At 63.5% G+C, this 56302-nt stretch carries 53 protein-coding genes, 3 tRNA genes and 1 pseudogene (1 of these 57 cut by a window edge); 21 read left to right on the top strand and 36 right to left on the bottom strand.

Features of this window, described 5'->3' with window-relative positions; genetic code table 11:
* The 9 genes in view from nuoF to Q7U29_RS27525 are tightly spaced (at most 37 nt apart) and all read right to left on the bottom strand, a layout consistent with a single transcriptional unit that may run on beyond the window.
* A protein-coding gene (gene nuoF / locus Q7U29_RS27565; RefSeq protein WP_304746774.1) for an NADH-quinone oxidoreductase subunit NuoF crosses the window boundary here: on the bottom strand, positions 1–172 show its beginning. The gene continues 1154 nt to the left of window position 1, outside the view; only the first 172 of its 1326 coding nucleotides appear in the window; it begins with the start codon at positions 170–172; its stop codon lies off the left edge, out of view.
* Positions 173–183: 11 nt separating this feature from the next.
* Positions 184–354 carry a hypothetical protein gene (locus Q7U29_RS27560; protein ID WP_304746772.1) on the bottom strand — a complete coding sequence of 57 codons (171 nt, stop codon included), beginning with the start codon at positions 352–354 and terminating at the stop codon, positions 184–186.
* A 37-nt stretch (positions 355–391) separates the two neighbouring features.
* Positions 392–1003, bottom strand: a complete 612-nt coding sequence (gene nuoE, locus Q7U29_RS27555) for an NADH-quinone oxidoreductase subunit NuoE (RefSeq protein ID WP_304746770.1) — start codon at positions 1001–1003, stop codon at positions 392–394.
* 14 nt (positions 1004–1017) lie between these two features.
* Positions 1018–1971 carry an FkbM family methyltransferase gene (locus Q7U29_RS27550; RefSeq protein WP_304746768.1) on the bottom strand — a complete coding sequence of 318 codons (954 nt, stop codon included), beginning with the start codon at positions 1969–1971 and terminating at the stop codon, positions 1018–1020.
* Positions 1971–3167, bottom strand: a complete 1197-nt coding sequence (locus Q7U29_RS27545; RefSeq protein WP_304746766.1) for an NADH-quinone oxidoreductase subunit D — start codon at positions 3165–3167, stop codon at positions 1971–1973. Before Q7U29_RS27545 ends, Q7U29_RS27550 begins: the two co-directional genes overlap by 1 nt.
* 2 nt (positions 3168–3169) lie before the next feature.
* Positions 3170–3778 carry an NADH-quinone oxidoreductase subunit C gene (locus tag Q7U29_RS27540; RefSeq protein WP_304746764.1) on the bottom strand — a complete coding sequence of 203 codons (609 nt, stop codon included), beginning with the start codon at positions 3776–3778 and terminating at the stop codon, positions 3170–3172.
* On the bottom strand, positions 3775–4026 hold the full coding sequence (locus Q7U29_RS27535) for a hypothetical protein (protein WP_304746762.1): 252 nt from the start codon (positions 4024–4026) through the stop codon (positions 3775–3777). The genes Q7U29_RS27540 and Q7U29_RS27535 overlap by 4 nt, the downstream gene beginning before the upstream one ends.
* Before the next feature lie 8 nt (positions 4027–4034).
* Positions 4035–4631, bottom strand: coding sequence for an NADH-quinone oxidoreductase subunit B family protein (locus Q7U29_RS27530; RefSeq protein WP_304746761.1), 597 nt, complete (start codon positions 4629–4631; stop codon positions 4035–4037).
* Positions 4622–4987, bottom strand: coding sequence for an NADH-quinone oxidoreductase subunit A (locus Q7U29_RS27525; RefSeq protein ID WP_304746759.1), 366 nt, complete (start codon positions 4985–4987; stop codon positions 4622–4624). The genes Q7U29_RS27530 and Q7U29_RS27525 overlap by 10 nt, the downstream gene beginning before the upstream one ends.
* Positions 4988–5338: 351 nt before the next feature.
* On the opposite strand from Q7U29_RS27525, the gene Q7U29_RS27520 reads away from it, so the two are divergent.
* Entirely contained in the window at positions 5339–5533 is a 195-nt protein-coding gene (locus Q7U29_RS27520; protein ID WP_304746757.1) for a hypothetical protein, read from the top strand.
* A gap of 136 nt (positions 5534–5669) precedes the next feature.
* Here the strand turns inward: Q7U29_RS27520 and Q7U29_RS27515 are convergent.
* Positions 5670–5746: transfer RNA gene (locus tag Q7U29_RS27515), tRNA-Asp, on the bottom strand.
* A gap of 226 nt (positions 5747–5972) precedes the next feature.
* Here Q7U29_RS27515 and Q7U29_RS27510 point away from each other — a divergent pair.
* Both Q7U29_RS27510 and pepT read left to right on the top strand, forming a co-directional pair.
* Positions 5973–6272, top strand: a complete 300-nt coding sequence (locus Q7U29_RS27510; RefSeq protein WP_304746755.1) for an HU family DNA-binding protein — start codon at positions 5973–5975, stop codon at positions 6270–6272.
* 111 nt (positions 6273–6383) lie between these two features.
* Positions 6384–7631 carry a peptidase T gene (gene pepT, locus Q7U29_RS27505; RefSeq protein WP_370691843.1) on the top strand — a complete coding sequence of 416 codons (1248 nt, stop codon included), beginning with the start codon at positions 6384–6386 and terminating at the stop codon, positions 7629–7631.
* 101 nt (positions 7632–7732) lie between these two features.
* On the opposite strand, the gene Q7U29_RS27500 is transcribed toward pepT, so the two are convergent.
* The 9 genes from Q7U29_RS27500 to Q7U29_RS27460 all read right to left on the bottom strand — a co-directional run bounded on the left by Q7U29_RS27500 (position 7733) and on the right by Q7U29_RS27460 (position 17517).
* Positions 7733–8593 carry a class I SAM-dependent methyltransferase gene (locus tag Q7U29_RS27500; RefSeq protein ID WP_304746752.1) on the bottom strand — a complete coding sequence of 287 codons (861 nt, stop codon included), beginning with the start codon at positions 8591–8593 and terminating at the stop codon, positions 7733–7735.
* A 6-nt stretch (positions 8594–8599) separates the two neighbouring features.
* Positions 8600–8923: a hypothetical protein gene (locus Q7U29_RS27495; protein ID WP_304746750.1), complete on the bottom strand. Its 324-nt coding sequence runs from the start codon at positions 8921–8923 to the stop codon at positions 8600–8602.
* A gap of 113 nt (positions 8924–9036) precedes the next feature.
* A tRNA-Val gene (locus tag Q7U29_RS27490) sits at positions 9037–9113 on the bottom strand.
* 234 nt (positions 9114–9347) lie between these two features.
* Positions 9348–10328 (bottom strand): hypothetical protein, encoded by a 981-nt coding sequence (locus Q7U29_RS27485; RefSeq protein WP_304746748.1) that lies wholly within the window; start codon positions 10326–10328, stop codon positions 9348–9350.
* A gap of 201 nt (positions 10329–10529) precedes the next feature.
* Positions 10530–12956: an endopeptidase La gene (gene lon, locus Q7U29_RS27480; RefSeq protein ID WP_304746746.1), complete on the bottom strand. Its 2427-nt coding sequence runs from the start codon at positions 12954–12956 to the stop codon at positions 10530–10532.
* Positions 12957–13263: 307 nt separating this feature from the next.
* Positions 13264–14538, bottom strand: a complete 1275-nt coding sequence (gene clpX, locus Q7U29_RS27475; RefSeq protein WP_027537232.1) for an ATP-dependent Clp protease ATP-binding subunit ClpX — start codon at positions 14536–14538, stop codon at positions 13264–13266.
* A gap of 440 nt (positions 14539–14978) precedes the next feature.
* The gene (locus Q7U29_RS27470; protein ID WP_304746744.1) at positions 14979–15611 is read right to left on the bottom strand and encodes an ATP-dependent Clp protease proteolytic subunit; all 633 of its coding nucleotides are present in this window, start codon (positions 15609–15611) and stop codon (positions 14979–14981) included.
* A 273-nt stretch (positions 15612–15884) separates the two neighbouring features.
* On the bottom strand, positions 15885–17261 hold the full coding sequence (gene tig / locus Q7U29_RS27465) for a trigger factor (protein WP_304746742.1): 1377 nt from the start codon (positions 17259–17261) through the stop codon (positions 15885–15887).
* Positions 17262–17432: 171 nt separating this feature from the next.
* Positions 17433–17517, bottom strand: a tRNA-Leu gene (locus Q7U29_RS27460).
* 265 nt (positions 17518–17782) lie between these two features.
* Between Q7U29_RS27460 and Q7U29_RS27455 the strand changes: the two genes are divergently transcribed.
* Positions 17783–19090: a multicopper oxidase family protein gene (locus Q7U29_RS27455; RefSeq protein ID WP_304746740.1), complete on the top strand. Its 1308-nt coding sequence runs from the start codon at positions 17783–17785 to the stop codon at positions 19088–19090.
* Positions 19091–19100: 10 nt separating this feature from the next.
* Positions 19101–20183: an enolase C-terminal domain-like protein gene (locus Q7U29_RS27450; RefSeq protein WP_304746738.1), complete on the top strand. Its 1083-nt coding sequence runs from the start codon at positions 19101–19103 to the stop codon at positions 20181–20183.
* Positions 20184–20222: 39 nt separating this feature from the next.
* Here the strand turns inward: Q7U29_RS27450 and Q7U29_RS27445 are convergent, their stop codons facing one another.
* Positions 20223–21725 carry an NAD(P)H-hydrate dehydratase gene (locus Q7U29_RS27445; protein ID WP_304746736.1) on the bottom strand — a complete coding sequence of 501 codons (1503 nt, stop codon included), beginning with the start codon at positions 21723–21725 and terminating at the stop codon, positions 20223–20225.
* 315 nt (positions 21726–22040) lie between these two features.
* Between Q7U29_RS27445 and Q7U29_RS27440 the strand changes: the two genes are divergently transcribed.
* From Q7U29_RS27440 to Q7U29_RS27430, 3 genes are all read left to right on the top strand, one after another.
* Complete coding sequence (locus tag Q7U29_RS27440; RefSeq protein ID WP_011441447.1) at positions 22041–22379, top strand: P-II family nitrogen regulator; 339 nt, start codon at positions 22041–22043, stop codon at positions 22377–22379.
* Between the two features lie 119 nt (positions 22380–22498).
* Entirely contained in the window at positions 22499–23908 is a 1410-nt protein-coding gene (glnA, locus tag Q7U29_RS27435; RefSeq protein ID WP_304746734.1) for a type I glutamate--ammonia ligase, read from the top strand.
* A gap of 358 nt (positions 23909–24266) precedes the next feature.
* Entirely contained in the window at positions 24267–25640 is a 1374-nt protein-coding gene (locus Q7U29_RS27430; RefSeq protein ID WP_370691842.1) for a hypothetical protein, read from the top strand.
* Between the two features lie 205 nt (positions 25641–25845).
* Here Q7U29_RS27430 and Q7U29_RS27425 read toward each other — a convergent pair whose 3' ends face one another.
* From Q7U29_RS27425 to Q7U29_RS27415, 3 genes are all read right to left on the bottom strand, one after another.
* The gene (locus tag Q7U29_RS27425) at positions 25846–29010 is read right to left on the bottom strand and encodes a PAS domain S-box protein (RefSeq protein ID WP_304746732.1); all 3165 of its coding nucleotides are present in this window, start codon (positions 29008–29010) and stop codon (positions 25846–25848) included.
* 216 nt (positions 29011–29226) lie between these two features.
* Positions 29227–29997 carry a gamma-glutamyl-gamma-aminobutyrate hydrolase family protein gene (locus tag Q7U29_RS27420; protein WP_304746730.1) on the bottom strand — a complete coding sequence of 257 codons (771 nt, stop codon included), beginning with the start codon at positions 29995–29997 and terminating at the stop codon, positions 29227–29229.
* A 111-nt stretch (positions 29998–30108) separates the two neighbouring features.
* Positions 30109–30813: a hypothetical protein gene (locus Q7U29_RS27415; protein WP_304746728.1), complete on the bottom strand. Its 705-nt coding sequence runs from the start codon at positions 30811–30813 to the stop codon at positions 30109–30111.
* Positions 30814–30962: 149 nt separating this feature from the next.
* Here Q7U29_RS27415 and Q7U29_RS27410 point away from each other — a divergent pair, with 149 nt between their 5' ends.
* Positions 30963–32114: an AI-2E family transporter gene (locus Q7U29_RS27410; protein WP_304746726.1), complete on the top strand. Its 1152-nt coding sequence runs from the start codon at positions 30963–30965 to the stop codon at positions 32112–32114.
* On the opposite strand, the gene Q7U29_RS27405 is transcribed toward Q7U29_RS27410, so the two are convergent.
* The 3 genes from Q7U29_RS27405 to Q7U29_RS27395 all read right to left on the bottom strand — a co-directional run bounded on the left by Q7U29_RS27405 (position 32098) and on the right by Q7U29_RS27395 (position 34012).
* Entirely contained in the window at positions 32098–32400 is a 303-nt protein-coding gene (locus tag Q7U29_RS27405) for an antibiotic biosynthesis monooxygenase (protein WP_304746724.1), read from the bottom strand. The two genes, Q7U29_RS27410 and Q7U29_RS27405, sit on opposite strands and share 17 nt — an antisense overlap.
* Positions 32401–32502: 102 nt before the next feature.
* Complete coding sequence (locus Q7U29_RS27400; RefSeq protein WP_304746722.1) at positions 32503–32739, bottom strand: hypothetical protein; 237 nt, start codon at positions 32737–32739, stop codon at positions 32503–32505.
* Positions 32740–32788: 49 nt separating this feature from the next.
* A complete protein-coding gene (locus Q7U29_RS27395; protein WP_304746720.1) occupies positions 32789–34012 on the bottom strand; it encodes a diguanylate cyclase in 1224 nt (407 codons plus the stop codon).
* Positions 34013–34362: 350 nt separating this feature from the next.
* On the opposite strand from Q7U29_RS27395, the gene Q7U29_RS27390 reads away from it, so the two are divergent.
* Positions 34363–34995, top strand: coding sequence for a LysE family translocator (locus Q7U29_RS27390; protein WP_304746718.1), 633 nt, complete (start codon positions 34363–34365; stop codon positions 34993–34995).
* A 67-nt stretch (positions 34996–35062) separates the two neighbouring features.
* On the opposite strand, the gene rpsI is transcribed toward Q7U29_RS27390, so the two are convergent.
* From rpsI to Q7U29_RS27375, 3 genes are all read right to left on the bottom strand, one after another.
* Entirely contained in the window at positions 35063–35539 is a 477-nt protein-coding gene (rpsI, locus tag Q7U29_RS27385) for a 30S ribosomal protein S9 (RefSeq protein ID WP_304746716.1), read from the bottom strand.
* A gap of 1 nt (position 35540) precedes the next feature.
* Positions 35541–36005, bottom strand: a complete 465-nt coding sequence (gene rplM, locus Q7U29_RS27380) for a 50S ribosomal protein L13 (RefSeq protein ID WP_304746714.1) — start codon at positions 36003–36005, stop codon at positions 35541–35543.
* A gap of 155 nt (positions 36006–36160) precedes the next feature.
* Positions 36161–36589, bottom strand: coding sequence for a PaaI family thioesterase (locus Q7U29_RS27375; RefSeq protein ID WP_304746712.1), 429 nt, complete (start codon positions 36587–36589; stop codon positions 36161–36163).
* Positions 36590–36668: 79 nt separating this feature from the next.
* On the opposite strand from Q7U29_RS27375, the gene Q7U29_RS27370 reads away from it, so the two are divergent.
* The 4 genes from Q7U29_RS27370 to Q7U29_RS27355 all read left to right on the top strand — a co-directional run bounded on the left by Q7U29_RS27370 (position 36669) and on the right by Q7U29_RS27355 (position 40152).
* Positions 36669–37493: an enoyl-CoA hydratase gene (locus tag Q7U29_RS27370; RefSeq protein ID WP_304746710.1), complete on the top strand. Its 825-nt coding sequence runs from the start codon at positions 36669–36671 to the stop codon at positions 37491–37493.
* 124 nt (positions 37494–37617) lie between these two features.
* The gene (locus Q7U29_RS27365; protein ID WP_304746708.1) at positions 37618–38202 is read left to right on the top strand and encodes a CoA-binding protein; all 585 of its coding nucleotides are present in this window, start codon (positions 37618–37620) and stop codon (positions 38200–38202) included.
* A 151-nt stretch (positions 38203–38353) separates the two neighbouring features.
* The gene (locus Q7U29_RS27360) at positions 38354–39634 is read left to right on the top strand and encodes an O-acetylhomoserine aminocarboxypropyltransferase (protein ID WP_304746706.1); all 1281 of its coding nucleotides are present in this window, start codon (positions 38354–38356) and stop codon (positions 39632–39634) included.
* Between the two features lie 143 nt (positions 39635–39777).
* Entirely contained in the window at positions 39778–40152 is a 375-nt protein-coding gene (locus Q7U29_RS27355; protein WP_304746704.1) for a hypothetical protein, read from the top strand.
* A 3-nt stretch (positions 40153–40155) separates the two neighbouring features.
* Here the strand turns inward: Q7U29_RS27355 and Q7U29_RS27350 are convergent, their stop codons facing one another.
* Positions 40156–41244 (bottom strand): COX15/CtaA family protein, encoded by a 1089-nt coding sequence (locus Q7U29_RS27350; protein ID WP_304746702.1) that lies wholly within the window; start codon positions 41242–41244, stop codon positions 40156–40158.
* A 93-nt stretch (positions 41245–41337) separates the two neighbouring features.
* Here Q7U29_RS27350 and Q7U29_RS27345 point away from each other — a divergent pair, with 93 nt between their 5' ends.
* The gene (locus Q7U29_RS27345) at positions 41338–41544 is read left to right on the top strand and encodes a DUF2842 domain-containing protein (protein WP_304746815.1); all 207 of its coding nucleotides are present in this window, start codon (positions 41338–41340) and stop codon (positions 41542–41544) included.
* Between the two features lie 24 nt (positions 41545–41568).
* Here Q7U29_RS27345 and Q7U29_RS27340 read toward each other — a convergent pair whose 3' ends face one another.
* Entirely contained in the window at positions 41569–42636 is a 1068-nt protein-coding gene (locus Q7U29_RS27340; RefSeq protein ID WP_304746700.1) for a polysaccharide deacetylase family protein, read from the bottom strand.
* Positions 42637–42766: 130 nt separating this feature from the next.
* Here Q7U29_RS27340 and Q7U29_RS27335 point away from each other — a divergent pair, with 130 nt between their 5' ends.
* Positions 42767–43957, top strand: a complete 1191-nt coding sequence (locus Q7U29_RS27335; RefSeq protein ID WP_304746698.1) for a GNAT family N-acetyltransferase — start codon at positions 42767–42769, stop codon at positions 43955–43957.
* 272 nt (positions 43958–44229) lie between these two features.
* Here Q7U29_RS27335 and Q7U29_RS27330 read toward each other — a convergent pair whose 3' ends face one another.
* Positions 44230–46533: an exopolysaccharide transport family protein gene (locus tag Q7U29_RS27330; RefSeq protein WP_304746696.1), complete on the bottom strand. Its 2304-nt coding sequence runs from the start codon at positions 46531–46533 to the stop codon at positions 44230–44232.
* Between the two features lie 193 nt (positions 46534–46726).
* Between Q7U29_RS27330 and Q7U29_RS27325 the strand changes: the two genes are divergently transcribed.
* The 4 genes from Q7U29_RS27325 to Q7U29_RS27310 all read left to right on the top strand — a co-directional run bounded on the left by Q7U29_RS27325 (position 46727) and on the right by Q7U29_RS27310 (position 51642).
* Positions 46727–47374: a polysaccharide biosynthesis/export family protein gene (locus tag Q7U29_RS27325; RefSeq protein ID WP_304746694.1), complete on the top strand. Its 648-nt coding sequence runs from the start codon at positions 46727–46729 to the stop codon at positions 47372–47374.
* A 2-nt stretch (positions 47375–47376) separates the two neighbouring features.
* Positions 47377–48510 carry a glycosyltransferase family 4 protein gene (locus Q7U29_RS27320; RefSeq protein ID WP_304746692.1) on the top strand — a complete coding sequence of 378 codons (1134 nt, stop codon included), beginning with the start codon at positions 47377–47379 and terminating at the stop codon, positions 48508–48510.
* Between the two features lie 137 nt (positions 48511–48647).
* Positions 48648–50210 (top strand): undecaprenyl-phosphate glucose phosphotransferase, encoded by a 1563-nt coding sequence (locus tag Q7U29_RS27315; RefSeq protein ID WP_304746690.1) that lies wholly within the window; start codon positions 48648–48650, stop codon positions 50208–50210.
* Between the two features lie 181 nt (positions 50211–50391).
* Entirely contained in the window at positions 50392–51642 is a 1251-nt protein-coding gene (locus Q7U29_RS27310; protein WP_304746688.1) for an O-antigen ligase, read from the top strand.
* A 155-nt stretch (positions 51643–51797) separates the two neighbouring features.
* Here Q7U29_RS27310 and Q7U29_RS27305 read toward each other — a convergent pair whose 3' ends face one another.
* The 3 genes from Q7U29_RS27305 to Q7U29_RS27295 all read right to left on the bottom strand — a co-directional run bounded on the left by Q7U29_RS27305 (position 51798) and on the right by Q7U29_RS27295 (position 54786).
* Entirely contained in the window at positions 51798–52985 is a 1188-nt protein-coding gene (locus Q7U29_RS27305) for a trans-acting enoyl reductase family protein (protein WP_304746686.1), read from the bottom strand.
* Between the two features lie 125 nt (positions 52986–53110).
* Positions 53111–53896: a DUF169 domain-containing protein gene (locus Q7U29_RS27300; RefSeq protein ID WP_304746684.1), complete on the bottom strand. Its 786-nt coding sequence runs from the start codon at positions 53894–53896 to the stop codon at positions 53111–53113.
* Between the two features lie 62 nt (positions 53897–53958).
* Positions 53959–54786: a YdcF family protein gene (locus Q7U29_RS27295; RefSeq protein ID WP_304746682.1), complete on the bottom strand. Its 828-nt coding sequence runs from the start codon at positions 54784–54786 to the stop codon at positions 53959–53961.
* 135 nt (positions 54787–54921) lie between these two features.
* On the opposite strand from Q7U29_RS27295, the gene Q7U29_RS27290 reads away from it, so the two are divergent.
* Positions 54922–55863 (top strand): acetamidase/formamidase family protein, encoded by a 942-nt coding sequence (locus Q7U29_RS27290; RefSeq protein ID WP_304746680.1) that lies wholly within the window; start codon positions 54922–54924, stop codon positions 55861–55863.
* A gap of 163 nt (positions 55864–56026) precedes the next feature.
* Here the strand turns inward: Q7U29_RS27290 and Q7U29_RS27285 are convergent.
* A pseudogene (locus tag Q7U29_RS27285) lies at positions 56027–56302 on the bottom strand (short-chain dehydrogenase); the annotation flags it as partial.

Raw genomic sequence — 56302 nt, 5'->3', positions numbered from 1 at the left:
CCCCGCCGCGTCCGCGCAAGCCGGACGCCTTCATCTCGTTGATGATCCAGTCGCGGCCCTTGTCGATGATCGCCTTGGTGCCGTCCCAGGCGCCGCGGCGGCGCGCACCCTCGAGGCCCCAGTCGTGGAGGCCGTAGAGGTTCTTGAAGATGCGGTCCTTGTCGTCGAGCATGACGTGAATTCCTAAGAGGAGCGTTTGGACTGCATGTAGGCGAGGCCCGCGGCGCATCCGCCGAAGGTAAGCGCCCAGAGCAGGCTTGAATCGAGCGACGCATTCAACGCATAGCGCTGCAGCAGGAAAATGAACACAGCGGCAGCAACCGTGTGCATCGCGATGTAGCGCCAGCTATTCATCGCACCGGTTCTCCCCGCCCGGCCGCGCGAACCCTGTTCATGTCGTTTCCTTCAGCGTGGTCAATCCGCCCACGGGGGCGGAAAACTGACGGTCGATCTGCGGGCCCGGCTTCGGCGGATTGCCGGAAGCAAAGCCGTCCAGAACCTTGCCGAAGCTCTCCTTGGTCAGGTCCTCGTAGGTGTCCTTCCAGATCAGCACCATCGGCGCATTCACGCAGGCGCCGAGGCACTCGACCTCTTCCCAGCTGAAATTGCCGTCCTTGGACAGATGGAAGGGATCGTGATGGATGCGGCTCTGGCACACCTCGATGATATCGGCAGCGCCGCGCAGCCGGCATGGCGTGGTGCCGCAGACCTGCACGTGCGCCTTCTTGCCGACCGGCTGCAGCTGAAACATCGTGTAGAAGGTCGCGATCTCGAGCGCCCGGATGTAGGGCATGCCGAGCAAATCCGCGACCGCGCGGATCGCCGCCTCCGAAACCCATCCCTCATGCTGTTCCTGGACGCGCCACAAGATCGGTATGACGGCGGAAGCCTGACGGCCTTCCGGATATTTGGCGATTTGTTGCTTGGCCCAAGCGAGGTTTTCCGCTGTGAACGTGAAGTTCGCGGGCTGCAGTTCCTTCGGAGCAAGGCGGCGGACGGACATTGTCTCTCAGTCTCTCATTGCGCGCGGCGCGCGGCGTTCAGGGCGCTGATCCGGTCGTGCCAGAAAGCGCTTGCGGTGCCGAACACGTTGTAGCCGACGTGGGTTGAAACCTTGATGCGGTCGAGGATCGAAAGCTCGGTCACGGTTTCCAGCAGATTGCTGCGCGGATCGTAGACCATCAGCTTAAGCGGGGTCTGTTCCAGGATGTAGCGCGACACGGTGTGGTGGGGATCATTGCCGTGCTCCTCGCACAGCAACACGCTGTCGCCCTGCAACAGCCGCTTGCCGCCCTTGATCGCCTCGATCTCGACGCCCTCGACGTCGAGCTTGATCAGGAATTTTCCGCCGGCCGAAACCCTGCCGTCGTCCAGCAGATTGTCGAGCGCGATGACAGGCACTTCCTCACCGCTGTCGTCGCCGCCGACGATGCTGAGCGCCTCGTGCTTGGTGCCGGACAGCCGGGCAGTGCCCCTCGCCGCGCCGATCGCGCACTTCATCGCCTCGAAGCGGTTGCCGTTGAGCTCGGCGTTGTTCTTCAGCTTGGCGAAATTCTGCGACGACGGCTCGATCGCGATCGCCTTGTGTGACCCATAGGGTTCGCTGGAAACCAGTACCGACCAGTAGCCGTAATTGGCGCCGCAATCGAGCAGCGTGTAGTCGACATCGGCGGAGTGCTGAAACAGCAGCTCGAGCTCGTTTTCATACGAGAACGAGCGATTGAGCAGCTTGCTCCAGTATCCGTCGCCGTAGGGAAACGCGAAGGTCGCGTCCGCATTCAGCTTGATGTCGATGTCGCGCTCGGGCAGCGTCTTGCGCAGCAGGTTGGCGCACATATTGTAGCCGCGATGCGAGAAGTGCGACGAAATCTTGGAGCCGGTCGCCAACGCCAGCGCAGCCGTTCGCTCCCACAGGTTGGCCCCATCGAGAGCCCCGGAAGCACGGTCAAACTGGATGGGCGGCATCACCATCACCGATCGACCTCTCCGAACACGATATCGAGCGAGCCGAGAATTGCCGAGACGTCAGCCAGCAGGTGGCCCCGACAGATGAAGTCCATCGCCTGCAGATGCGCGAAGCCCGGCGCGCGGATCTTGCACTTGTAGGGTTTGTTGGTGCCGTCGGCGACCAGATAGACGCCGAACTCGCCCTTCGGGGCCTCCACCGCGGCATAGACCTCGCCGGCCGGCACGTGGAAACCCTCGGTATAGAGCTTGAAGTGATGGATCAGCGCTTCCATCGAGCGCTTCATCTCGCCGCGCCGGGGCGGCGCAATCTTGTGGTCCTCGACGACGACCGGTCCCTGCCCTTCCGGCGCGCGCAGCTTCGCGATGCACTGCTTCATGATGCGCACGGACTGGCGCATCTCTTCCATCCGGATGCAGTAGCGGTCGTAGCAATCGCCGTTCTTGCCGATCGGAATGTCGAAATCCATCTCGGCGTAGCACTCGTAGGGCTGCGCCTTGCGCAGATCCCAGGCAGCACCCGAGCCGCGCACCATGACGCCGGAAAAACCCCACTCCCAGGCCTGCGCCAGCGTCACCACGCCGATGTCGACGTTGCGCTGCTTGAAGATGCGGTTGCCGGTCAGCAGGGTCTCGAGATCGGCGACCACCTGCAGGAACGGATCGCACCAGGCGTCGATATCGTCGACCAGTTTCGGCGGCAGGTCCTGATGCACGCCGCCGATGCGGAAATAGGCCGCATGCATTCGCGAGCCGGAGGCGCGCTCGTAGAACACCATCAGCTTTTCGCGCTCTTCAAAGCCCCACAGCGGCGGGGTCAGCGCGCCGACGTCCATCGCCTGCGTGGTGACGTTGAGCAGATGCGACAGGATGCGACCGATCTCGCAGTACAAAACCCGGATCAGCTGGCCACGGCGCGGCACCGATATGCCGAGCAGCTTTTCCGCCGCGAGGCAGAATGCGTGTTCCTGGTTCATCGGCGCGACATAGTCGAGCCGGTCGAAATACGGGATCGCCTGCAGGTAGGTCTTGTGCTCGATCAGTTTCTCGGTGCCGCGATGCAAGAGACCGATATGCGGATCGACCCGGGCGACGACTTCGCCGTCGAGCTCCAGCACCAGACGCAGAACGCCGTGGGCAGCCGGATGCTGCGGCCCGAAATTGATGGTGAAGTTACGAAGGTTCTGACTCTGCTCGTTCATGATCAGACTTTCGGCCCCGCCTTCTCGTCGCCCGGGAGGATCGGATAATCAGCACCTTCCCACGGCGAGAGGAAATCGAACTTGCGGAATTCCTGGTTGAGACGGACGGGTTCGTAGACCACCCGCTTCTCCTGGTCGTCGTAGCGCACCTCGACGAAGCCGGTGAGCGGGAAATCCTTGCGCAGCGGGTGACCGTCGAAGCCGTAATCGGTCAACAGCCGCCGCATGTCGGGATGGCCGGTGAAGATCACGCCATAGAGGTCGTAGCATTCGCGCTCGAACCAGTCGGCGCCGGGGAAAACCTCGATGATCGAGGGCACCTGGGTGCTCTCGTCGGCTTGCGCGCGCAGACGGATGCGCTCGTTCAGTGTGGGCGACAGCAGATGATAGACCACGTCGAAGCGCTTTTCGCGGCCCGGATAATCCACCGCCGTGACGTCGATGAAACTGACGAAACGGCAGCCGGGATCGTCGCGCAGGAATTTGACGACATCTACGATCCTGCTCGCCTCGATCGCGACGGTGAGTTGGTCAAATGCCACCGTGCATCCGGTAACAGCGTCTGGCAGCGACGCCTTGATCGTTTCGCCGAGCTCAGCAAGTTTGCTCACTTATGACCCTCTAGCTCTCGCACCTTGTTTTCAAGGGCTTCGATCCGCTCCTCGAACTCACCCGTCACGAGCTTGCTGAGGAGAGTATCGGCGGTAAGTGCTTGCCGGTAACTCTTCTGTGCGTCTTCAACTCCGCCCAAGCGCTTGTCGAGCGCCCTGACTAAGGCTCGCGTTTGCTCGTGCTGCTCCAGGTTTTCAGCGCGCATTTCGCGAAGCAGCGGCACGATCATGTCTGCGGGATCAGTCATGGCGTCTCTCAGCGTTCGATGGTTCCGGTGCGCCGGATCTTCTTCTGCAGCAGCATCACGCCGTACAGCAGAGCTTCCGCGGTCGGCGGACAGCCGGGCACGTAGATGTCGATCGGCACGATACGGTCACAGCCACGCACGACCGAATACGAGTAATGATAGTAGCCGCCGCCATTGGCGCAGGATCCCATCGAGATGACGTAGCGCGGCTCCGGCATCTGGTCGTAGACCTTGCGCAGCGCCGGCGCCATCTTGTTGGTCAGGGTGCCCGCGACGATCATCACGTCGGACTGCCGCGGGGAAGCGCGCGGGGCAAAGCCGAAACGTTCGGCGTCGTAGCGCGGCATCGACATCTGCATCATCTCGACCGCGCAGCAGGCCAGACCAAAGGTCATCCACATCAGCGAGCCGGTGCGCGCCCAGGTGATCAGGTCATCGGTTGCGGCGACGAAGAAGCCCTTGTCCGACAGCTCGTGATTGATCTCGAGGAAAAACGGGTCATTGGCCCCGACCGGGCGGCCGGTCGAGGGATCGAGAATGCCTGATGCAGCCGGCGCGATCGCCGGTGCAAATCCTGGTCTTGCGGCGGTGGGGCTCAATCCCATTCGAGCGCGCCTTTCTTCCATTCATAGGCAAAGCCGACGGTCAGGACGGCGAGGAAAACCAGCATCGACCAGAACCCGGTCGCCCCCAATTTTCCGAACGCCACCGCCCACGGGAACAGGAATGCCACTTCGAGGTCGAAGATGATGAAGAGGATCGCCACCAGATAGAACCGGACGTCGAACTTCATGCGGGCGTCGTCAAAAGCGTTGAATCCGCATTCATAGGCGGACAGCTTTTCCGGATCGGGCTGCTGGAAGGCGAGGAGAAAGGGAGCGATCAGCAGCGCCAAACCGATCAGGCCCGCGACCCCGATAAACACCACCAGGGGAAGATATTGCTGCAAGATGCCGGTCATCGGCGGAGCCCTTATTCCGCGGTTTCTGGGGCCGCAGATTCGTTAATTGGAATTGTTCTGAGGCTTAGCGCAGCGCAACAAGGGGCGCAAGACAAGCTATTTTAATGGCTCCACCCACCCTCAGATGCGGCGGGATAACTCGGCAGCGATGGCCTCTCAGCGGGGATCTCGTCAGGCGAGAGCTCAGCAGCCGACCGCCTCGGCGCCCGACCCGGTCAAGCCGGCGGGCCGCCGAAATACCCCGGAAATCCCGACGAAACCATTTTGCGGAACCCACGAAACCATCCGGAAACAGAGCGGGCGTACTCATCTGGCCAACGACGCGGCGGCAAAGTCGCCCTGGAGGCTCAGATGAACCACTCAATTCACTCGGCGGATCGCTCCACCCACCTCAAGATCGTGGTTGTGGCCCTGGTGGCCGGCATCGCGGTAGCAGCGCTCGGGATCTCGGCGCGCACCAGTTCGGATTACAGCCAGACCGCCCAGGTCGTGAAAGCCGGCAAGGCGATCACGGTGACCAGCTCCAACGCCTCGATGGTCCGCTGAGGCAGGCCTGGTAAGACAAGCCCGCCAAGGCAAGTTTGGGCTTCCACACGGAATAGCAGGAACAAGGGTCGCCTTCGGGCGGCCTTTTTGCGCTTGGAGATGTCTTGGAAATGAAGCTTCGCCAATCCAGCGATACTGGCGCGAGAGACGGGACTCGAACCCGCGGCCTCCGCCGTGACAGGGCGGCGCTCTAACCAACTGAGCTACTCCCGCGGATGCCGTGATCTCAGACTGATCCGCTTAGAAAGGACGGCATAAAGGCGCGTTCCTTCCAAGTCAAGGTCGTTGCGAATCCCCGCATAAGTCGGGCATTTTTGCGATGTCGATGCAAATAATGGCCTGTTTGCAGGCAAAACAGCGTAGTCAGTTCGCCACCGAATCGTTTAAGGCCTGATACGTCTGAGTTTCCTTAAGCTATCAACATCGAGGAGGGCCAAATATGGCGAAGAAGGCAGCGACCCCGACCACCGTCACGCTGAAGCATTTGGCTGCGGCGATCGCCGAAGAGCAGGAACTGTCCAAGAAGCAGGCGGAAGCCATCTTGGGCGACCTGGTCGGCCGCATCACCAAGCACCTCAAGAAGGGCGAACGCGTCCGTATCGTCGGGCTCGGCATCCTCCAGGTGCGCAAGCGCGCCGCCCGCATGGGCCGCAACCCCGCCACCGGCGAAGCGATCCAGATCAAGGCCAGCAAGAAGGTTGCCTTCCGCGCGGCCAAGGAACTGAAGGAAGCCGTCTGACAGGACGCGACTTTCGACGACGTCATTCCGGGCGCGGCCGACACGGCCCCGGAATGACGCTTCTGCCTCCACCCGGCTTTCCCGACCCTGCCAGCGGTTTAAATCGTGGTTTTGCCTTCAGGCTTCGCACATACCGTGACCGAGCGCTTTCTGCGCTATGTGGTGATCGACACCCAGTCGGACCCGACCTCCCCCACCTGCCCCTCGACCGAAAAACAAAAGGACTTAGGGCGGCTGCTGGCCGGCGAGTTGCAGGCCATGGGCCTCGCCGACGCCCATCTCGACGCACATGGCTACGTCTATGCGACGATCCCGGCCACTACCGACAAGCGGGTTCCGGTGATCTGCTTCTGCTCGCACATGGACACATCGCCCGATTGCACCGGCAAGGACGTCAAACCGCAGATCGTCAAAAACTATCGCGGCGGCGACATCGTGCTGCCGGCCGACCCCACCCAGGTGATTCGCGCCGCGGACCATCCCGCGCTGAAAGATCAGATCGGCAACGACATCATCACCACGGATGGCACCACCCTGCTCGGCGCCGACAACAAGGCCGGTCTCGCCGAAATCATGGATGCCGCGCAGTTCCTGCTGAACAACCCGCAGATCAGGCATGGCGCCATAAAAATCCTGTTCACACCGGACGAAGAAATCGGACGCGGCGTCGACAAGGCCGACCTGAAGAAGCTCGGCGCCGATTTCGCCTACACGATGGACGGCGAAACCGCGGGGAATATCGAGGACGAGACCTTTTCCGCCGATGGCGCCACCATTTCAATCGAAGGCGTCAGCACCCATCCCGGCTTTGCCAAGGGCAAGATGGAGCACGCCATCAAGATCGCGGCCGCGATCGTCGAGCGGCTGCCCAAAAACACCTGTTCGCCGGAGACCACCGAGGGCCGGCAGGGTTTTCTGCATCCGATCGGCATTTCGGGCGCACTGGAGCATGCCACGATCGGCTTCATCGTGCGCGACTTCACCGACGAGGGTCTGAAGGAGAAGGAAGCCCTGCTGGAAAGCATCGTCAGGGACGTGATGCAGGACTATCCGCATTCGACCTGCAAGCTGGAGATCAAGCCGCAATACCGCAACATGAAGCAGGTGATCGACCGCCACCCCGAAATCATCGACAACGCGATGGAAGCGATCCGCCGTACCGGCCTGACGCCGGTGAAGACGAGCATCCGCGGCGGCACCGACGGCTCGCGGCTGTCGTTCATGGGCCTGCCCTGCCCCAACATTTTTGCCGGCGAGCACGCGTTTCACTCGCGGCTGGAATGGGTCAGCGTGCAGGACATGGAGAAGGCCGTGCAGACCATCGTGCATCTGGCGATGATCTTCGAGGAGCGGGCTTAAGGCGGGCCCGGACCAAAAACCTCGAAAACAACCCCATGCACAGATAGGAAGCGCTGCAAATACAGGCGCTTACGGGTTACGGGGAGCCCCCCGAAACCCTATCAAGATACCTTTGCGGTCACGATCCAGACCGATCCGCCGAGCCGCACTTCCTGCCCGCTGGCGAAAGGCGCCAGCATCTCGCGGATCGAATTCTTCGCGGCTTCGCGCACCTCGGCCGAGTGGCCTTCCAGCGCGCGATGGGCCGGGCCGATTTCCAGCACGCCCTCCACCGCCGCGTCGAGACCGCGGCCGATCGCGACATCGAGCGTCAGGTTGCACGGCTCCATCGCGATGCCGGAAAAGCCGGCCTCGCCGAGAATACGGTGCACGCGCGCCTCGGAGGCGAATGCAAACGGACCGGGATCGTCCGGCCCCTGCGGCGGCAGTTTTGGCACGTGCCGGTAGACCGCCTGCAGCGGCGCCATCATCCAGGGATTTTCGCGCGGCTCGCGCCAGCACGCAAAGGCCAGCCGTCCCGACGATTTCAGCGCCCGGCGCATGTTGGCGAAGGCAAGCACGGGGTCGGCGAAGAACATCACGCCGAACCGCGACACCAGCAAATCGAAGCTGGCAGGCTCGAAGGAAAAGACCGTGGCATCCGCCAGCACGAACTCGACCGGCAGGCCCGCAGGCGCAACCTGCCGCGCCCGCGCCAGCATCGGCGCCGAAATATCGATGCCCAGCACATGCCCGGCGGGGCCGGTTCGCTGCGCCAGCGCAATGGCGATGGCGCCGCAACCGCAACCGACGTCGAACACCCGCTCGCCTGCCTTGACCGCGGCGCGGTCGATCAGGATTTCGGAGACCGGCGCCAGCAGGACGTCCTGCGAGGCCTGCCGGTCGGTCCAGCGCTGGCCCGCCGGGCCATTCCAGTACGCAATCTGATCGGCGTTGAGATCGTGGCCCGACGGCGTGTCCATCACGCGCTATCTCGCCGCGCCATCGACCTTGGCATCAGCTTTGGCCCGCTTCGCCGCCGGATCCTTCGCAACCGTCCTGGACGGAGCCGTCTTTGACGTATCGGTCTTGGGCGCGCTGTCGCTGCGGACGGAGCCCCAGGGGTCTGAAGAACCCTTCTGTTCGGGAATGCGGCCCAGCGACTTCTGATAGTTTCGTTCGGCTTCCTTTTCCGCCGCGATCTCGTGCGGTTTCTTGCCCTCGAGTTCCCCGTATTTGGGGATGGCTGCGCTCTGGGCAAAAGCGGGCCCGGCCAGTGACGCGATGACAATGGCGGCGAGGAAAATTCTCATGCGCGGACCTCCGGTATGAACGCTCCGCCTGGTTGCTTCGCAACTTCGGCGCGACAGTCTTCGCTTCGCGATCCCTGGCTTGCCCAGCCGAAGCTCGCCAATCGAGCGAAGGCTGGTAGGCGGCGACGGATTCGAACCGCCGACCCTCTCGGTGTAAACGAGATGCTCTAACCAGCTGAGCTAGCCGCCCTCGACGCCTGTTTACCGCCCCGGGACCGGTGAGCGCAAGCGATGCGGGCACCGGGAAATCGACTGAAATATGACGATGGTCAGCGCTGTCCGCCTGGCCGAACGGCCGAGAAAAATACCGCGACCATGAAGCGTTTCCCGAGTCCCGGCGCCTGGGCCGCAACCGCCCTTCAAGGCAGCCGCCCCGAATGGCTCGACTGCTTTCTCGACATCGGGCTCGAAACCCCGGCGCTGATTATTTGGCCGCGCCAGCGGCAGGTTGGGCTGGTGGCGCCGCCGTGTCCTGAGGTTTGACGGCTTCCGGCTGTTTAGTAGCCGCTGCCGCGGGCGGCTTGACCGCATCGGGAGCCTTGGCACCGGCAGGCGGGGGCGGTGCGGCGACCTTCAAGGTCACTGATTTGGAGACACCCTGTACGCCCTTGCTGTCCACGACCGAGACCTTCACATCGAGATTGCCCTCTACCTCCTTGGGGACGGGTAGTTGCGCCGATAATTCCCCCGTGGCCGAAACCTTGTCCAAAACGCTGATGTTTGCTGGCGCCACCTTGTTGGTCGGATCGGTGCCGATGATATCATAGCGATATGGCCCTGCGCCGCCGGTTACGCGCGCGGACACTGTTACGGGGCTGCCGGGCGTCGTGGACGCCGGTTGCAGAGTCACCTCGGCGACTGCAACCTTGGTGGGCGTCCCGCCTGCCGAGCCAAAATAAAATCCGACGATCGTTCCCAGCACACCCATCAAAATCGCCAGCAGGTCTTTGGCCTTGGTGATGCGCGCGTCAATCTCGGAGACGTCCATCCAAATTACGGACACCGACGTGATGATCGCGATGCCGATGGTGCCAAAGGCGAACAGGAAGGTAATGAGTCCTCGCGCCTGGTCGATCTCACCCAGTGACGCAAGGAACGTCGAACTCCAGAATACGCCGTAGAAAAGAACTCCGGCGAGAAGCAGGGCTCCGAATACGAGCGCTTTCAAGCCGGAACTCATTCCCGTGGATCTGCCTTGTAGCAGCCAGCGCTCGTGATATTGCCCGAGGCTGCGCATGGCGAGGTCGCGCGATGCCTCGTCAGCCTCCGCTACCGCGATGGCGGCATAGCCTTCAAGCGAAGCCGCTTGCCATTTGTCGGCCTTTTCCGTCGCGATCTTCTGCAGTATTTTCAGTCCGCTATCGATGTCCTTCCGGCCTTTCAGCCATTCTCCAAAATCTGCCATTGAAAATCTCGCTTGTTCAATTTTCGAAACCAATCCCTATCGCTGTAATGCAATGCCATTCTATGCGCCGCCGTCACTCGCGCAATGGTTGATTCTGGCAAAATTGACGTTCGAGCGTGTTGCCAGACCGGCCACACATCCCTCCGCCCCAAACAAAAGCGGCGCCCCGAAGGGCGCCGCTCAAGTCTTGTTCCGAAAATCTCAGTGCGCCGTCAGGCCGCCCGCCGCCTCGTCCGTGGCATCGGTCTTCACCGGCACCTTGGTGTCCTCTTCCCAGACGATCGGCACCGGGGGCCGGACCAGCGCCTTGGCGACGACGTCGTCGAGGCGGGCCACCGGGATGATGGTCATCCCGCCCTTGATCGCATCGGAAATCTCCGTGAGATCCTTGGCGTTGTCCTCGGGGATGAACACCGTCTTGATGCCGCCACGGGCGGCCGCCAACAGCTTCTCCTTCAGGCCGCCGATCGGCAGAACCCTGCCGCGCAGCGTGATCTCGCCGGTCATGGCGACATCGTGCCGGACCGGAATGCCGGTCATGACCGAGATGATGGCGGTTGCCATCGCGACACCGGCCGACGGTCCGTCCTTCGGAGTCGCCCCCTCCGGCACGTGGACGTGGATATCACGCCGGTCGAACAATGGCGGCTCGATGCCATAGTTGATCGACCGCGAGCGGACATAGGACGCCGCCGCCGAAATCGACTCCTTCATCACGTCGCGCAGATTGCCCGTGACCGTCATCTTGCCCTTGCCGGGCATCATGACGCCTTCGATGGTGAGCAGCTCGCCACCGACATCGGTCCAGGCCAGGCCCGTCACGATACCGACCTGAGGCTCGCTCTCGATCTCGCCGTAGCGGTACTTCGGCACGCCGAGAAATTCCTCGAGGGTTTTCTCGGTGACCTTCACCGACTTCTTCTTCGACATCATGAGTTCCTTCACCGCCTTGCGGGCGAGTGTCGAAAGCTCACGTTCGAGGTTACGCACGCCCGCTTCGCGGGTGTAGCGGCGGATCATCAAGAGCAACGCGTCGTCGTCGATCGACCATTCCTTGGAATCCAGGCCGTGCTTGGAGATCGCGTTCGGGATCAGATGCTTGCGGGCAATCTCGACCTTCTCGTTCTCGGTGTAGCCGGCGATCCGGATGATCTCCATGCGGTCCATCAGCGGTCCCGGAATATTCAGCGTATTCGCGGTCGTGATGAACATCACGTTGGAGAGATCGTAATCGACCTCGAGGTAGTGATCGGCAAAGGTGCCGTTCTGCTCGGGGTCCAGCACCTCGAGCAAAGCCGATGACGGATCGCCGCGGAAATCGGCGCCCATCTTGTCGATCTCGTCCAGCAGGAACAGCGGGTTCGAGGTCTTGGCCTTGCGCATCGACTGGATGATCTTGCCGGGCATCGAGCCGATATAAGTGCGGCGGTGACCGCGGATCTCCGCTTCATCCCGCACGCCGCCGAGCGAGACGCGCACGAATTCGCGCCCCGTCGCCTTGGCGATGGACTTGCCGAGCGAGGTCTTGCCGACGCCGGGAGGCCCGACCAGGCACAGGATCGGTCCGGTCAGCTTGTTGGCGCGCGACTGCACCGCGAGATACTCGACGATGCGGTCCTTGACCTTCTCCAGACCGTAATGGTCGTTGTCGAGCACGGCCTGTGCGGCGACCAGATCCTTCTTGACCTTGGACTTCTTGTTCCACGGGATCGACAGCAGCCAGTCGAGATAGTTGCGCACGACGGTGGCTTCCGCCGACATCGGCGACATCTGGCGCAGCTTCTTCAGCTCGTGCTGCGCCTTCTCGCGGGCTTCCTTGGAGAGCTTGGTCTTGGCAATCTTCTCTTCCAGATCGGCCAGCTCGTCGCGGCCTTCGTCGTCGCCGAGCTCCTTCTGGATCGCCTTCATCTGCTCGTTGAGATAATATTCGCGCTGGGTCTTCTCCATCTGGCGCTTGACGCGCGAGCGGATGCGCTTCTCGACCTGCAGCACCGAGATCTCGCTCTCCATCAGGCCGAGCACCTTTTCCAGGCGCGCGGTGACGGACAACGTCTCCAGGATGCCCTGGCGATCGGCGATCTTGACGGCGAGATGCGAGGCCACGGTGTCGCCGAGCTTGGCGAAGTCGGTGATGGCCTGCACCACGCCGACCACTTCGGCGGAGATTTTCTTGTTGAGCTTCACATAGCTCTCGAAGTCGGACACGACGGAGCGCGCCAGGGCTTCCGCCTCGACGGACGTGGCGTCGGTGTCGGCGAGCGCTGTCGCGGTCGCCTCGTAGTATTCCTGGCGGTCGGTGTATTTCTGCACGCGTGCGCGCTCGAGCCCCTCGACCAGAACCTTGACGGTGCCGTCGGGCAGTTTGAGCAGCTGCAACACGCTGGCGAGCGTGCCGGTCTCATAGATGGAATCGGGGTTCGGATCGTCGTCCGACGCGTTCTTCTGCGTCGCGAGCATGATCAGCGCGTCATTCTTCATGACTTCTTCGAGCGCCCGGATCGATTTCTCGCGGCCGACAAACAGCGGCACGATCATGTGCGGGAAGACCACGATGTCGCGCAGCGGCAGCACCGGATAGGAATGGCTTTCGCCGTGAACGATAGATGGCCGGGGTTTGGGGGGCGTCATGGCCTGTTCCTTTTGTTGTGCCCCCTTGCACGCAGTCCGCGAGCTTGCGCAACCGCCACAAGGTGCCTGTAAGTCCCGGCTCGAATGACCGCGTCGCGGCCTCGTCTTCCGGATCGTGAGCGGCGAATCTTACGGTCAGGTTTTCATCGCCGATAGCATTAGGTGGCTATCGGCCATGAGGGTGTCAAGTCGCAGGAAAGAGCCCGCCAACAGGGGCTAACGCGGATAAAGGCCTACGCACCAGCGGCCGCCGAAACCGGCGGCCGACGCTTACGAAAACTTAATCCGACAGCAAGCGGACGCGCACTCAGGCGCTGGCGCTGCTCTCGACGGCGCGATCGGAACGATCGGCATAGATGTAAAGCGGACGAGCGGTTCCCTCGACGACTTCGCGCGAGATCACGACCTCTTCGACGCCTTCCAGGCCCGGGAGATCGAACATGGTCTCCAGCAGGATACTTTCGAGAATCGAGCGCAGTCCGCGCGCGCCGGTCTTGCGCTCGATCGCCTTGCGCGCGACCGCGCCAAGCGCCTCGTCGGCGAAGGTGAGCTCGATGTTCTCCATTTCGAACAGCCGCTGGTACTGCTTCACCAGCGCGTTCTTCGGATCGGTCAGGATCTTCTTCAGCGAAGCTTCGTCGAGATCCTCCAGCGTGGCGACCACCGGCAGACGGCCGACGAATTCCGGGATCAGGCCGTACTTCAGGAGATCCTCGGGCTCGACATGACGGAAGATTTCGCCGGTGCGGCGGTCTTCCGGCGCCAGCACCTGGGCCGCGAAGCCGATCGAGGTCGAGCGTCCGCGCGCGGAGATGATCTTCTCCAGGCCGGAGAAGGCGCCGCCGCAGATGAACAGGATGTTGGTGGTGTCGACCTGCAGGAACTCCTGCTGCGGATGCTTGCGGCCGCCCTGCGGCGGCACGGAGGCAACCGTGCCTTCCATGATCTTCAGAAGCGCCTGCTGCACGCCCTCGCCCGAGACGTCACGGGTGATCGAGGGGTTGTCGGACTTCCGGCTGATCTTGTCGATTTCGTCGATATAGACGATGCCGCGCTGCGCGCGCTCGACATTATAGTCGGCCGACTGCAGCAGCTTCAGGATGATGTTTTCGACGTCCTCGCCGACATAGCCGGCTTCGGTCAGCGTGGTCGCATCCGCCATGGTGAACGGCACGTCGAGGATCCGCGCCAACGTCTGCGCCAGCAGCGTCTTGCCCGAGCCGGTCGGACCGATCAGCAGGATGTTCGACTTCGCGAGTTCGACGTCGTTGTGCTTGGTCTGGTGGTTGAGCCGCTTGTAGTGGTTGTGGACGGCGACCGAGAGCACCTTCTTGGCATGGCTCTGGCCGATCACGTAATCGTCGAGGACCTTGCAGATTTCCTTCGGGGTCGGGATGCCGTCGCGCGACTTCACCAGCGAGGATTTGTTCTCCTCCCGGATGATGTCCATGCACAGCTCAACGCATTCGTCGCAGATGAATACGGTGGGACCCGCGATCAGTTTGCGGACTTCATGCTGGCTCTTGCCACAGAACGAGCAATACAGCGTGTTCTTGGAGTCGCTCGTGCCGACCTTACTCATTCTTATCTCCGTCCGCCGTTCGATCTCGTCCGCTCGATCGCCCTATTCCGGCACATACCGGCACAAGTTCTAGATAGAGCAAAATCCGTACCAAAAAAGACCCTAGCTTCAGATACCGCACGAATCGCGGCTATTTCGAATCCCCAGCAAGCATAACCTAACCCAGCTAGCCAACCATGGTCGCACCCGACTATCAAGAATTCGCTAATTGTCGGGCCACCCGCTACCCGTGACAATACCGTGATTTGCGGCTTTCACGCGAGGCGAACCTGCCGAAATCATCAGGGCGTTGCGCGATTGCCACGCCGCCAAACCAGCACGAAAGCGGAACTTCCTGCCCATTGGGGGGCATAGTTGTCCCACCGGCGGCCGGAATGGACCACTGGCGACGGGAATTCAGGTCGAGGCAACGCGCGGCACCCGGCAATATTACGGGTCTTCTAAGGTGCTTTGGCCGCCGGCTCTTCCTGGCGCTTGTCGATGACCTTGTCGACAATGCCGAAGTCGCGGGCCATCTCCGCGGTGAGGAACTTGTCGCGTTCCAGCGCATCCTCGATCGCCTTGAAGGTCTGGCCGGTGTGCTTGACGTAGATTTCGTTGAGCCGCTTCTTCAGGTTCAGGATTTCCTGGGCGTGCAGCATGATGTCGGTGGCCTGGCCCTGGAATCCGCCGGAGGGCTGGTGCACCATGATGCGCGAATTCGGCAGCGAAAAGCGCATATCCTTGTGGCCGGCAGCCAACAGCAGCGAGCCCATCGACGCCGCCTGCCCGGTGCAGAGCGTCGACACCGGCGGACGGATGAACTGCATGGTGTCGTAGATCGCAAGACCCGAGGTCACCACCCCGCCGGGCGAGTTGATGTACATCGAGATTTCCTTCTTCGGATTCTCGGCCTCGAGGAACAGCAGCTGCGCGACCACCAGCGTCGACATGCCGTCCTCGACCGGTCCGGTCAGGAAGATGATGCGTTCTTTCAGGAGGCGCGAAAAGATGTCGTAGGCGCGTTCGCCGCGGTTGGTCTGTTCGACCACCATCGGCACGAGTTGCATGTAGGTTTCGACCGGATCGCGCATTAGTCACCCAAGGGTTAAGTAGACAGTTGGAGGCGGACATCCATCGGCATGGCGGGAAGTTGAATTTGCCGGGCGTGGACGAACGTCCCGTGATGCAGGACTTCAAGGACAGGGTTCAGATATGGGCCAATTCCCCGGTGACAAGACCGGGGCAACAGCGTGCGGAATTCGGTGCAGTTGAAGCTGATTCGCGCGACCGGGCATAGCGACGGATGCCGTCGCCATGCCGGTTTCGCTCCTCAACCTTAACGCAGGCCTGACGGATCGGTCAGGTCAGGCCGCGCTCTTCTCCGCGTCGTCGTCCTTGTAGAGGTCCTCGCGGGTGACCTTCTTTTCGGTCACGTTGGCCAATTCGAGGATGAAATCGACCACCTTGTCCTCGTAGATCGGTGCACGAAGCTGGGCCAGCGCATTGGCATTGCTGCGATAGTAGTCCCAGACTTCCTTCTCGCGGCCGGGCATCTGGCGCGCGCGCTCGATCACCGCGCGGCTGACTTCGTCGTCGGTGACCGTGATCTTGTTCTTCTCGCCGATCTCGGACAGCACCAGGCCGAGCCGGACCCTTCGGTCGGCGATCTTCTGGTATTCTTCCTTGGCGGCCTCTTCGGTGGTGCCTTCATCGGCGAAGGTCTTGCCGCCGGACTCCATCTCGGCCTTGATCGAGTTCCACATCAGGTTGAACTCTTCCTCGACCAGCGACGGCGGCGCCTCGAAGCGGTGGGCTTCGTCGAGCCGGTCCAGCAGCATGCGCTTGACCTTCTGGCGGGTGGCGCCGGCGAATTCGGCCACCAGCCGCTCGCGCGCGGCTTCCTTCAGCTTGTCGAGCGATTCGAGGCCGAGCGTCTTGGCGAACTCGTCGTCGACGACGCTGTCCTGCGGCGATTCGATCGCGGTCGCGGTGGTCTCGAACTCGGCCGCCTGGCCGGCGAGCTTCTCGCTGGCGTAGTTCTTCGGGAAGGAGACCTTCAGGGTGCGGGTCTCATTGGCCGCGATGCCGATCAGCTGCTCCTCGAAGCCGGGAATGAACTGCCCGGCGCCGATCACGACCTGGATGCCCTCGCCCGTGCCGCCCTCGAACGGCACGCCGTCGATTGAGCCCTTGAAGGAAATCGTGACCCGATCGCCGGTCTCGGCCTTGGCGCCCTCGGGCTTCGCGTCTTCAGGCTTGGCGGCGTAGGGTCTGTTCTGGTCGGCGATGCGCTTGATGGCCTCGTCGACATCGGCGTCGGTCACTTCAACGACCGGCTTCTCGACGGTAAAGCTCTTGAAATCGGCGAGCGCGATCGCGGGCACCACCTCGATCGAGACGGTGTAGGTGAGATCGGACTTGCCCGACAGGATGTCCTCGACCTCCTTGGCCTCCGTCGGCATCGAGATCTTGGGTTCGGTGGCGAGGCGAAAGCCGCGCTCGGTAAAGATCTGCGTATTGGTGTCGCGGATTGTCTGGTCGATGGTCTCGGCCATCACCGAGCGGCCATAGACCTTCTTGAGGTGGCTCACCGGCACCTTGCCCGGGCGAAAACCGTTGAGTTTGACCTTGTCCTTGAGCTCAACCAGCTTGACGTCCGCCTTGGCATCGAGATCCGATGCGGGAACGCTGATCTGGAATTCGTGCTTCAAGCCCTCGACGAGGGTTTCTGTGACCTGCATGGCGTCCATCTTCTTCCCGCTTGGTCCGGCCTTCGCGGCACGGACATTGTCAATCTGGTCGGCGCGAGGTTTTGAAACCTGCGCCGGTGGTTCGGCGGCCCCATTTCGTCAGGGGTTACACCCCTTTGGAGACAGGTCCTCCAGCAATCCTTTGCAAACGCAGTCAGCGCTTGGTGCGGGCGGAGGGACTCGAACCCCCACAACTTTCGTCACTGGAACCTAAATCCAGCGCGTCTACCAGTTCCGCCACGCCCGCTGTTAGCATCTCGTTCGGCCGCGATGCGCGAGCATGATCGCCGAAAAGTGCGAAGCGGTTTTTCGGGCGGCCGATCATGCTCCAAGTTAATGGAATCAATCGCGTTTATGACCTGGATGGCGGCCTCCAGGTCATAAACGCGATTGGTGCGGCGGGCTTATAACATGGGCGCACCGGTTCGCAGCAAAAAAATGGCCGTTTTCGAGCCTTCAGGACGTAGCTGCGGCGACTGGACTTCTCAAGCCAAAAATGGTCGGGATCGGCGATGGCAGATCGCAATCTCCGGCTCTACCGACGCGAGTTCCTTGCCGGTCTAGGCGCAACCGCCCTCGCCCCGGCCTTGCCTTCGATCGCGGTGGCCCAGGCGCGGCCATCGCTGGCACTGCGGGCCAAGGAAGGCGTCATCGCACTGCGCGCGGGAGCGCCGGAGACGCCGATCTGGACGCTCGAGGGACCGGCATCCGGCCCCGCCTTCAGGTTCAAGCGCGGCGAGACGCTGGAAGTCACGCTCGGAAACGGACTTCCGGTCCCGGCCGTCGCCAGCTGGCGCGGGATCGACGGGGTTCCGGCCGCTGCACCGCTGGCGGCGCGGTCGCCACTGCCGTCGGGAGCCAGGGAAACCCTGGTGATTCCCTTCCGTCACGCCGGCACCTTCCTGTGCGACCTCCGCCTGCTTGGCGATGGCCGGGCCCGCCCGTCCCCGGCACGGGCGCTGATCGTAAGCGAGAGCGAGCCGGTGGCGGTCGATCGCGACGAGGTGCTGCTGATCGAGGACTGGCGGCTGCGCGCGGACGGGACCGCGATCGCACCGGGGCTGGATCCGGAAGGTACCGCGCCGATTTACACCCTCAACGGCCGCACTTCATTCGAGCTCTCAGCCTTCGGCAATGAGCGCCTGCGCCTCCGCTTTATCAACGGCACGCAACGCACTGTTCTGGCAGTGAAACTGGAAAACCACGACCTCCGCGTCATGGCCATCGACGGTCAGCCCTCCGAACCGTTCCTCGCGCGCAACGGCGCCCTGGTGCTGGCTCCCGGGGGGCGCGTCGACGCGTTTGTCGAGACAAACACGACTTCGTCGATCGTGCTCCATGACGGCAAGCAAGCCCATCCGATCGGAACCCTGGCGATCTCAGGCTACGTGGAACGGCGCGCCCCGCGGATGCCCGCACCGGCGCTGCCTTCCAACGGCTTGCCGGCGCAACTCGACCTCAAGAGCGCGCTCCGAGTCGACCTGACGCTCGGCGGACCGCCGGCCGATTGGGTGACCCCGGCGAGTTTTGTGAATACCGCCGCCCCCGCGTTCCGCGCCAAGGCCGGCCGCGTTGTCGTGCTGGCGCTGACCAACCGCGCCGCCATCGCGACCGTGTTCCATCTCCATGGCCACCATTTCCGCCTGCTCGACCGGCTCGACGACGGCTGGAAGCCGTTCTGGCTGGATACGCTGGCGATCGAACCCGGGCAGACCCAACGGATCGCGTTTGCCGCCGAATTTGCCGGCAGCTGGCTGATCGAAGCGATTGAAACCGACTGGGCGGCGCCCCGCCTCGTCAGGTGGTACAGTGTCGAATGAGGAAACCAGCATGAGCACATCCACTCTCGCCATTCGCAGCGTCAAAGCCCGCGCCGTCGTGGCGCCGATCTCCCGACCGGTCAAAAACGCCTTCGGCGTCATCGAGGCGGCGCCCTTGGTGCTGATCGATGTCGAGACCGATCAGGGCGTTACCGGGCACTCCTACATCTTCGCCTACGCAAGGCTGACGCTGAAGCCGCTGGTGCTGCTGATCGAGGAGATCGGCCGCGACCTCACCGGCAAGCCGATCGCGCCGGTCGATTTGATGGCGGCGATGGACGCCAAATTCCGGTTGCTGGGATGGCAGGGCCTGGTCGGCATGGCGGTTTCAGGCCTCGACATGGCGTTCTGGGACGCGCTGGGCCAGGCGGCGGGCCAGCCGCTGGTCACCCTGCTCGGCGGCTCGCCGCGGCCGATCCGGGCCTATGACAGTTACGGCGCAGTCGATCCCAAGGCCGACGCTGCGGACCTCAAGCGCTCGCTCGACCAGGGCTTTAAGGGCATCAAGATCAAGGGCGGCGACGGCGACGCCGCCAATGACGAGCGGGTGGTAAAAGGGGTTCGCGACCTCATCGGTCCTGATATCGCGCTCATGATCGACTTCAACCAATCGCTCGATCCCGCTGAAGCGACCCACCGTATCGAACGGCTGGCGCCCTACGATCTGCACTGGATCGAGGAACCGGTGGCGCAGGAAAACCTGCTCGGCCACGCCAAAGTCCGCGAAATGTCCCCGACCCCGATTCAGGCCGGCGAGAACTGGTGGTTTCCCCGCGGCTTTGCCGAAGCGATCGCGGCCGGGGCTTCCGATTTCATCATGCCCGATCTGATGAAGTGCGGCGGCGTCACCGGCTGGCTCCGCATCGCCGGCCAGGCCGAAGCCGCCTCGATCCCGATGTCCAGCCACCTGTTTGCCGAAGCCAGTTCCCACATGCTGGCGGTGACGCCGACGGCGCATTGGCTCGAGGTTCTGGACCTCGCCCGCGCCGTTCTGGCCGAACCCATCAAGATCGTCGATGGCGCGGTGACGGCGCGAGGCCCCGGACTTGGTCTGATTTGGGACGAAGCAGCCGTAACCAAATATCTGGTGTGAACAACTTGCGGCAACGCTTTAAGTCGCTGCCGTACCGTCTCAGTAGTCGATGCCGAACTCGTCATAGAGCCTGCGGAACACCGCCGGCAGCACCTCCGGCAGATCTTCGGCGATCAGGCCGGGACCCGCCTCGCGCGCGGCCTCGCCATGCATCCAGGCGCCGATCGAGGCGGCCTCGAATGCCGGCACGCCTTGCGCCAGCATTGCTGCGATCATTCCCGCCAGCACATCGCCGGCGCCGGCGGTAGCCAGCCAGGGCGGCGCGTTGGAGGCGATGGTGGCGCGCCCGTCCGGCGAGGCCACCACCGTGTCCGGCCCCTTGAGCAGAACCACGGCGCCGCTGCGTTCGGCGGCGGCCCGCACCCGCTCCAGTTTCGAGCGATTGGGATGCTTGTTGCTGATATCGCTGAACAACCGTGGAAACTCGCCCTCATGCGGCGTCAGCACGATCTGCCTGTCGCGCGAACCCGCGATCGCTTCGAACAGACGGTCGGGGGCCGCGGCAAAGCTGGTCAGCGCATCGGCATCGAGCACGAGGCGCCGTTGCGCCGACAGTGCGGTGATGACGAAATCGCGGGTGCGGTCGCCAACGCCGGTACCCGGGCCGATCACGAGGGCGTTGAGGCGTTGGTCGGTCAGCCATTGCGCAAACTCGACCACGGTGTCGACGGCGTGAACCATCACGGCGGTCAGCGCCGCGGCGTTGACGGCCAGGGCATCCCGGGACGTTGCCAGCGTCACCAGCCCGGCGCCGGCGCGCAGGCAGCCCCGCGCCGCCAGCCGCGCCGCACCGGTCGCCGCGATATCCCCCGACACGACGACCGCATGGCCGCGGGCGTATTTGTGGCCGTCGATCCGCGGCACCGGAAACGACGGGCGCCAGCTCTGCGGAACGTTCTCGAAAGTCTGCGGCTTGATCTCGGCGAGCACATCGGCGTCGATGCCGATATCGACGACGCGCACCCGGCGGCCGGCATGTTTCCGGCCCGGCATCAGCAAATGCGCCGGCTTGCGCCGGAAGAACGTCACCGTCTCGGTGGCGTTGACGGCGATGCCCATGACGGCTGCGGTGGTGCCGTTGATGCCGCTCGGCAGGTCGACGCTGAGAACGGGGGCGCCGTTGGCGTTGATCGCCTCGATCATCGCCCAGGGTTCGCCCTCCACCGGGCGGTTGAGACCGGCGCCGAACAGCGCATCGATGATCAGCGCGGGCTTGCCGATCGCCTGCGGATTGAACGGCAGCACCGGAAACTTCCAGCCCCTCGCCGCCGAGGCAGCGTCGCCCTGCAGATGATCCCGCTCGCACAACAGAATGACCGACACTTCGCGCCCGCGCGCGGCGAGTTCGGCCGCCGCGACAAAACCGTCGCCGCCATTGTTGCCGGCGCCGGCGACCACCACGATCGGCCCCTCCTCCACCAGATCCATCGCGGCCTCGGCCACCGCCTGCCCGGCGCTGAGCATCAGCGCGAATCCAGGGGTGCCCGCGGCAATGGTCAGCCGATCGGCCCGTTCCATCTCGGCGGTCGTGAGAACTTCCATGCCGAATTCCCGATCCACGCGCCTCATCCTGAGGCATTACTGGTCACGCGCACACACTTGCCCCGCGCCAACTGCACACCGATTGACCTGTTTGCCTATTTAACAGGCTTCAGTATCATGGGCATACTGCTCCAGGCGCTGGTCCATGCCTGTTAAAAGTCTGATAACATTTCAAAATCAGGCACCTTAACAACTTGGCATAGACCCTGCTTTTGGGGAAGCCGGCTCTGGACCGTCGTGCTGACCGCCAAGTGAATCAGTGTGTCCGGTGAACAAGCTGCAGTCTGCAATATGGAAGTGCCCGGGAGGCGTTCAGTGAAAAAAATCGAAGCCATCATCAAGCCATTCAAGCTCGACGAGGTGAAGGAAGCGCTTCAGGAAGTCGGACTGCAGGGCATTACGGTCACCGAAGCCAAGGGCTTCGGGCGGCAAAAGGGGCACGCCGAACTCTATCGCGGCGCCGAGTACATCGTGGACTTCCTGCCCAAGGTCAAAATCGAGATCGTGATCGGGGATGACCTGGTCGAGAAGGCGATCGACGCGATCCGGCGCGCCGCCCAGACCGGGCGGATCGGCGACGGCAAGATCTTCGTCTCCAACATCGAGGAAGCCATCCGCATCAGAACCGGGGAATCCGGGCTGGATGCCATCTGAATCGCCGCTTCCGGCGGCACTCTGATATTGTGTTGGGCTAAGCCCAATTGTAATGAGCATCACCGACGGTCGCTGCCCGCGGCCAGATCTCGTCGACCTGTAAGCCAAAAGGGGTATTCATGAAGACCGCCAAAGACGTCCTGAAGTCGATCAAGGACAACGACGTCAAGTACGTCGACCTGCGTTTCACCGATCCGCGCGGCAAGTGGCAGCATGTGACCTTCGACATCAGCATGATCGACGAGGAAATCTTCGCCGAGGGCACGATGTTCGACGGCTCCTCGATCGCCGGCTGGAAGGCGATCAACGAATCCGACATGACCCTGATGCCCGATCCGGTCACCGCGACGATCGATCCGTTCTTCGCCGAGACCACCATGGTCATCACCTGCGACGTGCTGGAGCCGACCACCGGCGAGCCCTACAACCGCGACCCGCGCGGCATCGCCAAAAAGGCCGAAGCCATGGTCAAGTCGATGGGCATCGGCGACACCGTGTTCTTCGGACCGGAAGCCGAATTCTTCGTGTTCGACGACGTCCGCTACCAGACCACCCCCTACAACACCGGCTTCAAGCTCGATTCATCGGAACTGCCGACCAACTCGGACACCGAATATGAGGGCGGCAACCTCGGCCACCGCATCCGCACCAAGGGCGGCTACTTCCCCGTCCCGCCGCAGGATTCGGTGCAGGACATGCGCTCGGAAATGCTCGGCGCCATGGCCAAGATGGGCGTCAAGGTCGAGAAGCATCACCACGAAGTCGCTTCCGCCCAGCACGAGCTCGGCATGAAGTTCGACACGCTGACGCTGATGGCCGACCAGATGCAGGTCTACAAATACTGCATCCACCAGGTCGCACACATCTACGGCAAGACCGCCACCTTCATGCCGAAGCCGGTCTATGGCGACAACGGCTCGGGCATGCACTGCCACCAGTCGATCTGGAAGGACGGCAAGCCGGTGTTCGCCGGCAACAAATACGCCGACCTCTCCGAGACCTGCCTGCACTACATCGGCGGCATCATCAAGCACGCCAAGGCCATCAACGCCTTCACCAACCCGTCGACCAACTCCTACAAGCGCCTGGTCCCCGGCTATGAAGCCCCCGTGCTGCTCGCCTACTCCGCGCGCAACCGCTCGGCCTCCTGCCGCATCCCCTACACCACCAATCCGAAGGCCAAGCGCGTCGAGGTGCGTTTCCCCGATCCGATGGCCAACCCCTACCTCGCCTTCGCCGCGATGGTGATGGCCGGCCTCGACGGCATCAAGAACAAGATCGATCCGGGTCCGGCGATGGACAAGGACCTCTACGACCTGCCGAAGGAAGAGCTGAAGTCGATTCCGACGGTCTGCGGCTCGCTCCGCGAAGCGCTGGAAAACCTCGACAAGAACCGCGGCTTCCTCAAGAATGGCGGCGTGTTTGACGACGACTTCATCGACAGCTTCATCGAGCTGAAGATGACCGAAGTCGAGCGCTTCGAGATGACCCCGCATCCGGTCGAATTCGACATGTACTATTCGCAGTGATTTTGTTCGCGGGGCAGCTGCCTCGCGGAGATCACGGCTCACGAAATGCGAAAGGCGCTCCGTTTGGGGCGCCTTTTGTTTGTGGAACGAGGGCATGAACCCGTGGTTTCAGAGTGGTAAGCCGGCTCGCTTTGGTGCGCATTCCGAACTCAAGGCTGACCTCGCGAGAGGCCGCAAAGTGCCAAAACCGATCCTGACGACCCAAAACCGGACTTCCGAAATACCCCGGAAGGCAGGCATTTCAAGTGCCCGTCAGCATGTCTCAAACGCGCCAGGAGAAGGCATCGCTGTCATTTGACAGAGACGAATCAGCGATAATCAGGCACCCAAAGGTGATGCCGTAGGACATTGTTCATCCATGGATATGAAGAGCCCTGTTACGTCAAGTAGCGAGTACCGATTCTACCGGGGTCTGGTTGCCTCGTGTATTGCCAACGGGATTCAGGCGGCAAATTTTCTCGGTGATCGATTCCTGAGAAAGACGCGCCATTCGTCTTCGGAAATCGATGAACTGTACATGGACGCGATGAACAGCGCATTTTCCGCGACGGAATCTTTTCTCGTCACGGGAGCGCCGCACGCATCGGCATATTATCCGCGGGACTTTGCCTGGTTCTATCCCGACGTTCTCGATCCCGACACCATCATGGATTCCGAGGATGCAATTCGCAGGGTTCGCTTGCTCGAAAGAAGTGTCCGGCTAATGCTGGAGGCCGTTCGCTCCGGCGTTGTCACGACCACTATTATCCCGGCGGGACGCAATCGGTACATTGGCGTCAACTACTTTTCGCGACCTTCAGATACGCTGTTGGGCACCCTCGCCGGTCTGGAGCAAATCATATACGCCGACCAAAGAGCGTCAGCGTCGTATCTGGGATTGTCACAAGGCGCCCATGCGGGCCGCTTGTTGCTGATCGAGTATCGCGAGGATCTGAAGAAAGCGATCATCCAGCTCGCAAGATCGTTGGAGCCGTTCGATGATAACGGGACCAGCTATTTGCTTTGCGACGCAGCCGCACCTCGCTCAGCGGCGACAGATACCCGCGCCGAACGCAGGCGTTTCGTCACCAATGCATGCGTCTACGCGACTTTTTTACGCGCCACAGAACTCGGAGTAATCGGCATCAGCGAGCTGGAGCAACTGCTCGGGCGCGAACTATCACGATATAAAGCGCAACTTCTCCGCTTGTTCGGCAAGCATGGCTATATCAGTCATTCCCTGGATTGCGATAACGAACCGCCTGCGTCTTCCATCGCCCTGGACTTCGTCAATGTGCAGCGAGGATTTTGGGATTTAACAGACGGGAACGAACGCGCGTTGTTCGCAGCCACGACAGATCTGATCATCGCGGAACCGCGGTTTCGCGTGCCAAATACGTTTCACTTCCTGGTTTCCGCGAATAATCCGCGCAGAAAGATGCTCCACAAGATCGCGTCCCCATCCTACCAGGGACGCTCCTCCTGGCCGACGTTCAATGTCGAATTCGCGGACCGCATGCTGGATTACGACGAATTTTCGGGAACCGATAGATACGGATCCTGCGCTCGAGATATCTTGAGCGACATTCGTGCCGCAACCGAATTGCATGGTGGGTATCAGGAGCTTCTAACGGATGAAGGCCTCAAATATTGTACGTGGGCCTATCGGGGAGCTGTCGCTCACTCCTGGTTTCCGCGTTTCTTGACTGTCTGGAAAAGGGCATTCGGGACCCCGCTGCTGAATTGGAAGTAGCAGCGTATCGATGCGGTCGGACATCTGCCGGCTCGCACGCAATCAAGTTCGACGTCGTAGCTGGGTCAAGAGCTGACCTCGGCCCGCGTGCCCGTGATGTCGGCTTGATTTGTGTTGGCGGACATCGTCGTCCGACCGCCAAGGTCCGCTTCGAATAATCGGCGAGGCGGCGAGAGGACGCGGCGCGCGCGTCAGGCCATCCCGGCTACTCCGGCGGCGTCGCCAGGAAGCGGTCGCGCTCTTCCTGCACGGAATACGGGGTCGGTATCGGATCGCTTGCGGCGCCGGCCGATGAATCCAGGCAGAGACGCAGCATCCGCGCCAGTTCTGCCCGCCGGTACGGCTTCACCAGCAGGCGGATGTCGGACGAAACCCGGCCGTGCCGGCTGAGGGCATCATAGGTGTAGCCCGACGTGAACAGCACCTTCAGCGACGGCCGCTGCGCGGCCATCGCCTCGGCGAGCTGCCTGCCATTCAATTTTCCCGGCATCACAATATCGGTGAACAGCAGATCGAATGCCGCCCCCGCATCCGCAATGGCCAGGGCCTCGGCCGCATTCGATGCCACCAGGACCTTGTAGCCAAGGCTCTCGAGTTGAACGATCACGTAGGCCCGCACGCTGGGGTCATCCTCCACGCACAGGATCGTTTCGGCGCCGCCCGGCGATGGCACCCGCTCGGCCAGTGGCAGCTGCAGGCCGCCCTCCTCTGCCCTTGGCAAATAGATCCTGAAATTGGTTCCGCGACCTGCCTCGCTGCGAACCTCGATATTGCCGCCGGACTGCTTGGCGAACCCGAACACCATGCTGAGCCCGAGCCCCGTGCCCTGGCCGGTCTCCTTGGTCGAGAAGAACGGCTCGAAGATCCGGTCCCGGATTGCGTCGGGAATACCGGTGCCGGTATCTGTCACCTCGACGACGACGTAGTCACCGGGCAGATCGACGCCCCTTGCCGTGCTGGCCGGCCCGTCCAGCGTGATATTGTTGGTCGTGAAGGTCAGTTTCCCACCTTCGGGCATGGCGTCGCGGGCGTTGATGCCGAGGTTGACGAGCGCGGAGGAAAGTTGACCGGGATCGATATGCGACGGCCACAGATATTCGCTCAGGTTTGTCTGGATCTCGATCTGCCTGCCGAGCGTCTGCGCCAGAAATGTCGCGGCTTCGCTGACAAGCGCGTTGACGTCGGTCTTTGTCGGCCGCAGCGGCTGCTTGCGGGCGAACGCCAGCAGATTTGCAATCAGCTTTGCACCCCGCTCCGCGGCGTCGTCGATCAATGCCACGATACGCGCCAGAACCGGTTTGTCCCTGACGCCCTCGGCCAGGATTTCAATCGTCCCGGTGATGACGGTAAGCATGTTGTTGAAGTCATGCGCGATGCCGCCGGTGAGCTGGCCCACCGATTCCATCTTCTGCGCCTGGATCAACTGCTCCTCGGTCGCGCGCTTCTGGGTGATATCCCGGAGGAACCCATTGAGAATGTAACCGCTGCCGCGGCGTAACGCCGTCAGCGACACTTCGGTGATGATTTCCCTGCCGTCACGATGCAGCGAAATCGATTCGAATCTCCAGCCGGCCGCCATACCTTCCGTGACCTCGTGCAGGAATTGGCTGATCCGTTGCCTGTGGCTGTCGCGCAGCGAGGCCGGCACGATCAAATCGCCGACGCGGACGCCAATCGCCTCCGATCGCGTCCACCCCGTCATGGCCTCGGCGTGCGGGCTCCAGTCGAGAATGATGCCCGTTTCGTCCATTTGAATGAAAGCATCGAGTGCCGTCTTGACGATGGCCTGCGCCAACTGCTCGCTGTCGATCAGGGACTGATGTGCTTGCCTGTGCTCGGTGACATTGCGAAAAACGGTTACCGCCCCGCGCTGCCTGCCGGTTTCATCTCTCAGCGGTCTTGCATTCGCAACGATGTATGCCGGAACGCGCGACGCTTCCGATCGAACGATGAATTCCTGGTCGTCCACGCTTTCGCCGCGCAGCGCCCGCGCCAGCGCCGAACTCGAAAGCGGCAGCGGCGTCACGCCATCCGGATGAAAATAGCTGAACTTGCGAATGGCTCTTGCCGGGTCGGCGCCCGGATCTATACCGAGCAGGCGCTGCGCGGCGGCGTTGGCAACGACGATCTGCCCGCGTTCGTCGGCAACGATCACGGGATCGCCGATGCTGGCGATGGTATTCTCGAGCATCGCCTGCTTCGCTCTGAGTTCGCTTGCCATCCCCGCGAATTCCTCGGCAAGAATGCGAATCTCCGCCCCGCCCCCCGACGGCAGCACTTTCAATTCGCCGCGCGACAGCCCCTTCACAGCCTCGGTTATTTGCACCAGGGGCCTGGACAGCGAGCGGGCCAGCAGCAGCGCGAGCAACATCGCAAGGAGTATTGCGAGCCCGCCGCCGATCTGCGCGGAACTGTTTACAGCAGCCAGACCGAGGTCGAGACTTGCGTATTTTGCGGCAAACAGGATCGTCAATTCAGGCCCGCCCGCAATCGCCACGGGCGCCCAGCCGACGCCAAATCGCGTTCCGCTTCGATCCTTCAGGATTCCGCTGTTGTGGGCGGCTCTGGCCGCCAAGGCATGATCCATCCCCGGAAAATCGTCCTGGATGCGCCCGTGCAGCCCGGTTGCAGATACGAACTCGCGGGCTCGGTCCGAATGAATGAGATAATCGCCGTCGCCGTTCGTGAGGAAGACCTGGATCCCATCGACGCCCTCGGCCCGAATCCGCTCGAACTCGGACCCCAAATCGAAATCAATAACGCTGATTCCGAATTGCCGGCCGTCCGGCGTCTGCAGCGGCATCGCGAAACGGACTATTGCGGCCTTGCCCGGGCCGCCATCGGCCTCGGACCCGATCGGCGATACGTAAGCCTCGGTCCTGGCGAGATCGATCGTGCGCTTGAAATAATCGTGTTCTCCCACCCGGACCAGTTCGGCGTCGGGAACGGCGCGCGATGCGCCGCCCGGCCCCTTGCGATCGACGCGTACCAGTTCGCGTCCGCCCTCTGCGGCACCGATGATGCGCAGCTGCGTGTAATCCGGTTTCGCCCGCAGGATCGAGGCAAATCGGGCTTCGATGCTTTCCCGTATCTGCTTCCCGGCCGGTTGCGTCGTCGGAACACCGGCTGCCAGTTGCGCCACGCCAACACCGCTTTGGATCATCAACACGTCCCGGCGGGCGGCGTTCAGCGCGGATTCCAGTCTGACGGCGCTCAACGCGGCCTGGATGGCAAGCCGATCGAGCGCGCGCGGGATCGCCGCCCCGGTGACCGAGTGATATGTGATGAAACTCAGAACGGCCGTCGTCACCAGGACCAGCGACACCATCGCGAGCGCCAGCCGGGTCGACAGCCTGATTCCACCGAGCACTTGGTTGGCCTTGTTCTGGACGTCTTGCGCTGGTGACCAGGCAATGGTGGCATCTCGGGCGCAAGCCTACATCCAAATGCCCGCGGCTTCGTTGCCTCAAATGAATACCATCAACATCAATTTCCGGCCCCGTAATATTACGGGACTGCGGCTCCCATGCGCCGATTGAAAGACGCCTGCCGGGATATGCCGGGCAAGGTGCGCGCGGCCCGACAGCTAGCCGGCCCGCCTGTGCGCCGTCACGGCTTCGCCGAACGCCTGAAACAGCGCGCGGTTGATCGGATTGCGCTGCGGATCGTACTCCGCATGCCACTGCACGCCGAGCGCGAAGCCCGACGCATCCGCAATCCGGATCGCCTCGATGGTGCCGTCCTCGGCCACCCCCTCGACCACCACCCGTTCGCCGGGCTCAAGGATGCCCTGGCCGTGCAGTGAATTGACGCGGATCGTCTCGCATCCCAGCAGGTTTGCGAAGGCGCCGCCGGCAACGAGATTGACGTCATGGCGGTCGGCGAAAACCACCGTGGGATCGGGATGGATTTCGCCGCTCTCCAGCCGCGGCATCCGATGGTTGATGCGCCCCGGCAATTCCCGGATTTCGGGGTGCAGCGAGCCGCCGAAGGCGACGTTCATCTCCTGCAGGCCGCGGCAGATGCCGAACAGGGGTATGCCGCGCGCGACGCAGGCCTGCGACAGCGCCAGCGCCAGGCCATCGCGCTGCAGGTCGTAGGGCTCGTGGCTGGGGTGCGGTTCGGTGCGAAAATGCGTCGGGTGAACGTTGGCCCGGGCGCCGGTCAGGATCACGCCGTCGACCACATCCAGCAGCGCACCGATATCGGTGATTTCGGAGCAGCCGGCGAACATCAGCGGCAGCGCGCCGGCGACCTCGGCCACCGCGCGAAGATTACGCTCGCCGGTCATCTGCGTCGCAAACCGATCCTCAACGCGATAGGCGTTGGCGATCACCCCGACGACCGGCCTCCTCATTGCCTGGCTTCCAATCTCACGTCGCAAATCTCGCATAGATAAATCAGGGTGGATCATGCCTCCCACCCCGTACCGGATCAATATGCCACGCCGGAGCGCGGGCCTGCATTGCTATTTCCGCGTGAAAGCATCCCTGGAATCGATCACCTCGCCGGTCCGCACTCCCGCGGCCTGGAGCGCCTTTTCCGCCGCCTTGCCCGCCGCATTGTCAGCACCATTCAACCACGGCAATTTTGCCTCGATGCCGCGGGTCACGGGATCGCCCAGCGGACCGCCGAAATCGAGCGGCCAGATGCCGTTCGGCACCACCTCGGCCGAAATGCCGCGGAGCCGAATGCCCTTTCCCAGCACACCCTCGATATTGTCGGGTTGCACCCGGCGTGCGGAAGCGGGATCGGCGGGGTCGCCAAAGCTGACCAGCACCGGGATCACCTCCCCCGTCACCGGCACCGTGCCGGTCATTCGGCTCATCTGGTTGAACGACACGTTCTGACCCGCGGCCTTGTAGGCGCGTAGCGCCACGTAGTTGATCTCGTCGAGTTCGAGCGATTTGTCGATGTGGGCCAGCAAGGCCACCAGGTTCTTGCCGCCGCCGAGATCGACGAACACGGCATCGCCTTTGGTGCTGGTCTTGCCGCCGCGGCTGTAACTTCGGTCGGGATGGACCGCCATGATGCCGGAGGCGGATTTGACGCCTTCGGGCGTCTCCACCTCGACCGTCAGGCGGTATTTGTGATTGGGCCGGTTGATCCTGATCTGGTCGCCTATGACCAGCGCGGCCAGCAACAGCAGCGGACCGACGTATTTGAAATTCATACCGATCATCCCTCGCCGACCCGCGGCCGGATCCCGCGCCCCGCTTTGCACAACCGGCGCGCCAGCGTCAAACCGGCGCCTTCCACGCTTGATCCCGGGCGCGTTTCGCACAAGAGTGCCGCCGGAAATTGATTTGAGGGGGAATCAACGTGGCAGTCTCGGCTGACGATCGACTTCGGGCCCGCAACGACCTGGCGTGGTCGATATCGGTCGGCGGCATCGGCATTGTCATCTTCGCAGCCCTGTTGCTGTTCACGTGGCATTTCGCGGCGACGCTGTTCCTGATTTTCGCCGGCATGCTGCTTGGCGTCGCGCTCAACGCCATGACCCACATGCTCGGCACCGTCGTCAGGCTGCCGCATGCGCTGCGGCTGACCCTCGTCTGCCTGGTGCTGGCGGGCATGCTGTCGGGCGTGGTGTTCCTCGGCGGCGCCACCATCGCGAAACAGGCCACCGTGCTGAGCGATACGATCAAATCGCAACTGGTCAACGTCAAGGCTTTCCTGGAGAAGAACGGCATCGATACCAGCTATCTCGAGCTCGGCAATATCGGTGCGCCGGCCGCTTCGTCGACCCACGAAACGCCGGTAACGCCGGCCGCGCCGGTGCCGCATAATCTTCCGAGCGCGGGCGCCATCGCCTCCGGCGGCGGCGCCATCGTGAGCCAGACCCTGAAAGTGCTGCTCGGCACCGTCAGTGCGGTCGGAAACTTCTTCATCGTGCTGTTTCTCGGACTGGCGTTCGCGGCGCAGCCCGCGGTCTATCGAAAAGGGCTGTTGTACATGGCCCCCGCGCGGCACCGCGCCCGCGCGACCGCGATCGTCGACCGCATCGGCGAAACGCTGGAGCGCTGGCTGATCGCGCAGATCGTGACGATGCTGGCGGTGTTCCTCGTAACCTGGATTGGCCTGAGCATCATCGGAATCCAGAGCGCGTTCATTCTGGGGATCCAGGCCGGATTGCTGGCCTTCATTCCGACCATTGGCGCGCTGATCGGCGGCTTGATCGTGGTGCTGGCGAGCCTCGCCTCCGGATGGGTCGCAGGCGCCAGCGCGTTCGTGCTGTTCATGGGCGTCCACGCGCTGGAAAGCTATATCCTCACCCCGATCATCCAGCGTCACGCGCTGGACATTCCGCCCGCCACGCTATTCGCTTTCCAGATCCTGCTGGGCGTCGTGTTCGGCATCTGGGGCCTGGCCCTGGCGCTGCCGCTGATGGCAATCGCCAAGGTCATGATCGATCACTTCAAGGCCGAGAAGAGCGCGCCTGACTCCACCGCCGGGTTCAAACCACCGATGTGAGCACCGTCTCGGTATGTTCGACCTCTGGCGGCGCGGCAAAATACGGCCCGACCAGCCCGCGCCATTGGGTGAATTGCTCGGAGCCGCGGAAATCCACGGTGTGATTTTCGAGCGTCTCCCACTTCACCATCAGGCGGTAGCGCTGCGGCTTTTCGATCGAGCGATGCAATTCGAAGCCGTGAAAGCCTTTGGAGCTTCCGAACGCTGCGCGGGCCTTGGCGACCGCCGCCTCGAAATCCTTTTCGGAGCCGGGCTTGATGTCGATCTGTGCGATTTCGGTGATCATCGGGGGCGGCCTTTCGCTGGAGAATGGACGTCTCTAGCCCAGCCGGCCGCAAAGAAAAAGGGCGCCTTGCGGCGCCCCGGCATACCAGTTTCGCACGGATACCTAGCTGAAGAACAGCACCGTGCCTGCGACCACCAGGGTGCAGCCCGCGAACATCGCCAGCGGCCAGCGGCTGCGCGGTGCGCCGTAGCGGCCCTGCGCCCGCCGTTCGCTGATCAGCGCCGTCTCGTATTCGTCCGACGTCGAGAACAGGCAGGCAAACCCGCCGCGCGCCGATGCGGCTGCGGCTTCGAGCGACATCAGGGCGGCGTTGGCGCGATGGCTGGAGGCTGTATTCATGGCCAGCATGATATCGATGGAATGGTAAACGCATGGTTACCGCCCGCGCTTACGCGAGTTGCGTAACCGCCGGCTTCTGCGGTTGACGCGAAATGCCCGCGGTCTTGCGCCGCCAGTTTTCCAGCGACAGCGGCAGCTCCTCCGCCGCCTCGACGCGATTGCGGCCGCCGCGTTTGGCCTGATAGAGCGCGGTATCTGCCGCGGCCAGCAGCACCTCGAGCTCGGTGCCGGCGGGGCCGCCGGCCACCCCGATGCTGACGGTGGTGTCGACCGGCCCGGTCTCGTCGACGATTCCCGAACCCTCGAACGCCTCACGGACGCGTTCGGCGACGACGACACCTTCTTCCAGCGAACAGGGCAGCAGGGCGGCGAACTCCTCGCCGCCGATTCGTCCCGAAAGGTCGGTGATGCGCAGCCCGTTGACCACGACGGCGGCGAATAGTTTGAGAATCTCGTCGCCCGCCGGGTGGCCGAAGCGGTCATTGATCGACTTGAAATGGTCGATGTCGAAGATCATCACCGTGACCGGACGGCCGGCATTGGCCTCACGGTCGATCACCCGCGAGCACGCCTCGGCAAAGCCGCGGCGGTTGAACATGCCGGTCAGCGGATCCATCGATGCCGCGGTCTTGTGCGCGGTCACCGCGCGGTCCGACACCAGCATGAAGATCACGAACACGGTGCCGACCGCGTAGAGCACGAGCTCGATGGAGAACACCGTCACCCAGATGCTGCCGGAAAACGTTGCATCATGCGCGTGCAGGAGATCGCCGAGCAGGATCGGCAGCATCAATACGAAACCGTGCAGCACCGGCACCACGATGGCCGGCCAGCGCTTTTGCAGCGCCCTGCGCCGGTCCGACCACAGCTCGGTGGCGGTCAGCGCCGCATAAACAGCGACGATGCCGGCGCCGATCGTCATGCGCATGGCGGAGGCTTCCGGCGCCAAAGTCATGACGGCGGCGATCCAGGCGATCGCGCCCAGCACCAGCCCCGGCCAATTCGGCTTGCGGCCGTGGAAGACGCGCGACGCGTTCCAGACCATGCCGCAGGCCACGAAGCCGACGGCATTGAGCGCCAGCGAAAGCATCTGGCCGAGCGCGCCGGCGGCGAGCGTCCACAGTGCGACGGATGCCGCGCCGAGCAGATAGGCGGTGCCCCACCATTTCAGCGCCGGGATATGCTCCTGCTTGCCGAAAAACAGCAGCATGGCTCCCAGCATGGCCGCAACCATCGTGGCAACGAGATACAGCGTGGAAATATCGAGCGACATGGTCCACCGGAGGTTTGTGATGCGCCGGCAGCCGGCGCGCTTGAAATCAGCCCCGCGCCGTCACCGTGGCGCACGCTAGTACCGCGCTTCTTCGAAATTCGTTTGCACGCATACGAAAGTTTTCAGGAAAAACTGCGTCAACTGCTCGGCAAATACGCAGCAAAAAGGGCGCCCTGGGGCGCCCTTTTTGATGTTCTGCATATGTCGCACTGCGGCAATTTCGCGCGTAGCGACTGGCGCTTCGCTATGAATCCGCCACCGGACTGCTAATGAAATGGACCCTGTCACCATCATGGCATTCAGTGGCTGGTGAGATTCAATATGCCCTCTACGCCCGATGGAACGCAACAATGAGCCTGACGAGCTACTCGCTATACTTGGCCGCCGTTGCGGTGCTGGTGCTGTCACCCGGCCCAACCATGCTCGCCTGCATGACGACTGCTCTCAACGACGGCAAGTCAAACGCCCTCGCAGCTGCTGTCGGCAGCATCAGCGCCGCCCTCGGCGTGATGACGCTTTCGGCATTGGGCCTCGGTGCATTGCTCGCGGCATCGGAGCTTGCCTTCACCGTGGTCAAGGTGATCGGGGCCATCTATCTCATCTGGCTCGGCATCAGGACGTTCTGCGGCAGCGCCGCCGCAATCAGGATCAAGGGAGCTGCAACGGACAGCCGGAGGCGCTTGGGCTCACACTATGTCAGAGGCTTCCTGGTAGGCTCCAGCAATCCCAAGGCCATCCTGTTCTTCACCGCGTTCTTCCCGCAGTTCCTGAACCCGATCGAACCGTTCGCACCGCAATATTGCATCCTCGCCCTCACCTTCGTCACTTGTGAGTTCAGCGTGCTGGCGATGTGTGCCTTCGGCGTCTCCACCGTCGCTCCCGTCCTGCGGTCCAGCTGGCACATGCGTTGGATCAACAGGGCAACAGGCGGGCTGTTCGCGACGATGGGTGGCCTGTTATTGTTCAGCCGCCGTCACGCCTGAACCAGGACCACAAAAAAGGGCTGCAAGTGATGCAGCCCTCTTTCGTTGGATATTTGATGGTCGCCGTTTAGCGCTTCGAGAACTGGAACGATTTTCGGGCCTTGGCGCGGCCGTACTTCTTGCGCTCGACGACGCGGGAGTCGCGGGTCAGGAAGCCGCCCTTCTTCAGGACGCCGCGCAGATCCGGCTCGAAATAGGTCAGCGCCTTGGAGATGCCGTGACGCACGGCACCGGCCTGGCCCGACAGACCACCACCGGCAACGGTGCAGATCACGTCGTACTGGCCCGCGCGAGCGGCGGCGACCAGCGGCTGCTGGATCATCATGCGCAGCACCGGGCGGGCGAAATAGACTTCGACCTCGCGGGTGTTGACGATGACCTTGCCGGCGCCGGGCTTGATCCAGACGCGGGCAACCGCGTCCTTGCGCTTGCCGGTGGCATAGGCGCGGCCCTGCTTGTCGACCTTCTTGACGTATTTCGGCGAATCCGGCGCGGCCGTCTTCAATGCCGACAACTGGTCGAGAGACTGCATGGTATCGGACATCTTATGCGGCCCTCATGTTCTTGCGATTCATCGAAGCGACGTCGAGCGATTCGGGTTGCTGGGCTTCATGCGGATGCTCGGCGCCGGCATAGACGCGCAGATTGCCCATCTGCACCCGGCCGAGCGGGCCGCGCGGGATCATGCGCTCGATGGCCTTCTCGACCACGCGCTCGGGGAAACGACCCTCGAGGATCGACTTCGCGGTGCGTTCCTTGATGCCGCCGATGAAGCCGGTGTGATTGTAATACACCTTGTTCTCGCGCTTGCGACCGGTCAGCACGACATGCGCCGCGTTGATGATGATGACATGGTCACCGCAATCGACATGCGGCGTGTAGATCGGGAGATGCTTGCCGCGCAGGCGCGTGGCGACAATGGTGGCGAGCCGGCCGACAACCAGACCTTTGGCGTCGATCAGCACCCACTTCTTCGTCACCTCGGCGGGCTTGGCCGAAAACGTTTTCATGTGAGGAAATCCGTGAAAAGGGGACATCAGGCGCATCAGCGCCGAACTGCGCGGTTTCTAGATGGCTCGACCGCACGCGTCAACGCCCATGACGCATAATTCCCATAGCAAAAACAACAACTTATAAATATGGTGTTATATTACCGTCAAAAACACTAAGTATTTGGAATGGAATAGGTCGATGTCACATGGGCGATCGGATCGGGCGACGTGCCTGACAGCAGATTGACCTCGCCGACCGCCAGCCGCTTGCCGAGCTTCAAGAGCCTGGCTTCCGCGAGGATATCCTGGCCGGCCTGGCCCTTGCGCAGAAAATTGATGTTGAGGTTGGTGGTCACGGCGAGACCGATCGGGCCGATCGCCGACAGCAACACCACATACATGGCGCAATCGGCCAGCGCCATCAGCGTCGGCCCCGACACCGTCCCGCCCGGACGCAGCATCCGCGCGCTGTAGCGCTGCCGCAGCAGGCAGGTCGTTCCGTCGGCGCTTTCGATGGAGGTGTCGCCGCTGCCGAAGGATTGCGGAAATTCGACACGAAGGAACTCCTCCAGCTCAGCCACGCTCATTTTCACAACTGCCATGTCAGTCCCGCCTGCCCTCGCCTCGCCTCGCTGGGCTTGTTACATTATGGTGACGCACCTGCCCTAGTGGAAATTTCCGATGCCCACCCAAACCGCCCGCGCCGCTACGCCACCCTCCCCGATCCTGCTGCGGGAGACCGTTGGCAGCATCGCCGTGCTCACGCTCAACCGCTCCGCGGCCCGCAACAGCCTGTCGGAAGGCCTGATCGCCGAACTGCACGGCGCGCTCAACCAGATCCATGACGATGCGAGCGTGCGCGCGGTGGTGATCGCGGCCATCGGCCCGGCCTTTTCCGCCGGCCACGACATGAAGGAACTGACCGCCCGCCGCAGCGATGCCGATCGCGGCCGCGCCTACTTCGCCACCCTCATGAACGCCTGCAGCGCCATGATGCAGGCGATCGTGCAACTGCCGAAACCGGTGGTCGCCGCCGTGCAGGGCGTTGCCACCGCCGCCGGATGCCAGCTGGTGGCGAGCTGCGATCTCGCGGTGGCGTCGGAGGCCGCGACCTTCGCCACGCCCGGCGTCGATATCGGGCTGTTCTGCTCCACGCCGATGGTGGCCTTGTCGCGCAACGTCCCGCGCAAGCAGGCGATGGAAATGCTGCTGACCGGCGAGCCGATCGCAGCGGCGACGGCGCGCGATATCGGCCTCGTCAACCGCGTCGTGGCCGCCGGCACCGAGCGCGACGCCGCGATCGCATTGGCGCAAAAGGTCGCGCTGAAGTCCGCCTATACGATCAAGCTCGGCAAGGAAGCGTTCTACCGCCAGGCCGAAATGAACCTCACCGAGGCCTATCGCTACGCTGCGGAAGTGATGACCGAGAACATGATGGCGCGCGACGCCGAGGAAGGCATCGGCGCCTTCATCGAGAAACGCGCGCCGAAATGGGTGGATGAGTAGACGCCTCATCCTGAGGAGCGCGCCCTTCGCGCGCGTCTCGAAGGATGGCAACGGGCAGTGTGCCCGATGGTTCGAGACGCGCGAAGACGCGCTCCTCACCATGAGGAACCGGGAATTTTTGTGAATGAACCACGACAATTACGACGACAACTATATCCGCGGCATCCTCAACGGCGTGAAATCGATCGCGATGGTGGGGGCGTCGCCGGTCAATGTGCGGCCGAGCTATTTTGCGTTCAAATATCTGGCACAGCGCGGCTATGACATGATCCCGGTCAATCCCGGTCATGTCGGCAAGAACCTGCTCGACAAGCCCTTCGTCGCTTCGCTCGCGGATATCGGCCGCCCCGTCGACATGATCGATATTTTTCGCAATTCCACTCACATCATGCCGGTCGTCGAGGAGGCACTGCGGCTCGATCCGCTGCCGAAGGTGATCTGGATGCAGCTCGGCGCCCGCGACGATGCCGCGGCGGCGAAAGCCGAGGCGGCCGGCATCAAGGTGGTGATGAACCGCTGCCCCAAGATCGAATATGGCCGGCTCTCCTCGGAGATTTCCTGGATGGGCGTCAATTCGCGCACCCTGAGTTCGAAGCGCGCGCCGATGCCGACCCAGGGCATGCGGCTGTCGCTCAATCGAACGAGCCTCGGCGGCGGCGAGACCGCCGCCTCCGACCGTGCCGCCAAGAACAAGGCCGACCCCACCTGATGCCGACGCGACGCAATCGTTCCCTGAAAGCGCCGGAGCGAAGCACGGCCGTTTCGAACATCCGCCAGGCCGCCGATCCGCCTTGACGACGGACGCCTCCGCCATCAGCATGCCGCGCGCTTTCAAATCAGCCGAAAACAGGATCCACAGAATGAACGACCGCCTTCCGGGTTTCTCCACCCTCGCCGTGCATGCCGGCGCGCAGCCCGACCCCACCACCGGCGCGCGGGCGACGCCGATCTACCAGACCACGTCGTTCGTGTTCAACGATGCCGACCACGCCGCCTCGCTGTTCGGCCTGCAGGCGTTCGGCAACATCTACACGAGGATCGGCAACCCGACCCAGGCGGTGCTGGAAGAGCGCATTGCAGCACTCGAGGGCGGCACTGCCGCCCTCGCCGTGGCATCGGGACACGCCGCACAGGTGGTCGTGTTGCAGCAACTGCTGATGCCCGGCGACGAGTTCATCGCGGCGCGAAAACTCTATGGCGGCTCGATCAACCAGTTCACCCACGCCTTCAAGAGTTTCGGCTGGAACGTGGTGTGGGCCGATCCGGACGATGTCGCCAGCTTCGAGCGCGCCGTCACCCCGCGCACCAGGGCGATCTTCATCGAATCGATCGCCAACCCCGCGGGCTCCATCACCGATATCGAAGCGATCGCCGCGGTCGCCCGCAAGGCCGGCGTGCCCCTGATCGTCGACAACACGCTGGCCACGCCCTATCTGATCCGCCCGATCGACCACGGCGCCGACATCGTGGTGCATTCGCTGACCAAGTTTCTCGGCGGCCACGGCAATTCGCTCGGCGGCGTCATCGTCGACGCCGGCACCTTCGACTGGTCGAAGGACAACAAATATCCGATGCTGAGCGAGCCGCGCCCGGAATACCACGGAATCAAGATCCAGGAGACCTTCGGCAATTTCGCCTTTGCGATCGCCTGCCGCGTGCTCGGCCTGCGCGACCTCGGCCCGGCGATCTCGCCGTTCAACGCGTTCATGATCCTCACCGGCATCGAGACGCTGCCGCTGCGCATGGCCAAGCATTGCGAAAATGCCAGGGCGGTAGCGGAGTATCTCGCCGGCCATCCGGCGGTGGCCGCGGTGAACTATTCCGGGCTCGCCGGCAACCCCTACAACAACCTCGCGCGCAAATACGCGCCGAAGGGCGCCGGCGCGGTGTTCACCTTCAGCCTCAAGGGCGGCTACGAGGCCGGCGTCAACCTGGTGTCGAACCTGAAACTGTTCTCCCACCTCGCCAATGTCGGCGACACCCGCTCGCTGGTGATTCATCCGGCCTCGACCACCCACAGCCAGCTCGACGACGCCGCCAAGGTCAAGTCGGGCGCCGCTCCCGACGTGGTGCGGCTGTCGATCGGCATCGAGGACAAGGAAGATCTGATCGCGGATCTGGAGCAGGCGCTGGGCGCGTAGGGCGGACTTCGGTCGTCCCTGCGAACGCAGGGACGACGCAAGAGGGTCCACCGCATCGGCCCGCGTTAACCCTCGTCGCGCTATTCGATCCCCCAGCCCGCCCAAAAATGGCATCCTGCGGCCGTCCAAACCCGGAGCTGGCCATGCTGCGCTGGATGATGCCGTTTCTGATTACGATGCTTGCGATCCCTACAACTGCGGAAACTGCCGGCACGGCCGCGGCGCGCCGTGCCGCCAGCCAATTGCCACCGGGGCTCCCCCGCGCGCATTACAGATTCAGGACGACGGTGGCCCCGGTGGCGCCGTACCGTTCCGCGCAATCATTGGTTGACGGACCCGACGTGCTGTTCACGCCGTCGATCGGATATGTGCGGTACATTCCACCGGCGGTCGGTGTCGCATTTCTGCCGGTCGAGTACGGCGTGCCCTGGTACGCCGGGCCGGATGTCACCACCTGGAACGGCTGGTCCTATGGTTACGGCTGCGGCCTCAACAGCTACGGCAACCCTTGGTGCTAGCGGTCAGCCGGCCTGCCCCGCCGGTACACTTAGCTTTTGTGGCGTGACTTTTGACTGCGCCGCCAGTTGCTCGACCTGGAAGATCGACAGCGTCAACACCACCATGGCGACGGCCTGGTGCGCCAAAGCCAGATCGATCGGCACCTGGTGCAGCAGCGTCAAAATACCCAGCACCGCCTGCAGGAGCATCGCCGCCGCCAGCCACACCGCGATGCCGATCACGTATTTTGCGGCCCGCGCGCGGATAGCATCGACCGCATGCAGGATCGTCAACGCCAACAGCGCATACGCGGTCATCCGGTGTTCGAACTGCACCGTCAGCGGGTTGTCGAACAAATTTCGCCACCACGGCTCTTCGAAGAACAGCCGCGCCGCTGACGGAATCAATGCGCCGTCGATCTCCGGCCAGGTATTGTAAATCCGTCCCGCGCGCAGGCCCGCGACCAGCGCGCCGAGATACAATTGCACGAAGGTCAGCACCAGCAGCGCGACGCTGGTGATCCGCAGCCGCGCCGGGACGATGGCCGGAGGCCGGCCCGCCATCCGCCGCAGCGTCCAGACAATCGCCGCAAAGATGACGAGCGCCAGCACCAGATGGGTGGCGAGACGATATTGCGACACCTCGGTGCGTTGCGTCAGCCCTGACGCCACCATCCACCAGCCGACCGCGCCCTGCAACGCGCCGAGGCCGAAGATCAGCCATAGCCGGCGTTTCAGCTCCGCAGCCAAGGCACCGCGCCACAGAAACCAGAGAAACGGCAGCAGATAGGCTATCCCGATCACGCGCCCGAGCAGCCGGTGGCTCCATTCCCACCAGAAGATGGTCTTGAACTGGTCGAGCGACATGCCGGCATTGAGTTCGCGATACTGCGGAATGGTCTTGTAGGCCTCGAACGCCGCGATCCATTGCGCCTCGCCGAGCGGCGGCAGCGTGCCGGTGACCGGCTTCCACTCGACGATCGACAGCCCCGACTCGGTCAGACGCGTGGCGCCGCCGACCAGCACCATGATCGCGATCAGCACGGCGATCGAGAGCAGCCACCATCTCACGGCGCGGTTGTGCGGTGCTGGCGGTGCGGAACTGGCGGTCATGGACGCTGCGCTTGAATGAACTGGCGCGCCCCTTATAGTCCGCCTCCTCCCGAGCGCAAGTTGCGCAAACGCAAAGAAATGCACATTCCCGTCATGACGATACGCACCCGCAAATTCATCGGAACCATCGCTTTGCTCGTCCTCGTCGTGGTGTGGTCGCTGCTCGGCATGACGGTGGCGCAGACGCCGTGGCTGGCGAATTCGGGCCTGCTGCAGGCGATCTTCTATGTCGTGGCCGGCATCGGATGGGTGCTGCCGGCGATGCCGATCATCAGCTGGATGTCGAAGCCGGATGCCTGACCTCATCCTGTCAGGACGGGTTCCTCAATCCTCATCGTCGTCCCGAACCCTGCTCCGCGTCGGCGCCACCGGCGCGAAGGCGGCGCCTGAGAGCAGCACGCGCATGACGCGCAGCGAGCGTTGCCGTCCGTCCCAGGAAAGCCGCGGCAGCGCGTGCAAATTGGTGCGTCCCTCGGCGTGAACCACGCCAGGCAGCGCCGACGCCGCACTGACGAAGCCGGCCTCCTCGGCCATCTGTACATGCTTGCGGGCGAAGGCGGCGCGATCGCCGAACGGATAGGCGAAATGCCTGATCTCGCGGTGGAATGCGGCCTGCGCGACCGCCCGGCCCATCGTCATCTCGCGCTGCGCATCGACGTCTTTCAGGTTCGACAGCACGGGATAGTTGACCGTCGCACTGCCGATCGTCACCAGCGGATCGGCGGCAAGTTTTGCCAGATCGTCCCAATCCATCGCAGCGTCGCGCGACAGCGTCGCGAGGTTGACCGAGTATCGCTTGCACAGATCGTTGATCGCGGCCGATAGATCCGGCGGCGGCAGCGTGCGCATCCAGCCCGAGAGAAATTCGTAGAGCTGGTATTTTTCGGCACTGCCTTCGATGTCGAAGTGCCGCTCGTGGCGGTCCATCACCAGGCTGAGCCGGCCCTCGCGCGCGATGATGGCTTCCAGCGCCAGCCACCAGGCCTCGCCGAGGCGGTCCGGAAACGCAGTCGGCAGGTAAACCGTGAACGGCACGCCGTGCCGCGACAGCACCGGATAGGCCGACGCGATCAGATCCTTGTAGCCGCCGTCGAAGGTCAGGCCCACGAACCGCCGTGGCGCCGGCGACGTCACCGCGCGATGACAAACATCGTCCATCGAGACGATATCGAACTTCCAGCGCTTTAGCGCCCGGATGGTGCGGTCGAGAAATTTCGGCGTGATTTCCTGCGAGCGAAGCGGTTGAAAGCGGCCGGCGCGGCGCGGCCGCACCCGTTCGAACCGCAAAACCACGCCGGCGCCGCCGGTGCCCCGGCCGCTCAGCCAATGGCGGCCGGACAACCAGGCCAGTTCCAGCCGCAGACTGGTCAGGAAGAGGTTTTCGGATGCCAAATTCGCGTCCCCAGATGCGGCGGCCCCGCCCCGCCGCTGCAAGCATTGTCCTTACTCTTTGTTGACATTTCTTTGCAAAGGTCGGCCCAAGCCGAAAAATGTAAATAATCTTCTGCATCCGGGTATAGCGATGACCATGGCCGCCGCGATCGACAACCGAACGGGGCAAGCGCCGGCATCGACCGGGATCAGCCGCATCGCCGGCGTGGATATTTTTGCGGATCTCGACAAGGCCGAGGCCATCTGGCGCGGCCTCGAAGACATCAGGCAGTTTTCCACGCCGTATCAGCGCTTCGATTTCCTCAGTGCCTGGCAGCGGCAGGTCGGCGCCCGCGAGGGCCATCGTCCCTTCATCGTGATCGCTTACGACGTCGAGCGCCGGCCGCTGTTGCTGCTGCCGCTCACGCTCAGCCACGAGCACGGCGTTCGCACCGCGAGCTTCATGGGCGGCAAGCACGCCACCTTCAACATGGCGTTATGGGACCGCAAATTTGCCGTCGCGGCCAGCGCGACCGATCTCGACGCCCTGACATCGGCGATACGCGCGCGATCCGAGGCCGACGTTCTGGCGCTGGGCCAGCAGCCACTGACCTGGCGCGGCGCGCCGAACCCGATGGCGCTGTTGCCGCACCAGGCCTCGGCCAATGACTGTCCGCTGATGAAGATCGTGCCCGAGGAGCCGCCGACAGTGCGGATCTCGAGTTCGTTCCGGCGCAGGCTCAAGGGCAAGGAACGCAAGCTGCAGTCGCTTCCCGGCTATCGCAGCCACGTCGCGACCACGGACGCCGAAATCAAGCGCCTGCTCGACTGGTTCTTCGTCATCAAGCCGCAGCGGATGGCGGAGCAGAAACTGCCCAACGTGTTCGCCGACCCCGGCGTCGAGGAGTTCGTCCGCGACGCCTGCATGGCGCAGCTTGCGGACGGCGGCCGCGCCATCGATATTCACGCGCTCGAATGCGACGACGAGCCGATCGCAATCTTCGCCGGCGTCAATGACGGCCACCGCTTTTCCATGATGTTCAACACCTACACGCTGTCGGCCAACTCGAAATACAGCCCCGGCCTGATCCTGATGCGCGACATCGTCGACCACTATGCCGAACGCGGCTATCGCGCGCTCGACCTCGGGATCGGATCGGATGACTACAAGCGGCTGTTCTGCAAGGACGACGAGCCGATCTTCGACAGTTTTATTCCGCTCAGCCTGCGCGGCAGACTGGCCGCCGCCGCAATGTCAGGCGTCAACCGCGCCAAGCATCTGGTGAAGCACAATCAGGCGCTGTTCGACCTGGCGCAGAAGCTGCGCAGCGCGTTTCGCTAGGCGCTGATCTTCCGCGGAGCAATCTCTATCGACGTCATTGCGAGCGCAGCGAAGCAATCCATTCTTTCGTTCTGCGGAGACATGGATTGCTTCGCTGCGCTCGCAATGACGATTTCGATAGACCAACACAATCAGAACTGTCGTCGCCCGGCTTGACCGGGCGATCCAGTACGCCGCAGCTTCTCGACTCTGTCGTTGGCGTCTCTGGATACTGGATCGCCCGGTCTTCGCCGGGCGATGACAGCGGCGTATGTGCGTAACAGCAGCGCCCCTCAGGCCGCCACCACGCGCGGGCCTGACTGCACGATATCCGACGACGGCTGCACCGGCTTGCTCAGCATCGTCACGTCGGAAAAGCCGACCGCACGCAGCTGCTCGCACATCAGGGTGCGGGCGTCCGGCGCCATCGAGGCATCCGGCACCACCACGGCGCGCGCCTGCGCGGTCAGCAGTTCGGCCGGCAGGTCGGAAGCGGTGCCGGCATCCAGCACCACATGGTCATAGACCCGCAGCAAGGCATCGATCGCCAGCGTCAGTCGCGGCGATTGCAGCAGGCTGCGGTCCGAACCCGGACGTCCTGAGATCACGAGGTGAGCCCGCGACAATTTATCCTTGGTAATGATCTGCGAGAACGACGCCTCGCCCAGCATCAATTCCACCAGGCCCGGCGCGGCCGGATCGACCGATACCGCTGAAATGGTCGGCGACGACGCCGACAGATCGACCACCACGACCCGGGCCTGGCGCGCGATCAGCCGCGCCAGCGTCAGCGCGGTCAACGTGATGCTTTCGTTCGAGGCGGTGCCGAGTACGGTGACCTTGCGCGCGGTGTCGCCGGCGCTGCGCAGATCATCGGCCAGCCGCTCCATTTCGGAGAGTTCGGGCACGATGCCGGGAGACTCGATGTCAGGAGAATCACGCAACGCCGGAGCCATTTCGGGCTCAGCCTCGGGTTCGATGTCGAATTCAGGCTCGGCCGTGGCCGTGACGACCGCAGATCTGACAGTGGCAGACCTGGCGCGGATCGCAGCCGGCGCGGAGGCGATTGCCGCCACCGCGCGCGGCGCCGTCATGCGCAGCAATTCGCCCGTCACGATGGCGCCAGCGGTGAGCATCAGGGTTGCCAGCGTCGCGATCAGCACGATCGGCAGCTTCTTCGGGTAAGCTGGTGTGTTGGAGACGCTGGCCCGGGAAATGATCCGGCCGTCTGCAGGGGCCGCCTCGATGTTCTCGCGGGTGTTGGCCTCACGGTATTTCGCCAGATAGGATTCCAGCAGGTCGCGCTGCGCCTTGGCCTCGCGCTCCAGCGCACGCAGCTGCACGTCCTGGGTGTTGGTCGAACCGGCCTGTTTCTTCACCTGCTCCAGGCTGGCGCTGAGGCCCTCGACCCTGCCGCCGGCGATCCTTGCGTCGCTGTCGAACGAACGCGACAGCTTGCTGGCTTCCTCGCGGAGCTGGCGATCGAGATCGCCCAGCTGCGCCTTCAATTCCTTGATGCGCGGATGGTTGTCGAGCAGGGTCGAGGACTGCTCGGCCAGCTGCGCGCGCAGCGTGACGCGCTGCTCGGACAGCCGTCGCGTCAGTTCGGAATTGAGCACCTCGGAAGCCTCGATCGGCTTGCCGCTCTGGAGCATTTCGCGGATCAGCCGCGCCTTCGATTCGGCGTCGGACTTCAACGCACGGGCGTTGTTCAATTGCGTGTTGAGCTCGCCCATCTGCTGGTTCGACAGCGTGGTGTTGTTGGTGCCGACGAACAGGCTGGATTTCGAGCGGAAATCCTCGACCCGCGATTCGGCTTCCGCGACCTTCTTGCGCAGGCTGTCGATCTCGCCGGACAGCCACAGGCCGGCGGATTTGGCCTGCTCCTGCCGCGCATTCTGCTGCAGCACCAGATAGCCGTCGGCGATCGAATTGGCGACGCGCGCCGCCAGTTCCGGATCCCACGACTGGAATTCGATGACGATGACGCGCGACTTGTCGACCGCGTAGGCGGTGAAGCGGTCGTAATAGGTGTCGAGCACCCGTTCTTCGGGAGTCAGCGAGAACGGGTCGCGGCCGATCCCGAACAGGGCCAGCAGCGATTTGAACGGCGAAAGCCCCTGCAGCACCGGATCGAATTCCGGGCGCTCGGCGAGCTTGTTCTTCTTGATGATCTCGCGCGCGAGGTCGCGTGACAGCAGCAGCTGGACCTGGCTGGTGACGGCCTCGGCATCGACGACCGAGCTGCGCTCCTCGCTGCGCTCGCCGGTCGGCCGCAAAAAGATGTTCTCGCGGCCGTCGACCAGGATGCGGGCTTCGGATTTGTAGCGCGGGGTCACCAGATTGACCGCGGTCACCGACAACACGGCGGCGAGCAGGGTCGGAACGATGATCCAGCCCTTCTTGCGGGCCAGCGCCTGGCCCAGCGCACGCAGATCGAGATCGCCGGTCGGGGCTGCGGTGGCCGGTCGATACGAATCGGGTGCAGGCTTCGCGGCGGACCTCTGGACCGCAGCCTTCTCGACCAGAGCCTTCTCGACCAGAGCTTTGGCCCTGCCCGCCTTGTCCTTGCCTGCACGCCAGAACGCTAAACGCATCGCACACTCCCGCGGACGCAACTCATCCACTCAACTGCGGTGATTACACTCCATTAAGGTTGCCGCTGGGTTAATCCGCGCCATTGACCCCGGAGAACATCGGTCCGGGGGCGCCACGGTCACGCTTTGTTAACCATGAAAGCCCTTAATCGGAATCAGAAATTTGCTTCAACGATTTTCCCTGGGCTGTCCGATGCGAGGCGTGCGTACCGTCATTTTTTGCCTGCTGACTGCGCTCGCTCTGGCCGGCTGCATGCGCCGCTCCGCGCCGGTCGCCGTGGTGCAGCCGCAAGCCGATCTTGATACGATGACCTATGGGCAAAGCCACGCGACGGCCCCTGCCGTGGCGGTGGCCTATGCCCCGGAACCCGCCAGATATGACACCGCCTACCGGCTCGACGCCGGCGACAAACTCCGGGTCGTGGTCTACGGCCAGGAAGGTCTCACCAATACCTATGCGATCGATGCCGGCGGCTCCATCACCATGCCGCTGATCGGCTCGGTGCCGGCGCGTGGCAAAACGCCCGCGGGCCTCGCCGCCGCCATCACCGCCAGGCTGCGCAACGGTTTCATCCGCGAGCCGTCGGTCGCGGTGGAGATCGAGGCCTACCGGCCGTTCTTCATCCTCGGCGAGGTCGCAGCACCCGGCCAATATCCCTACGTGCCGAACATGACGGTGGAGAGCGCGGTCGCCATTGCCGGCGGCTTCTCGCCGCGCGCGCTGCGCGATCGCGTCACGATCACCCACAACGATCCCGCAGGCTCGATGCGAACCATCGTGCCGCTCGGCACCGCCATCAGCCCCGGCGATACCGTACTCGTCGGCGAACGCTGGTTCTGACCATGCCCCTGATTGAAGGTCAGCCGCTTCGTATCCTGCACGCGGTGCGGGCGCCGGTCGGCGGCATTTTCCGCCACATCATGGATCTCGCCAACGGCCAGGCCGATCGCGGTCATCACGTCGGCATCATCGCCGACAGCCTCACCGGCGGCGAGCGCGCCGAAGCGGCGCTGAAGGAAATCGCGCCCCGCCTGAAACTCGGCGTGCACCGTCTTGCCATCCGCCGCGAGCCGTTTCCCACCGACGTGCTGGTGTGGGCACATTTCATGCGCCTGATCAAGCGGCTGAAGCCGGACGTGCTGCACGGCCACGGCGCCAAGGCCGGCGCCTTCATCCGGCTGAAATCCCGCTCGAAGGAAACCATCCGGGTCTACACGCCGCATGGCGGCTCGCTGCATTATCCCCTCAACACGCTGAAGGGCATGCTGTACAGCCGGCTCGAACGCGCGCTGATGAACTCGACCGATTTGTTCCTGTTCGAGAGCGCGTTCGCGCGCGACACCTATCAGCGCACCATCGGGGTCCCCTCCGGCCTCGTGCGCTGCGTGTTCAACGGCGTCACCGCCGACGAGTTCGATCCGGTCGTAACGGCTGATGACGCCACCGACGTGGTCTATGTCGGCGAGTTCCGCCACATCAAGGGCGCGGACCTGTTGATCGACGCGGCAGCGCGGCTGCGCGCCGACGGCAAACCCGTGACGCTGACGCTGGCCGGCGACGGCGAGGAACTCGACCATCTCAAGGCCCAGATCGCACGGCTCGGGCTTGGCGAGGCCGTCCGCTTCATCGGCCACGTCAAGGCGCGCTACGGCTTTTCCAAGGGCAGGCTGCTGGTGGTGCCGTCGCGCGGCGATTCGATGCCCTATGTGGTGATCGAGGCGGCGGCGGCGGGGATTCCGATGGTGGCCGCCAATGTCGGCGGAATCCCGGAGATTTTCGCCGAGCATACCGACGCGCTGTTCGCTCCCAACATCGTCGGCGCGATGGCGGACGCCATCGAAACCGCGCTGGAGGATCCCGAAGCAGCCATGGCCCGCGCGCGATCGCTGCGCGAGCGCATCTTCCTGCATTTTTCGCAGAAGGCGATGGTCGAAGGCGTGCTGGCCGGCTACCGCGACGCGTTTGCCGATCGTTAACCATTCCTTACTCCGCTAACCGTTTCTTCCGATTTGTCCTCTAATCCGGAAGCTGGGGGAATTCCGCTCGCGGCGAGCATACCTAGATGCTCGTGCAAGACGGACTTTGAGAACTTCAGGGACGGATTTGGACTAACGTGGAACCGCTCAACGCACGCTCTATGCTCGATGCCGCGGCTGCCGCCGCGGTCTCCGCCAAGGTAACTGCCGCGCCGGACCGCCCGCCGGTCGAACGGCGCCGCCGGCTGTCCCAGGCTGCCCTTGCCGTCACCAACCAGAAGGTCCGGCGGGCCTATTCGCCGATCGTGATCGCGGGCGCGGTGCGCGTCGCCGATTTCGTGCTGCTCAGCCTGGTCGGCATCGCGATCTATCTGTTCTATGTGGTGCCGCTGTCGGGCTTCTACTGGGAATATGTCGGGGCGATTTTCGCCATGACCGCGGCCGCGGTGATCTGCTTCCAGGCCGCCGACATCTACGAGGTCCAGGTGTTCCGCGGCCAGCTGCGGCAGATGACGCGGATGATCTCGGCCTGGGCCTTCGTGTTCCTGCTGTTCATCGGCGTCTCGTTCTTCGCCAAGCTCGGCAGCGAGATCTCGCGGCTGTGGCTGTCGGCGTTCTTCTTCGTCGGCCTTGCCGCGCTGATCGGCGAACGGCTGATCCTGCGATCGATGGTTCGCGGCTGGGCCCGCGACGGCCGGCTCGACCGCCGCACCATCATCGTCGGCTCCGACCAGAACGGCGAGAAGCTGATCGAGGCGCTCAAGGCGCAGGAGGATTCCGACCTCGACATCCTCGGCGTGTTCGACGACCGCAACGACAGCCGCGCGCTGGATACTTGCGCCGGCAGCCCGAAACTCGGCAAGATCGACGACATCGTCGAATTCGCCCGCCGCACCCGCATCGACCTCGTGCTGTTCGCGCTGCCGATCTCGGCGGAGACGCGGATCCTCGAAATGCTGAAGAAGCTGTGGGTGCTGCCGGTCGACATCCGCCTGTCGGCCCACACCAACAAGCTGCGCTTCCGCCCCCGCTCCTATTCCTATTTGGGCGAGGTGCCGACGCTGGATGTGTTCGAGGCGCCGATCACCGACTGGGACCTGGTGATGAAGTGGCTGTTCGACCGCATCGTCGGCGCCCTGATCCTGCTCGCGGCGCTGCCTGTCATGGCGCTGGTCGCGCTGGCGATCAAGCTCGACAGCCCGGGCCCGGTGCTGTTCCGCCAGAAGCGCTTCGGCTTCAACAACGAGCGCATCGACGTCTTCAAGTTTCGCTCGCTGTACCACGACCAGGCCGATCCGCTCGCCACCAAGGTGGTGACCAAGAACGACAGCCGCGTCACCCGGGTCGGGCGCTTCATCCGCAAGACCAGCCTCGACGAGCTGCCGCAGCTCTTCAACGTGGTATTCAAGGGCAATCTCTCGCTGGTCGGTCCGCGCCCGCACGCGGTACAGGGCAAATTGCAGAGCCAGCTGTTCGACGAAGCGGTCGACGGCTATTTCGCGCGCCACCGCGTCAAGCCCGGCATCACCGGCTGGGCCCAGATCAACGGCTGGCGCGGCGAAGTCGACAGCGAGGAAAAGATCCAGAAGCGCGTCGAATTCGATCTCTATTACATCGAGAACTGGTCGGTGCTGTTCGATCTCTACATCCTCATCAAGACGCCGCTGGCGCTGATGACGAAGAACGAGAACGCTTATTGATTGGGTGAGGTACCCGCAACGTCATTGCGAGCGCAGCGAAGCAATCCATCTGACCGCGCCAGGAAGGAAGCTGGATTGCTTCGTCGCATCCGCCTTCGCCCGAAGGCGGGCTTCTGCGGACGAGAGGGCTCCTCGCAATGACGACGAGTGCGTAGTGTTTGTGTGAGTGCGTGAGTATCGAATGGCGTATGCGGCCACAGCCGGGGGTTCCCTGCCGTCCATGACGGCCGCGCCCGGCGTGCTGGCGCTGCAGCGGGCGCTGGTGTGGCTGGTCGGCGCCTGCGGCGCGATCGTGTTCATCGAACCCAGTCCGTATGAACTGGCGACGCTGGCAGCCACCCTGCTGTTCTTTGCCACCGGTTTGCGGTTGCGGCTGGTGTTCATGCCGCTGCTGCTGCTGCTGTTCCTGATCAATGTCGGCTACAGCATCGGCGCCATCCCGGTGCTGGACAGCCCCGGCGTGGCGATGTGGATCGCGACCTCCTGGTACATGGCGGTCACCGTGATGTTCTTCGCCATGGTGCTGTCCGAAGACACCGAAGCCCGGCTCGACATGCTGCGCCGCGGCCTGATCGTGGGCGCGCTGATCGCGGCGACCGCGGGCATTGCGGGCTATTTCAACCTGGTGCCCGGCGGACGCGACCTGCTGTCGCTGTATGGGCGCGCGCGCGGCACCTTCAAGGACCCCAACGTGCTCGGCGCGTTCCTGATCCTTCCCGCCCTGTTCGTGCTGCAGAGCGTGGTCTCCGATCGCCTCGGCAAATCATTCCGCAGCACGATAGCGCTCGGCATCATGGCGCTGGCGATCCTGCTGGCGTTCTCGCGCGCGGCATGGGGCGGGCTGGTCATCACCGCGGCCTTCATGCTGGCGCTGATGGTGCTGACCAGCCCGTCGGTCAGGCAGCGCTCGCGCATCATCGTGATGACCGCCGTCGCCGCCGTCATCGTGGTGATGCTGATCGGCGTGCTGCTGTCGTTCGATTCGATCGGCGAAATGTTCAAACAGCGCGCCAGCCTCGGCCAAAGCTACGACAGCGGCCGGTTCGGCCGGTTCGGACGGCACATCCTCGGCGCTGAAATGGCGCTCGATCTGCCGTTCGGAATCGGTCCGCTGCAGTTCAACCGCTACTTCCCCGAAGACACCCACAATTCCTATCTCAACGCCTTCATGTCCGGGGGCTGGATCGCCGGCGTCTGCTATCCCGCGCTGGTGTTCGTCACGGTCATCATGGGCTTCCGGCATGCCTTTGTCCCGGTGCCCTGGCAGCGCGCCTATCTCGCCATCTTCGCGGCGTTCCTCGGCACGGTCGGCATGAGTTTTATCATCGACACCGACCACTGGCGGCATTTCTGGATGATGCTGGGCGCAATGTGGGGCCTGTTCGCCGCCGCCCAGCGCTGGCGGGCGAACGCAGACCGAGCGGTCGCCTGACATCATCGCCCTGCCGAGCACAACCACCGACCTCATCCTGAGGAGCTTGCAAAGCAAGCGTCTCGAAGGATGGACGCAACCCTGGACTCGCAGCCATCCTTCGAGACGCCGCGCAAGATGCGCGGCTCCTCAGGATGAGGAGTTCACATGTGGTGCTACGTCTCCACCGCAAACGTCAGCCCGGCGTGATCGACCAGCCGTTTTATCAGTTTGTCGCCCATGGCCGCACCCGGCGTCCAGATGCCTGCGGGGACTTCCGGCGCATCGCGAAGCAGGCAGATCGCGCATTCCGCGATCATCTTGGAGGTCGAGCCATAGCCGGGATCGCGGTCGCCCTTGACCGCGGCGCGGATCTGCTTGCCGTCGGGCGCGATAGCGACGAACAAGAGGTCGTACATGCCGTTCTCCTGCTCCTCCTTCGAGGGGCCCTCGCCCGGCTTCGGCCCGCCGCCCGAAGCGCCCATCCGTTCGGCGTTGACGGCGGCCACCACCTTTTTGGCGTTGGCTTCGCCCTTTTCGCCGGGGCCGGTCAAAATCATCTCGTCATAGACAAAATCCTTGCCGTACGGAAAATCCATCAGCATGTTGGAGCGATGCACGTTGCGGGTGTTGATGCTCGCCATCACAAAGGGCGCCGTCCAGGAGCCCAAATCCTCGTCCATGACCGGCTTGTTGCCACGCGGCTGTTTTGGACCGTCGAAGCCCGGTGTCAGGACGAAGGGATCCTGCACCATCGAGACCAGACTGAGATCGGCCGCGACCGCCGCGAACGTCGCCCGCGCGCTGGCCGCGGTGCCACCCGAGAACGTGCCCTTCATGTCGCGGACGCGGGTCTTGACCCGGCTGACCGTTGCGCCGAGCGCCTGCTTCGCCGCCTGCTGCACGAAGTAGACGCCAAGTTCAAACGGGATCGAGTCGAAACCGCAGGAGAACAGGATGCGCGCGCCGCTTGCTTTCGCCGCCGTCTCATGCGCGTCGATCATCTTCCGCATCCACAGCGGCTCGCCGCAGAGATCGAGATAGTCGGTGCCCGAAGCGGCACAGGCCGCGACCAGGTCGGAGCCGTAAAGCTGATAGGGCCCGACGGTCGTGATGATCAATTTGGTCTGATCGACCATCGCCTTCAGCGAAGCGGGATCGCCGCCATCGGCGACGATCAGCGCGATATCAGCCGGCGCCCCGATCGCGTCGCGCACCGCGGCGAGCTTGTCCTGGCTGCGGCCGGCCATCGCCCAGTTCAGGCCGCTGTCGGCCTTGTAATGCGCGGCGAGGTATTCGGCGACGAGCTGGCCGGTGAAGCCGGTGGCACCATAGACGACGATGTCGAATTTCGACGAAGACATTTTTTGAATTTCCTGGTGTTTTTCGTCATTGCGAGCGAAGCGAGGCAATCCATGGCTCAAGGAAAGAATGGATTGCTTCGTCGCAAGTGCTCCTCGCAATGACGGTTTAACTTGGACGGCTGAACTTATTTCTTGGCGTAGGACGCGCCCATGCCGGCGCGCACGTCGGCCTGGATGCCATAGGGCGCGATCGGATAGCGCAGGCCGTTCTTGGCCAGCTGCTTCATGCCCGTGATCGCCTTGGCGAGATGCGCGGGCGACAGCGCCATTAGCATCTCCTCATCCGGCACGCCACCATAGCGGCGCTCGGCGAAGCACGGCAGCGACAGGCTGGGTTCGCCGGTCTTGAGCGCCCGGCCCCAGGAATCGGCACAGGCGGTCTCGCCGACCACGCCCCATTCGAACTTCTTGTAGCCGGTATATTGCAGCCCGTTGATCAGGATGATCATCTGGCCGGGCGTGGCATAGACCAGGCAGATGTCGGGCGGATCGAGACGGCCGCTCGACAGCGGGCTCACCGCCAGCGCGAGATATCGTCCGTAGGCCACGACATCCAGCGCCTCCTGGCGCTTGCGCGCGTCCTCGGGCGTACCATGCCACACGCCGACGTAATTCGTGCCCTCGAGAAATTTCTCGTCGGTTGGCGCCAGCCCGATCACGGCGCGGCACTGCGCGCCGACGAGGTCGTCGGCGGTGATGCCGACGGTCCAGCCCAGCCGCGAGGCCATGCTGACGATCTGGTCGGTGGTGTGGACCGCTGAGGGACGCCGGATTTTCGGAATCGCCGTCATTTCCTCCACGGTGGCGAACATCTTCATGCCGATCACGGTGGTCTTGAGCCGAAGCAGGCTGTTCAGATCGGCCACCATGCCGGCCAAATCGAGTTGTTCCGGCGGCGATTGTTGTTGCATGGCGTAACTCCCAAAGCGGTCCGGCGCTGCGCGCCCGTTGGATCAATTCTAACCTGATTGTTTCAGCGTTGCGACAGCGGCTTGCGGTTCGCAGCCGGCCCCGGCAGCAAATCGTCGATCTTGCCGGTGGCCCAATAGGCGATCAGGCCCATCCATTCGCGCACGGCAAGGTCGGAGCGCGTAAATCCGTCACCGGCCACGGTGGATAGCGTCAGAAGTTCGGTGCGTGCGCCGAGCCTCCAGTCCACGGGATAGGCCTCCACATCGAATCCGGCCTTGCGAAACAGGCCGACCGATCGCGGCATGTGAAAGGCCGATGTCACCAGCAGCCATCGCTCGCCCGGCCTGGGGGCGGCAAGCGCTTTGGAGAATGCGGCATTTTCCAGCGTATTTCGCGCGCGGCGCTCCATCAGCAAGCGCGCCCTGGCGATGCCGAGGCCTTCAAACAGTTCGGCCGCGTAGTCGGCTTCCCGGGCTTCATCGCTGGCCACCAGATTGGCGCTGCCGCCGGAATACATCAGGCGCGCATTGGGATAGCGATGCGCCAGCACCGCCGCCGCAATGATGCGGTCGCCCGCGGCGCTGACGACGGCGCCGCCATGGGCAAGCGAAAGATCGGCGTCGATCGGCCCGCCGAGGACGAGAATGCCGTCCGGCGCGCCCTTGGCCGCATCCCATGGCGGAAAGCGGGTCTCGAGCGGATAGAGCAACAGCTTTCCGAGCGGCGACCAGGCGCATACCGCCAGCAAGACGGCCGCGGCAACCAGCAGCTTGCGGCCAGCCGCTGCAAACCGGGTGACCAGCAGAGCCACGCCGACGAGGCCGATGCCGACCAGGAAATTGGTCGACAACAGCATGACGCCGAGGGTTTTGGAAAGCGGAAAAAACAATGAGAATTCCCCTGGAGGCGCACACTCAGTGTCATACGCGGGCTTGACCCGCGTATCCATCTCTCTTCGTAATACGCATCCTTCAAGTCCGGCAATGACGCGTAGAGTGAGAACACGCGACGAGAAAGCCCCTCCATGCCCCACCATCACCTGCAATCCAGCCCCGAAACCTGCCACTGGGGGTTTTTCGAAGCAAAACTAAAACCCGTCCTCACCATCGCCAGCGGCGATGAGGTCACGGTCGACACCATCAGCGGCGGCCCGGAAATGATGCCGGACAGGAACCAGTTTCACGTTCCCCCCGAACTCGCCGAGGTTCACGCCAAAAACGAGCGGATGCTGCCGGGACACATCCTGACCGGCCCGATTGCGATCGAGGGCGCCCTGCCCGGCGACGTGCTGGAAATCGAGATCCTCGACATCCAGCTGCGGCAGGACTGGGGATGGAACATGATCAAGCCGCTTGCCGGCACCCTGCCCGACGATTTTCACGAGACCCGGCTGCTCAACATCCCGCTCGACCGCGCGCGCATGGTCGGCCGGATGCCCTGGGGCCTCGATTTGCCGCTAAAACCGTTCTTCGGCGTGATGGGCGTGGCGCCGCCGCCGGCCTGGGGCCGCATCTCTTCGCTGATTCCGCGCGCGATGGGCGGCAATCTCGACAACAAGGAACTGGTCCCCGGCGCCAAACTCTATCTGCCGGTGTTCGTGCCGGGCGCGCTGTTCTCCTGCGGCGACGGCCATGGCGTGCAGGGCGACGGCGAGGTCTGCGTCACCGCGATCGAGACCGCGCTGCAGGGCCGTTTCAGGCTGACGCTGCGCAAGGATCTGCGCTTCGACTATCCGCGCGCCGAGACGCCGACGCATTACATGACGATGGCGATGGATCCCGACCTCGATCAATGCGTGGTCCGGGCGCTGCGCGACATGATCGTGCTCTTGGTCGAAAAGCGCAATCTGTCGCGCGAGGACGCCTACACACTCTGCAGCCTCGCCGCGGATTTGCGGGTGACGCAAACGGTGAACGGCTCCAAGGGCATTCACTGCATGATCGAGAAGGCGATCGTGCACGGGTGAGGCGTCACATCCACACAGATCGTCGTCCCCCGCGTATGCGGGGGACCCAGTACGCCGCGGCTTCTCGGGTCTATCGCCGGCGCCTCTGGATACTGGGTCGCCCGGTCAAGCCGGGCGATGACAAGTGAGAGATGACGCGCGCCCCGGAATGACGAAAGTCGCCTCACCCCAGCCGCCAGCCGACCTCTTCCGTAAACCTCTGATAAAACTCCGGCGTGTAGGCCTGCTCCGGCGTCTGGCGCACGCGCTCGTCGAGCGTGTGGGCATCGTCGCCGACCAGGATGCGCCAGCGGTCGGCCTTGACGCCGTCGAGGATGATTTTGGCCGCCTGCGCTGCCGTGGTCGGCGCCTCGTCGCGGAAGGCACGCGCGCGATCGAGCGCGATCTTCTGGACGTCGTCGTCCGACATCGCCTCGGTATCGACGCCCATGGCCTTGAG

The organism is Bradyrhizobium sp., from assembly GCF_030654605.1.
Taxonomy (GTDB): Bacteria; Pseudomonadota; Alphaproteobacteria; order Rhizobiales; family Xanthobacteraceae; genus Bradyrhizobium.
The sequence above is the reverse complement of the archived record's forward strand: the minus strand, read 5'-3'. Positions and strand labels throughout refer to the sequence as shown.

Excerpts from the sequence above, each read along its gene's own strand:
- Q7U29_RS27560 (WP_304746772.1), bottom strand. The coding sequence starts at position 354 with ATGAATAGCTGGCGCTACATCGCGATGCACACGGTTGCTGCCGCTGTG.
- nuoE (WP_304746770.1), bottom strand. The coding sequence starts at position 1,003 with ATGTCCGTCCGCCGCCTTGCTCCGAAGGAACTGCAGCCCGCGAACTTC.
- Q7U29_RS27550 (WP_304746768.1), bottom strand. The coding sequence starts at position 1,971 with ATGGTGATGCCGCCCATCCAGTTTGACCGTGCTTCCGGGGCTCTCGAT.
- Q7U29_RS27545 (WP_304746766.1), bottom strand. The coding sequence starts at position 3,167 with ATGAACGAGCAGAGTCAGAACCTTCGTAACTTCACCATCAATTTCGGG.
- Q7U29_RS27535 (WP_304746762.1), bottom strand. The coding sequence starts at position 4,026 with ATGACTGATCCCGCAGACATGATCGTGCCGCTGCTTCGCGAAATGCGC.
- Q7U29_RS27530 (WP_304746761.1), bottom strand. The coding sequence starts at position 4,631 with ATGGGATTGAGCCCCACCGCCGCAAGACCAGGATTTGCACCGGCGATC.
- Q7U29_RS27525 (WP_304746759.1), bottom strand. The coding sequence starts at position 4,987 with ATGACCGGCATCTTGCAGCAATATCTTCCCCTGGTGGTGTTTATCGGG.
- Q7U29_RS27520 (WP_304746757.1), top strand. The coding sequence starts at position 5,339 with ATGAACCACTCAATTCACTCGGCGGATCGCTCCACCCACCTCAAGATC.
- Q7U29_RS27510 (WP_304746755.1), top strand. The coding sequence starts at position 5,973 with ATGGCGAAGAAGGCAGCGACCCCGACCACCGTCACGCTGAAGCATTTG.
- Q7U29_RS27500 (WP_304746752.1), bottom strand. The coding sequence starts at position 8,593 with ATGGACACGCCGTCGGGCCACGATCTCAACGCCGATCAGATTGCGTAC.
- Q7U29_RS27495 (WP_304746750.1), bottom strand. The coding sequence starts at position 8,923 with ATGAGAATTTTCCTCGCCGCCATTGTCATCGCGTCACTGGCCGGGCCC.
- Q7U29_RS27485 (WP_304746748.1), bottom strand. The coding sequence starts at position 10,328 with ATGGCAGATTTTGGAGAATGGCTGAAAGGCCGGAAGGACATCGATAGC.
- lon (WP_304746746.1), bottom strand. The coding sequence starts at position 12,956 with ATGACGCCCCCCAAACCCCGGCCATCTATCGTTCACGGCGAAAGCCAT.
- clpX (WP_027537232.1), bottom strand. The coding sequence starts at position 14,538 with ATGAGTAAGGTCGGCACGAGCGACTCCAAGAACACGCTGTATTGCTCG.
- Q7U29_RS27470 (WP_304746744.1), bottom strand. The coding sequence starts at position 15,611 with ATGCGCGATCCGGTCGAAACCTACATGCAACTCGTGCCGATGGTGGTC.
- tig (WP_304746742.1), bottom strand. The coding sequence starts at position 17,261 with ATGCAGGTCACAGAAACCCTCGTCGAGGGCTTGAAGCACGAATTCCAG.
- Q7U29_RS27455 (WP_304746740.1), top strand. The coding sequence starts at position 17,783 with ATGGCAGATCGCAATCTCCGGCTCTACCGACGCGAGTTCCTTGCCGGT.
- Q7U29_RS27450 (WP_304746738.1), top strand. The coding sequence starts at position 19,101 with ATGAGCACATCCACTCTCGCCATTCGCAGCGTCAAAGCCCGCGCCGTC.
- Q7U29_RS27445 (WP_304746736.1), bottom strand. The coding sequence starts at position 21,725 with ATGGAAGTTCTCACGACCGCCGAGATGGAACGGGCCGATCGGCTGACC.
- glnA (WP_304746734.1), top strand. The coding sequence starts at position 22,499 with ATGAAGACCGCCAAAGACGTCCTGAAGTCGATCAAGGACAACGACGTC.
- Q7U29_RS27430 (WP_370691842.1), top strand. The coding sequence starts at position 24,267 with ATGGATATGAAGAGCCCTGTTACGTCAAGTAGCGAGTACCGATTCTAC.
- Q7U29_RS27420 (WP_304746730.1), bottom strand. The coding sequence starts at position 29,997 with ATGAGGAGGCCGGTCGTCGGGGTGATCGCCAACGCCTATCGCGTTGAG.
- Q7U29_RS27415 (WP_304746728.1), bottom strand. The coding sequence starts at position 30,813 with ATGAATTTCAAATACGTCGGTCCGCTGCTGTTGCTGGCCGCGCTGGTC.
- Q7U29_RS27405 (WP_304746724.1), bottom strand. The coding sequence starts at position 32,400 with ATGATCACCGAAATCGCACAGATCGACATCAAGCCCGGCTCCGAAAAG.
- Q7U29_RS27400 (WP_304746722.1), bottom strand. The coding sequence starts at position 32,739 with ATGAATACAGCCTCCAGCCATCGCGCCAACGCCGCCCTGATGTCGCTC.
- Q7U29_RS27395 (WP_304746720.1), bottom strand. The coding sequence starts at position 34,012 with ATGTCGCTCGATATTTCCACGCTGTATCTCGTTGCCACGATGGTTGCG.
- Q7U29_RS27390 (WP_304746718.1), top strand. The coding sequence starts at position 34,363 with ATGAGCCTGACGAGCTACTCGCTATACTTGGCCGCCGTTGCGGTGCTG.
- rpsI (WP_304746716.1), bottom strand. The coding sequence starts at position 35,539 with ATGTCCGATACCATGCAGTCTCTCGACCAGTTGTCGGCATTGAAGACG.
- rplM (WP_304746714.1), bottom strand. The coding sequence starts at position 36,005 with ATGAAAACGTTTTCGGCCAAGCCCGCCGAGGTGACGAAGAAGTGGGTG.
- Q7U29_RS27375 (WP_304746712.1), bottom strand. The coding sequence starts at position 36,589 with ATGGCAGTTGTGAAAATGAGCGTGGCTGAGCTGGAGGAGTTCCTTCGT.
- Q7U29_RS27370 (WP_304746710.1), top strand. The coding sequence starts at position 36,669 with ATGCCCACCCAAACCGCCCGCGCCGCTACGCCACCCTCCCCGATCCTG.
- Q7U29_RS27365 (WP_304746708.1), top strand. The coding sequence starts at position 37,618 with ATGAACCACGACAATTACGACGACAACTATATCCGCGGCATCCTCAAC.
- Q7U29_RS27360 (WP_304746706.1), top strand. The coding sequence starts at position 38,354 with ATGAACGACCGCCTTCCGGGTTTCTCCACCCTCGCCGTGCATGCCGGC.
- Q7U29_RS27355 (WP_304746704.1), top strand. The coding sequence starts at position 39,778 with ATGCTGCGCTGGATGATGCCGTTTCTGATTACGATGCTTGCGATCCCT.
- Q7U29_RS27350 (WP_304746702.1), bottom strand. The coding sequence starts at position 41,244 with ATGACCGCCAGTTCCGCACCGCCAGCACCGCACAACCGCGCCGTGAGA.
- Q7U29_RS27345 (WP_304746815.1), top strand. The coding sequence starts at position 41,338 with ATGACGATACGCACCCGCAAATTCATCGGAACCATCGCTTTGCTCGTC.
- Q7U29_RS27335 (WP_304746698.1), top strand. The coding sequence starts at position 42,767 with ATGACCATGGCCGCCGCGATCGACAACCGAACGGGGCAAGCGCCGGCA.
- Q7U29_RS27330 (WP_304746696.1), bottom strand. The coding sequence starts at position 46,533 with ATGCGTTTAGCGTTCTGGCGTGCAGGCAAGGACAAGGCGGGCAGGGCC.
- Q7U29_RS27325 (WP_304746694.1), top strand. The coding sequence starts at position 46,727 with ATGCGAGGCGTGCGTACCGTCATTTTTTGCCTGCTGACTGCGCTCGCT.
- Q7U29_RS27320 (WP_304746692.1), top strand. The coding sequence starts at position 47,377 with ATGCCCCTGATTGAAGGTCAGCCGCTTCGTATCCTGCACGCGGTGCGG.
- Q7U29_RS27310 (WP_304746688.1), top strand. The coding sequence starts at position 50,392 with ATGGCGTATGCGGCCACAGCCGGGGGTTCCCTGCCGTCCATGACGGCC.
- Q7U29_RS27305 (WP_304746686.1), bottom strand. The coding sequence starts at position 52,985 with ATGTCTTCGTCGAAATTCGACATCGTCGTCTATGGTGCCACCGGCTTC.
- Q7U29_RS27300 (WP_304746684.1), bottom strand. The coding sequence starts at position 53,896 with ATGCAACAACAATCGCCGCCGGAACAACTCGATTTGGCCGGCATGGTG.
- Q7U29_RS27290 (WP_304746680.1), top strand. The coding sequence starts at position 54,922 with ATGCCCCACCATCACCTGCAATCCAGCCCCGAAACCTGCCACTGGGGG.